Origin of the sequence: Paenibacillus aceris (assembly GCF_017874035.1) — a bacterium.
In the GTDB taxonomy this organism is placed as follows: Bacteria; Bacillota; Bacilli; order Paenibacillales; family NBRC-103111; genus Paenibacillus_E; species Paenibacillus_E aceris.
The window spans coordinates 230,686-288,356 of the sequence record NZ_JAGGKV010000008.1 but is presented as its reverse complement, the minus strand read 5'-3'; the positions used below and the strand labels follow the sequence as shown (position 1 = coordinate 288,356).

44 protein-coding genes, 1 pseudogene and 1 riboswitch (2 of these 46 only partly in view) are annotated in these 57,671 nt (G+C 43.7%); of the genes and pseudogenes, 41 read left to right on the top strand and 4 right to left on the bottom strand.

All coding sequences use genetic code 11. The annotated features are described in order from the left end of the window. Positions 1 to 313, top strand: partial view of a right-handed parallel beta-helix repeat-containing protein gene (locus J2Z65_RS17355; RefSeq protein ID WP_209855987.1) — the 3' portion only. It extends 2,090 nt beyond the left edge of the window; 313 of the gene's 2,403 nt are visible here — the last part of the coding sequence; the start codon falls outside the window, past its left edge; its stop codon occupies positions 311 to 313. 88 nt (positions 314 to 401) lie between these two features. On the opposite strand, the gene J2Z65_RS17350 is transcribed toward J2Z65_RS17355, so the two are convergent. Beyond that, a complete protein-coding gene (locus J2Z65_RS17350; RefSeq protein WP_167060238.1) occupies positions 402 to 1,385 on the bottom strand; it encodes a DUF3231 family protein in 984 nt (327 codons plus the stop codon). 152 nt (positions 1,386 to 1,537) lie between these two features. On the opposite strand from J2Z65_RS17350, the gene J2Z65_RS17345 reads away from it, so the two are divergent. The 8 genes from J2Z65_RS17345 (at position 1,538) to J2Z65_RS17310 (ending at position 10,193) form a co-directional block, all read left to right on the top strand. After that, on the top strand, positions 1,538 to 3,079 hold the full coding sequence (locus J2Z65_RS17345; protein WP_167060235.1) for a PucR family transcriptional regulator: 1,542 nt from the start codon (positions 1,538 to 1,540) through the stop codon (positions 3,077 to 3,079). Between the two features lie 161 nt (positions 3,080 to 3,240). Further along, on the top strand, positions 3,241 to 3,885 hold the full coding sequence (locus J2Z65_RS17340) for an aspartate/glutamate racemase family protein (RefSeq protein ID WP_209855985.1): 645 nt from the start codon (positions 3,241 to 3,243) through the stop codon (positions 3,883 to 3,885). Positions 3,886 to 3,917: 32 nt separating this feature from the next. Beyond that, on the top strand, positions 3,918 to 4,796 hold the full coding sequence (locus J2Z65_RS17335) for a DMT family transporter (protein ID WP_193580965.1): 879 nt from the start codon (positions 3,918 to 3,920) through the stop codon (positions 4,794 to 4,796). A 12-nt stretch (positions 4,797 to 4,808) separates the two neighbouring features. Continuing rightward, positions 4,809 to 6,416 carry an OPT/YSL family transporter gene (locus J2Z65_RS17330; protein ID WP_167060229.1) on the top strand — a complete coding sequence of 536 codons (1,608 nt, stop codon included), beginning with the start codon at positions 4,809 to 4,811 and terminating at the stop codon, positions 6,414 to 6,416. An 11-nt stretch (positions 6,417 to 6,427) separates the two neighbouring features. After that, positions 6,428 to 7,489, top strand: a complete 1,062-nt coding sequence (locus J2Z65_RS17325) for an S-methyl thiohydantoin desulfurase family protein (protein ID WP_167060226.1) — start codon at positions 6,428 to 6,430, stop codon at positions 7,487 to 7,489. Positions 7,490 to 7,525: 36 nt separating this feature from the next. Then, on the top strand, positions 7,526 to 8,470 hold the full coding sequence (locus J2Z65_RS17320) for a DUF1177 domain-containing protein (RefSeq protein WP_167060223.1): 945 nt from the start codon (positions 7,526 to 7,528) through the stop codon (positions 8,468 to 8,470). Between the two features lie 81 nt (positions 8,471 to 8,551). Further along, positions 8,552 to 9,223, top strand: coding sequence for an AroM family protein (locus tag J2Z65_RS17315; protein WP_167060220.1), 672 nt, complete (start codon positions 8,552 to 8,554; stop codon positions 9,221 to 9,223). Between the two features lie 19 nt (positions 9,224 to 9,242). Continuing rightward, positions 9,243 to 10,193, top strand: coding sequence for an aminopeptidase (locus tag J2Z65_RS17310; protein ID WP_167060217.1), 951 nt, complete (start codon positions 9,243 to 9,245; stop codon positions 10,191 to 10,193). Positions 10,194 to 10,268: 75 nt separating this feature from the next. Here J2Z65_RS17310 and J2Z65_RS17305 read toward each other — a convergent pair whose 3' ends face one another. Beyond that, the gene (locus J2Z65_RS17305; protein ID WP_167060214.1) at positions 10,269 to 10,862 is read right to left on the bottom strand and encodes a TetR/AcrR family transcriptional regulator; all 594 of its coding nucleotides are present in this window, start codon (positions 10,860 to 10,862) and stop codon (positions 10,269 to 10,271) included. Positions 10,863 to 11,012: 150 nt separating this feature from the next. On the opposite strand from J2Z65_RS17305, the gene J2Z65_RS17300 reads away from it, so the two are divergent. From J2Z65_RS17300 to J2Z65_RS17285, 5 genes and pseudogenes are all read left to right on the top strand, one after another. Next, positions 11,013 to 12,248, top strand: coding sequence for an MFS transporter (locus J2Z65_RS17300; protein ID WP_167060212.1), 1,236 nt, complete (start codon positions 11,013 to 11,015; stop codon positions 12,246 to 12,248). Beyond that, positions 12,238 to 12,882, top strand: a complete 645-nt coding sequence (locus tag J2Z65_RS17295; RefSeq protein ID WP_167060209.1) for a peroxiredoxin-like family protein — start codon at positions 12,238 to 12,240, stop codon at positions 12,880 to 12,882. The genes J2Z65_RS17300 and J2Z65_RS17295 overlap by 11 nt, the downstream gene beginning before the upstream one ends. A 327-nt stretch (positions 12,883 to 13,209) precedes the next feature. Beyond that, positions 13,210 to 14,922: pseudogene (locus J2Z65_RS36135) on the top strand (PA14 domain-containing protein); the annotation flags it as partial. Between the two features lie 1,065 nt (positions 14,923 to 15,987). Then, the gene (locus tag J2Z65_RS36130) at positions 15,988 to 17,436 is read left to right on the top strand and encodes a 3-keto-alpha-glucoside-1,2-lyase-like domain-containing protein (RefSeq protein WP_420850826.1); all 1,449 of its coding nucleotides are present in this window, start codon (positions 15,988 to 15,990) and stop codon (positions 17,434 to 17,436) included. A gap of 217 nt (positions 17,437 to 17,653) precedes the next feature. Beyond that, positions 17,654 to 18,289, top strand: a complete 636-nt coding sequence (locus J2Z65_RS17285; protein ID WP_167060204.1) for an FMN-dependent NADH-azoreductase — start codon at positions 17,654 to 17,656, stop codon at positions 18,287 to 18,289. Positions 18,290 to 18,577: 288 nt separating this feature from the next. Here J2Z65_RS17285 and J2Z65_RS17280 read toward each other — a convergent pair whose 3' ends face one another. After that, complete coding sequence (locus J2Z65_RS17280; RefSeq protein ID WP_167060201.1) at positions 18,578 to 19,075, bottom strand: C40 family peptidase; 498 nt, start codon at positions 19,073 to 19,075, stop codon at positions 18,578 to 18,580. Between the two features lie 315 nt (positions 19,076 to 19,390). On the opposite strand from J2Z65_RS17280, the gene J2Z65_RS17275 reads away from it, so the two are divergent. The 21 genes from J2Z65_RS17275 (at position 19,391) to J2Z65_RS17175 (ending at position 43,422) form a co-directional block, all read left to right on the top strand. After that, positions 19,391 to 20,368, top strand: a complete 978-nt coding sequence (locus J2Z65_RS17275; protein WP_167060198.1) for an aldo/keto reductase — start codon at positions 19,391 to 19,393, stop codon at positions 20,366 to 20,368. Between the two features lie 190 nt (positions 20,369 to 20,558). Beyond that, positions 20,559 to 21,497, top strand: coding sequence for a carbohydrate ABC transporter permease (locus tag J2Z65_RS17270; RefSeq protein WP_167060195.1), 939 nt, complete (start codon positions 20,559 to 20,561; stop codon positions 21,495 to 21,497). Further along, positions 21,498 to 22,346: a carbohydrate ABC transporter permease gene (locus J2Z65_RS17265; protein WP_167060192.1), complete on the top strand. Its 849-nt coding sequence runs from the start codon at positions 21,498 to 21,500 to the stop codon at positions 22,344 to 22,346. It begins immediately after the preceding gene. A gap of 124 nt (positions 22,347 to 22,470) precedes the next feature. Next, positions 22,471 to 23,793, top strand: a complete 1,323-nt coding sequence (locus J2Z65_RS17260) for an ABC transporter substrate-binding protein (RefSeq protein ID WP_167060189.1) — start codon at positions 22,471 to 22,473, stop codon at positions 23,791 to 23,793. 24 nt (positions 23,794 to 23,817) lie between these two features. Then, on the top strand, positions 23,818 to 24,639 hold the full coding sequence (locus J2Z65_RS17255; RefSeq protein WP_167060186.1) for a sugar phosphate isomerase/epimerase family protein: 822 nt from the start codon (positions 23,818 to 23,820) through the stop codon (positions 24,637 to 24,639). 21 nt (positions 24,640 to 24,660) lie between these two features. After that, positions 24,661 to 25,851 (top strand): Gfo/Idh/MocA family protein, encoded by a 1,191-nt coding sequence (locus J2Z65_RS17250; RefSeq protein WP_209855982.1) that lies wholly within the window; start codon positions 24,661 to 24,663, stop codon positions 25,849 to 25,851. 107 nt (positions 25,852 to 25,958) lie between these two features. Continuing rightward, the gene (locus tag J2Z65_RS17245) at positions 25,959 to 27,563 is read left to right on the top strand and encodes a response regulator (RefSeq protein WP_167060181.1); all 1,605 of its coding nucleotides are present in this window, start codon (positions 25,959 to 25,961) and stop codon (positions 27,561 to 27,563) included. Between the two features lie 14 nt (positions 27,564 to 27,577). Continuing rightward, positions 27,578 to 29,365: a cache domain-containing sensor histidine kinase gene (locus tag J2Z65_RS17240; protein WP_209855978.1), complete on the top strand. Its 1,788-nt coding sequence runs from the start codon at positions 27,578 to 27,580 to the stop codon at positions 29,363 to 29,365. A gap of 53 nt (positions 29,366 to 29,418) precedes the next feature. Continuing rightward, positions 29,419 to 30,414, top strand: coding sequence for a phosphotransferase (locus J2Z65_RS17235; protein WP_167060175.1), 996 nt, complete (start codon positions 29,419 to 29,421; stop codon positions 30,412 to 30,414). Between the two features lie 147 nt (positions 30,415 to 30,561). Then, positions 30,562 to 32,019, top strand: coding sequence for a putative glycoside hydrolase (locus tag J2Z65_RS17230; RefSeq protein ID WP_167060172.1), 1,458 nt, complete (start codon positions 30,562 to 30,564; stop codon positions 32,017 to 32,019). Positions 32,020 to 32,317: 298 nt separating this feature from the next. Next, entirely contained in the window at positions 32,318 to 35,338 is a 3,021-nt protein-coding gene (locus J2Z65_RS17225) for a sialidase domain-containing protein (protein WP_240159798.1), read from the top strand. A 135-nt stretch (positions 35,339 to 35,473) separates the two neighbouring features. Beyond that, positions 35,474 to 36,493, top strand: coding sequence for an alpha/beta hydrolase family protein (locus tag J2Z65_RS17220; RefSeq protein WP_167060166.1), 1,020 nt, complete (start codon positions 35,474 to 35,476; stop codon positions 36,491 to 36,493). 196 nt (positions 36,494 to 36,689) lie between these two features. Next, complete coding sequence (locus J2Z65_RS17215) at positions 36,690 to 37,493, top strand: uroporphyrinogen-III synthase (RefSeq protein WP_167060163.1); 804 nt, start codon at positions 36,690 to 36,692, stop codon at positions 37,491 to 37,493. 163 nt (positions 37,494 to 37,656) lie between these two features. After that, entirely contained in the window at positions 37,657 to 38,001 is a 345-nt protein-coding gene (locus J2Z65_RS17210; RefSeq protein ID WP_167060160.1) for an ArsR/SmtB family transcription factor, read from the top strand. 30 nt (positions 38,002 to 38,031) lie between these two features. After that, a complete protein-coding gene (locus J2Z65_RS17205) occupies positions 38,032 to 38,547 on the top strand; it encodes an SRPBCC domain-containing protein (RefSeq protein WP_167060157.1) in 516 nt (171 codons plus the stop codon). Positions 38,548 to 38,696: 149 nt separating this feature from the next. Then, positions 38,697 to 39,110, top strand: a complete 414-nt coding sequence (locus tag J2Z65_RS17200; RefSeq protein ID WP_167060155.1) for an Rrf2 family transcriptional regulator — start codon at positions 38,697 to 38,699, stop codon at positions 39,108 to 39,110. Between the two features lie 93 nt (positions 39,111 to 39,203). After that, on the top strand, positions 39,204 to 40,073 hold the full coding sequence (locus J2Z65_RS17195) for an SDR family oxidoreductase (RefSeq protein ID WP_167060152.1): 870 nt from the start codon (positions 39,204 to 39,206) through the stop codon (positions 40,071 to 40,073). Between the two features lie 187 nt (positions 40,074 to 40,260). Beyond that, positions 40,261 to 40,448, top strand: a riboswitch (Lysine riboswitch). Positions 40,449 to 40,610: 162 nt separating this feature from the next. Continuing rightward, a complete protein-coding gene (locus tag J2Z65_RS17190) occupies positions 40,611 to 42,002 on the top strand; it encodes an amino acid permease (protein WP_209856001.1) in 1,392 nt (463 codons plus the stop codon). 158 nt (positions 42,003 to 42,160) lie between these two features. Continuing rightward, positions 42,161 to 42,745 (top strand): TetR/AcrR family transcriptional regulator, encoded by a 585-nt coding sequence (locus tag J2Z65_RS17185; protein WP_193580979.1) that lies wholly within the window; start codon positions 42,161 to 42,163, stop codon positions 42,743 to 42,745. Between the two features lie 21 nt (positions 42,746 to 42,766). Then, positions 42,767 to 43,108, top strand: a complete 342-nt coding sequence (locus J2Z65_RS17180; RefSeq protein ID WP_167060147.1) for a DMT family transporter — start codon at positions 42,767 to 42,769, stop codon at positions 43,106 to 43,108. Further along, entirely contained in the window at positions 43,108 to 43,422 is a 315-nt protein-coding gene (locus J2Z65_RS17175) for a DMT family transporter (RefSeq protein ID WP_167060144.1), read from the top strand. Before J2Z65_RS17180 ends, J2Z65_RS17175 begins: the two co-directional genes overlap by 1 nt. Positions 43,423 to 43,735: 313 nt before the next feature. Here the strand turns inward: J2Z65_RS17175 and J2Z65_RS17170 are convergent, their stop codons facing one another. Next, the gene (locus J2Z65_RS17170) at positions 43,736 to 44,185 is read right to left on the bottom strand and encodes a VOC family protein (RefSeq protein WP_167060141.1); all 450 of its coding nucleotides are present in this window, start codon (positions 44,183 to 44,185) and stop codon (positions 43,736 to 43,738) included. Positions 44,186 to 44,609: 424 nt separating this feature from the next. Here J2Z65_RS17170 and J2Z65_RS17165 point away from each other — a divergent pair, with 424 nt between their 5' ends. The 6 genes from J2Z65_RS17165 to J2Z65_RS17140 all read left to right on the top strand — a co-directional run. Beyond that, positions 44,610 to 46,220, top strand: coding sequence for a response regulator transcription factor (locus J2Z65_RS17165; protein ID WP_167060138.1), 1,611 nt, complete (start codon positions 44,610 to 44,612; stop codon positions 46,218 to 46,220). 52 nt (positions 46,221 to 46,272) lie between these two features. Continuing rightward, positions 46,273 to 48,075, top strand: coding sequence for a cache domain-containing sensor histidine kinase (locus J2Z65_RS17160; RefSeq protein WP_209855976.1), 1,803 nt, complete (start codon positions 46,273 to 46,275; stop codon positions 48,073 to 48,075). A 144-nt stretch (positions 48,076 to 48,219) separates the two neighbouring features. After that, the gene (locus J2Z65_RS17155) at positions 48,220 to 49,662 is read left to right on the top strand and encodes an ABC transporter substrate-binding protein (RefSeq protein ID WP_240159773.1); all 1,443 of its coding nucleotides are present in this window, start codon (positions 48,220 to 48,222) and stop codon (positions 49,660 to 49,662) included. Between the two features lie 94 nt (positions 49,663 to 49,756). After that, positions 49,757 to 50,707 (top strand): carbohydrate ABC transporter permease, encoded by a 951-nt coding sequence (locus tag J2Z65_RS17150; RefSeq protein WP_244999161.1) that lies wholly within the window; start codon positions 49,757 to 49,759, stop codon positions 50,705 to 50,707. Beyond that, on the top strand, positions 50,704 to 51,537 hold the full coding sequence (locus J2Z65_RS17145; RefSeq protein WP_209855972.1) for a carbohydrate ABC transporter permease: 834 nt from the start codon (positions 50,704 to 50,706) through the stop codon (positions 51,535 to 51,537). The genes J2Z65_RS17150 and J2Z65_RS17145 overlap by 4 nt, the downstream gene beginning before the upstream one ends. Positions 51,538 to 51,722: 185 nt before the next feature. Next, positions 51,723 to 57,671, top strand: partial view of an Ig-like domain-containing protein gene (locus J2Z65_RS17140; protein ID WP_209855970.1) — the 5' portion only. It continues 42 nt past the right edge of the window; the window shows 5,949 of its 5,991 coding nt (coding positions 1-5,949); the start codon lies at positions 51,723 to 51,725; its stop codon lies off the right edge, out of view.

Below are 57,671 nucleotides of genomic sequence, written 5' to 3'. Positions count from 1 at the left end.
TGATGGCAAAGAAGTTGCGGCAGGCGCTTTTAAAACAGCAGATAAGACGTTTGTCAGAAATGCATTTCTTGCAACAGATCAAAAAAAGGATTTCCTTGCTTCAGTGGGGGAAACGAACAAATGGTATCCTTATGTAAAAACAGCCATGGAGAGTCTGAGAGAAGAGCCTTGTACGGTACAAGGGAAAGCTTTAGTTCTTGATCAAACCTATTTATGTGAGACAACAATTGAAATCGGTAAACATATCGTCACAATGAGGTTTGCGAATGGATTTGACTTGGTTGTAGACTTGGATGTTTGTGAAAATAACTAAGAACGCCCCAAGAACGCTATCCGTTCTTGGGGTGCTTTTGTATCGGCGTTACGGTATTAAAGCGTTCTTCAGCCGTTCGTATACGGAATTAAAGATCCATTTCAGGGGGTTCCTCTAACAATCCCTTGGACATCATCAGTTTGACTCCTTCCATCGTGAAATCATAGACGCTTTTAGCGAAAAGTCCTGATCTTAGAATCATATCGTTCCGTAATGTGAATGCAGAGCTAAAGCCTTGACCACCGATGCTGAAGCCACACAAAAGATATGTACTGTACATCATCAATTTTTCCGAAAAAGGCGCCATCGTTGAATTTGTAACAGTGCCTCCCGGTGTGGCAGGAGGTTGAATATTATTCTGCAGAAGTATCTCTGTAGTATCTTTTAAAATCTCTTTCGATAGTTCTTGTCCTTTAATAAAATGTTTCTTCACGTCTTCATCATTGGCACATTGGGCATATCCTCTCATCAGCTGCATACCCGTAACATTGGTCTCAATGGAATGATGCATCAGCCCAAACTCGACGATATTAATCGATCTCTTTTGACCAAAAAGATTGGTTCCCTTCATATAAGATGTATCGGTAACAAAACCAACAGATTTTGGCATGTTCGTGAAATTCGGACAAGGAAGAATATGTTTTTCAAGAAGATATTGCGTAAAGAGATTATAATAGGTTTGAGTTAAATCGGTAAGCCTCTTATAATACATAACGATATCTTCACGATATGATAACGTCATATGGAGAACATACATCCCCATACTGATTTCTTTTAATACGCGGCAGAACATAATATCAAAGCCATTCTCAAATAGCTGTGGAGCATCCAGATTAACATCTTCTTTCGTGAACCCGATTGGCGTTGCTGCACCATCTTGTTCTAACAGCGTTTTGGCCTCTATGACCATTGGATGAAGCTTTTCATATAATCCTGTCATTAACTCTTTCGCTGATTGATCGTCCGATTTCGCAATGAAATACTCCAATATACGAAGAATCATTGTTTTTTTTTGATATGTCATCCATAATGAACCGAGCTCCGTAGCACTCATTTTAGATTTTTCCGGCATTAAAAACATAACCTCCGTTATTGGCTTTACATATCATTACATTCACATGATAGCTAGCATGTGGTTTTTTTAACACTTTTATTCTAGGGAGAAATGGAATTAGGTTATACTAAGATCGTATTTTGCAGAATGGAAGTACATAGGTGATCATAATGAATCTTAACTCTTTGACGATAAAAGAACTGCTAAACCTGCCCGCATTCGAACAAGCGAAGTTAATCAGCGGGGATAAGGGGCTAGACCGTGTTATACGGTATGTAGACATCATAGAAGTTCCTGATATTAAAGGGTGGCTTAAAGAAGGCGCACTGGTGCTGACAACCGGCTACTCCATGCGTCATGACCCATCCTTGCTGCCAGAACTTATTGAAAGTTTGGCTCAAGCGGGGGCAGCTGGCGTCGCCATTAAACCGGAGCGATTTATTCCCGATATCCCACTAGAAATGATCCGTAAAAGTAATTTGCTTGATATACCGATCATTCAACTTCCAATTCATATGGCCTATATCGATATTACCTATCCGGTAATGGAGCATATTATTGATAATCAGGCGGCATTGCTCAGAAGGTCGGAAGAAATTCATAAAACGCTAACCAATCTGGTGTTAAATAACAGCGGGATTCAAGCTGTCGCCGATAACGTCTCTGCGCTATTAAAGTCGCCTATCTGGATTGTGGGCAAGCAAGATGACATGCTGGTTTCTTCTCCATCACATATTCCTTATGAGCCTTCGGTGATCAACCGCCAATGGGAAATCACGGTAGATAAACAATTTATGGGGAAGTTTATTGTGGGCAAGGAACAATTGGATGATTTGGAATTGGTTTGCATCGAACAAGCACGACTGGTATTTTCACTTGAATTAATGAGGAAAAAAATTGCCGAAGATACCGAGCTTAGACTTCGCGGCGACTTTTTTGAAGAGCTGCTGATGAGCTTGCCTTTATCTAAACAGGAAGCCACGGACAAAGGGCGGCAATTGGGGTTGGATCCCGAATGCAGCTGGGAAATTTGCTTTATTGAAAGCGGAAGCTTGCCGAGCGAAACCGAATCCCGGTTCACATCGGCTTTGAACCAATGGATACAAGAAGAATCCCACAAAAGAAGATGTAGGTCTTTTGTACACGGGCAAGGGGAACGATTTGTTTTGTTTCTGGCAAGCAGAGCGGATGCCCCCAAGAAGAATTATGATTCTGACAATTTAGTTAGCACCTGGCGGGAAGCGCTTGATTCTTTCCTAGCACAATGGGCGGACATCAGCTCGGGTCTAGGCACCCGTTGTTCGTTATGGGAAGTTCACAGAAGTTATATCGAGGCGAAAAAAGCGGTAACCATCGGCAGTCGTTTGAATAAGGGTCAATCCTTGTTTACATTCGGGGAATTGGAAATCTTTCACTTGCTGCTGGAATCGTCTCTGCACGTTAATTTTGACACGCTGATCGAGAAGAAAATCGGCAAGTTATCAGAATACGATAAGGAGAACGGGACGGATTTGGTCATGACGCTCTATCACTATTTATCAACAGCAGGAAGCCTGATCGAAACGGCTAACCTCATGTTCATTCACCGGAATTCGGTGAAATACCGCATGGATAGAATCAAAGAAATTACCCTGATTGATATGGGGGATGCAGTGAACCGGTTTGAGTTTTATTTATGCACTGTTTTTTATTTGTTAAAACAGGCAAACTAAAGAAGATAGAAGACCTATTGTGCTCAGAGCACAATAGGTCTTCTTTAGTTTTGGTAGACCAGTACATTGCCTAAGGAATTGAAAAGAAACTAAAATTAATGTAAGAAAATTAACTTAATTCATAACTTTGAAGCAGACAGAGACAGAAGGGATGAGGGTCAATGATTGGACTGATTCGTGTATTTACAACGGAAAACCCGGATATTCTTGAACAGCACGGACGAATAATCTCTGAGTTCTACGGTGTGCCTGTATTAAGCAGGTGCATACCGGATCAACCGCTCGGCATTTTCGATGAAGAGTCGGAAGCCAAAGCACTACCGAAAATCATAGCATTAGGCCAAAGCATGGAGGAGGAAGGTTGTGAAGTGCTGGTCATCAGCTGTGCAGCAGATCCTGCGATTGATCAGCTCCGAAAGAGCGTCACTATCCCGGTTATCGGAGCTGGTAGCGCGGCATCATTGGTTGCGCTTTCCTATGGACAAGCTGTCGGTGTTATGGGAATCACAGAGGACGCTCCTGCAGTGCTGGTGCAATTGTTGGGTTCTTTGATCGTAGGCTATAACCGCCCGGAAGGTGTAACGAATACAACAGATTTGTTAACTGAAACGGGGCGCGACAAAGCTTTGGCGGCCGCAAAGGCGCTGCAAGAGCAAGGTGCGCAAGTCATCTTGTTCGCTTGCACGGGATTCTCAACCATCGGACTTGCAGATGTTATAAGAAGAGAGCTCAAAGTGCCGGTCATTGACGCTGTGGAAGCGGAAGGCATGTTCGCCGCTAATAGGTATAAACAACTCCGCAATTAGCGGAAACAATACGCTTATCGAGGGGCATTTCTTTGGCGAAGTCGTATATCATTTTAATTTTTTGCGTATTTGTTTGGGCTCTAAATTATGTGGCTAGACAATTCCTGCTGCAAGAGTTTTCTCCCTTGCTGCTATCCGTTATTAGCCTGACTGTTGTATCGATCGTATTTCTGCTTTGGGCATATTTAGCCAGATCCTTCGTCTGGCCAACCCGCAAGGAATGGCTGCTGTTGTTGATGTCAGCTTCAATCGGACTAATTGCCAATCAGCTTTTCTTGTTGAATGGTTTACATCGTACATCTGCCACACATGCTTCACTGATTTTTACGATGTCGCCGTTTATTACGGCAGCGCTTGCTTCCGTATTTCTGAGGGAAAAGATCACAAGTCGCATGATCGCAGGCATGATGGTTGCCTTCCTAGGTCTTATTGCAGCTTTGAACATGCAAAGTTTTTCAGTAAGCGCAGGAGATCTGATGATATTGGGAGCTACCTTTACCTTTTCCTGTAACCTGATCATCATCAGAGTACTTTCCCGCCGAATGACGCCTTTTATCCTTACGGTTTATAGTTTTACGCTAAGCAGCGTGTTATTCGACCCGTACGTGTTGACAACGGTGAAAGTCGACTGGTCGCACCCTTTTAACTTCTGGTGCATGGCTATCCTTACTGTCATAGTGGCTCAAGGTCTTGTGAATGTGCTTTGGAACAAAGGCATGGAAACGGTTGGTGCTGCCAGATCCACGATTGTGCTGAATTTGCAGCCAATCATGACAATGCTCCTTGATTTTATCATCTTTGGACATCATGTCTCTTTTGTACAGTTGATCGGAGTGACGCTTGTTCTCATCGGAGTCCTTTTCGGCACTGTGCACAAGGAAAAACTAAATTATAAAGCAGAGACTGCATAGGGGGATTGTCGTATGGAAAAGGAACATAACGAAAAGAAGCATCCGAGTATTTTTGAACCGTTCGCCTTAATTCTGAATATTATTACCGGCATTATCGGAGCCATTATCGGTATGCAAATCGTAACTACGCTGGGGGTAACGCCAAACACGGCGATTATAGGGGCACTGGTGGCTATGCTGATTGCAAGAATACCCGTTGCCATCTTAAAAAAGTACAAGTCTGTCCATCGTCAGAATTTAGTGCAAACTTCGATTTCCTCTGCGACTTTCGGCGCAGCCAACAGCTTGTTGATTCCGATCGGTATTCCTTTCGCAATGGGGAATAAGGAACTTGTCGTTCCGATGTTGATCGGAGCCGCCTTGGCGATGTTCGTAGATGCAGCGCTGCTGTACAAACTGTTCGATTCCAAGCTGTTTCCGGCAAGGGAAACCTGGGCTCCAGGCGTAGCTACGGCGGAATCGATTCTGGCCGGAGACAAAGGAGGCAAGCGTGCAGGACTGCTGGGGGTAGGTACAGTTATCGGTATTATCGGCTCTTATTTTCATATATCTATGTCGGCTTTCGGTGTTGCTTTTATCGGAAACATCTGGGCGCTGGCGATGTTCGGTATTGGCCTCATGCTTAGGCAGTATTCCGTGCCATGGTTTAACGCCGATGTGAACGCGCTTTATATTGCGCATGGCGTTATGATCGGTGCTGGTATCGTAGCCTTAATTCAAGCGTGTGTACTCATTTTCAGCAAGCAGAAAAAGGGTGCTGACGTAGCGGCCGATAAGCCGGCTGTTGATGACAGCAGTTTAACACGACCGATCAAAGAAGCTAGACGTGCATTGGGGCTCGGTTTTGCGGCGTATCTGATCATTGCTCTGTTAATTGCGATCATTGGCGGTATCGTGACTAAAATGTCGCTTGGGATGTTCCTTGGATTCATCATCTTCGCTGCGTTCGCGGCTTTCGTTCACGAGCTGATCGTTGGTATTGCGGCGATGCACTCCGGCTGGTTCCCGGCTTTCGCGGTGGCTTTCATTACCTTGCTTTTTGGGATGATGATCGGATTCCCGCCTGTCGCGCTTGCTTTGTTAGCCGGCTTTAGTGCCGCTACAGGTCCGGCTTTTGCCGATATGGGTTACGATTTGAAAACCGGTTATATTTTGCGCGGCAATGGCGAGGACCGTGAGTTCGAATTGAAGGGTAGAAAGCAGCAGTATATTACGGGCATGATTGCATTTGGTGTCGCGCTATTAACAGTAATTGTTACTTATAAAGGATATTTTGCTCAAAACTTGGTACCGCCGATTGATAAAGTGTACGTATCGACGATTAAAGCGGGCGCATCACCGGAAATTGCGCTGCAATTGCTGCTATGGGCTATTCCGGGAGCGATTTTCCAGCTTATTGGCGGACCCAAACGCCAAATCGGGGTGTTGTTTGCAACCGGTCTATTAATTTCCACGCCAAATGCGTGTTGGGCGGTCCTTGTCGGGATTTTGATCCGAATCATCGTGCTTAAAGTGAAAAAGGGAGAAGCTGAAAGCTCCATGAGTATTCTCGCTGCCGGATTTATTGCCGGAGATGCACTATTCAGCTTCTTTAACTCGGTATTCAAAATGAGAAAGTGAGGTCATACGTAATGGCTATTACAAAGTTGGATGAAAGCATGGTCGAATATGCGGTTTATGGAGGCGCTGTATTAGGCGGAGGCGGAGGCGGCCATATTGAAGAAGGCCTCCAAATCGGGCGTCTGGCTTTCGAAATCGGACATCCGGAGCTTCTGAACATAAATGAGCTTGACGATGAGGATTTATTGGTCACCGTGTCTCTTGTTGGAGCGCCCGGTGCCAAAGATAAATTTCTAAAGCCGATTCACTATGCCAAAGCGCTTGAGCTTCTGAAGCACAAATTGCATCGTCCTATCAAGGCGATTCATACGAATGAAAATGGTGCTGGCACGACCGTCAACGGCTGGTTTCAGTCCGCGATTACGGGGATTCCGCTTGTGGATTTCGCATGTAATGGACGTGCCCATCCGACAGGCGCCATGGGATCGCTCAATTTATCCGAGGTGGACGGTTATGTGTCTCATCAAACGGCAATCGGCGGCCAAGGCAGTCAATATGTCGAGATGAATATCTCCGGTTCTTTGGAAAAGGCCGCTACCATGGTACGCAAAGCGTCCGTTGAAGCCGGCGGGCTGGTCGCCGTGGCTAGAAATCCTGTAACGGCAGCTTATGCAAGGGCGAATGGAGCGGCTGGCGCGATTACTCAAGCGATCGAGGTAGGAGAAGCGCTGCTGTCATACCGTGGTGAAGCGGCAATTGACGCGGTCGTTACGAAGCTCGGGGGCAAGGTCGTCACTGCTGGCACCGTAACAGATTTCAATTTAGTAACGACCGGCGGTTTCGATGTAGGTACGGTCTGGCTGGATGGTGCGTATGAGTTGACCTTCTGGAATGAATACATGACCCTCGAACAGGATGGACAGCGTCTGGGCACGTTCCCTGATTTGATCATGACGCTGGATGCCAAGACAGCTAGACCTGTCGTAACAGCCGCAGTGGAGAAAGGACAGCAGCTCGTCGTAATTTCAGTGCCCAAAGAAAAGCTGCTGCTCAGCAGCACGATGAGCAATGCCAAATTAATGAAGCCGATTGAAGAAATCATTCATAAATCCGTGATTCCCTATTTATTTTAATCCAATCAATAAGCTAACCAATGGAGGAAACTTAACATGACGCTTAAACAAACGATGACTGTGCTTGATATTTTAGACAGCGGCTATGTGTCCGGAGAACAAGTAAAAGGACTATTCAATGACTATCCGGAGGTTTCCGTCACTGTTCAAAAAGTGCTAGGCGAGAAAGGCAGCACCGATTTCATTAAAATCGTCGTTCCCGGAACAGACGGCAAGTCGAAGGGAGGCCACACGCCTACTTTCGGGATTATTGGGCGTCTAGGCGGGATTGGAGCCCGGCCAAGCCGGATCGGGATCGTATCCGATGCGGATGGAGCGGTTGCCGCAGTTGCTGCCGCGCTGAAGCTGGCGGATATGCAGACCAAAGGCGATCGATTGAAAGGCGACGTCATTGTGACGACACATATTTGTCCGGATGCGCCGACACGTCCGCACGAGCCCGTCGATTTCATGGATTCACCGGTCGATATCGGCACGATGAATAAGCATGAGATCGTTCCGGAGATGGAAGCGATTCTTTCCATTGATACAACCAAAGGGAATCGTGTCATCAACCATAAGGGTATTGCGATTTCACCAACTGTTAAAGAAGGATACATTTTGCGAGTAAGCGACGATTTGCTGCGTATTATGGAAATGGCTACGGGGCAATTACCTGTAACATTCCCGATTACGATGCAGGATATTACGCCATACGGCAATGATCTCTATCATATCAATTCTATTCTTCAACCAGCTGTAGCAACCGACGCTCCGGTTGTAGGTGTTGCGGTTACTGCGCAATCCGCCGTTCCAGGGTGTGGGACAGGCGCTAGTCATGAAGTCGACATTGCAGCAGCTGTTCGATTCTCGATCGAAGTGGCGAAAGAAATGACCAACGGAACCTGCGAATTTTATGATAAGGCTGAATTTGCTAGAATTACTGAACTGTACGGTTCAATGAAGATATTGCAGACGTCCGGCGGTACGGCTGCACGTTAATCAAGTTAAAGGAGGGAGGGCATCTTCCTCCTTTTTTTTACCCAATTTCACTCATTATTTATGCTGCGGAGGGAATTCTAGATGGAAAAGCTCGGAATGATTACAATTGGTCAGGCGCCTCGCTTGGATGTAGCGCCGATTCTAGAAAAATACTTGCACGAACGTGCAGAATTGATCCAAGTCGGCGTGTTGGACGGTTTGACGAAGGAACATATCGAAAGACATTTATATCCGGAAGAAAATGACTATGTGCTAACATCTTTGCTAACGAGCGGTGAGTCGGTTGTGATGTCTCGGTCCAAAATCCAGCCCATCCTGCAGCAGAAAATCGTTCAATTGGAGCAAAGCGGCATTAAGCAAATCCTTCTATTGTGTACAGGCGTCTTCCCGGGACTTCAAACGACGACGTCATATTTGATCGAACCTGACCACATCATCCCGCCTGCCGTGAAAGCAATGGTCGGACATCGGCGTTTTGGCGTTATTGTCCCATTAATTGAACAAAAAGAGAACTTAAAGCCCAAATATACGCCATTTGGTTTGGCACCTGTATTTGCTGTGGCCTCTCCCTATCGCTTCGATGAAGAACATTTCAAGCAAGCGGCTATTGAACTGAAAGACAAAGTCGATATCATACTGCTTGATTGTATGGGATATACGGAACAAGCAAGATTGCTGGTTGCTGAGGCATCGGGGCTTCCGGTCATTTTATCCAACGCGATTATGGCCAAAATCGTATCTGAAATGATCTGAATGAAAAGGATGGTTAATCATGAATTCGCAATTAACGGAAATTAGCAAGAATGTGCTCCAAAACTGTCTAGGGCTTCGCGAAAATGAAACATTCCTTGTCGTATCGGACGATGTGAAGAAAGAGCTTGCGGAGTCGCTTTACGAAGCAGGCAAAAGCCTAGGCGCAGAAGCAGTGCTAATGGTCATGAAAGAGCGAAGCAAATCTGGTGAAGAACCGCCTGCGGCTGTTGCAACAGCCATGGCGAGTTCCCAGGTTGTTGTGTGCATAACCCAACATTCGCTCACGCACACGCAAGCCCGCAAGCAGGCTGTCGCTTCAGGCGCAAGATTGGCGACCATGCCAGGAATTACGGAGGATATGTTCCTTGAAGGTGCCATAGCTGCCGACTATACGAAGGTAAAGGCGTTGACGGAGAAGGTAACCGGTTTGTTGACGCAGGCTAAGCACGTGCGTATCGAAAAGGACGGATACTCGTTATCGTTCTCCCTAGAAGGGCGCAATGGCGTCCCAAGTACGGGAATGTACTTGAATCCCGGAGAATCCGGAAACTTGCCGTCCGGTGAGGGCTATATTGCGCCGGTTGAAGGCAGCGCATCAGGCCAAATACTCGTGAATGGTTCTGTAGCCGGTATCGGAGCGCTGGACTCGCCGCTATTGCTAACCTTGGAGCAAGGTCGATTGGTGAGAGCAGAAGGGTGTGCTGAGGGCGAAAAGCTGCTTCAGATGCTAGGGGATGGAGACGGCAGGCTGCTTGGCGAGTTCGGCATCGGGACGAACGATAAAGCCAGAATTACCGGGGTTATTCTAGAGGATGAGAAAGTGTACGGGACCATTCATGTGGCCTTCGGCAGCAACAACACATTTGGTGGGACTATTGCGGCAGGCGTTCATATTGACTGTGTGGTCAGCGGAATTGATGTTTATTTGGATGACAGCTTAATCATGGAAAAAGGGCGGTTGCTCCTATAAATCGCGGCATAGTGCGGAGTAGATAAAATAAGTTGTTTTAGAGCCAACAAACGGCATGTTTGCTGGCTCTTTTATTTATTCATAGCAACATTGCTGCAGATAGCAAGAGAAGCTCGCAATATTCATTTGCATGTGCCTATTGCTACCTTCAAGCTTGCTCAACATAATCCCGCCTTCCAATAATGAGAAGGCAAATGAGGCTAATGCGTCCACATCCAGACTATCCTTGAATTCACCCTTGCGGATACCTTCAGAAATAATACTTTTCATCGTGTCTATTGTACTATATAAGCCTCGTTGGGCTCTTTGTCGCATAGCAGGGTGAGTGTCGTCACTCTCTACAGCTGTGTTCTGCAAGGGGCACCCGCCAATGAACGGCGGATTATCGACAACATCCTCATAGACGCGGAAAAATGCGAGCAATTGATCTGCTGCTGACTCCTCTTTCCCGATGGCTTCGGAAAACTTGCCTCCAACTATACTTGCAGCATAATTATAAGCCTCAAGGGCAATTTCGTCTTTACTGCTAAAATGGCGATAAATGCCGCCTTTCTTGATGCCGGTGGCGGCAATAATATCGTTTAACGATGAACCGGCATAACCTTGCTGGTTAAAAAGTTCAGCAGATTTCATGATGATGTGCTCCCGTGTTTTATCTCCTTTTTTCATGAGCCCTCCGTTCGAATCATTTTCCTTTTCATCATTATAACAAATTTTACATGCGAGCCATTGCCATTTACTGGATGTGTGCTACAATAAAAGATACCAAACGGTATCTTTTATAAATTGAAATGAAATTCAAATAAAGGCGGGATGGGGATGAAACAAGAGCGGTGGTATGTACGTCACTATGCATGGATCGGACTTGCAGCTTTATGGGTGATCGGGTTTATTGGAGCAATTTCCCGTTTCATAATGGCTTCTTATCAGGTCCAGATGTCAGCGGATTTGCACGTTAGTCGAGGATTTATCTCGGTAGCTTGGTCGACCAATCTATTCATCGCTGCACTTTGTGCTCCGGTCGGAGGCAGGCTTGTCGACCGTTATGGACCAAAGAAGGTGATGTTGATAGCTACTTTGCTCAGCATTTCCGGCACTGGTTTCGTGTATATGGGTCACAATCCGATATTCTTCTTTATAGGTTACGGTCTCTTATCCGGATTGGCCGGTCTAGGAGCCTCAACGGCTTACGTGCTGCTCTTTAGCTGGTTTGGTCGCCACAAAGCGAAAGCGGCAGGCATTTTGAGCAGTGCATCCTCAGTCGGTCTAGCTGTTTGTACCCCGCTATTCCTTTCAAATCGTAACTTAACATGGGAATACGCATTTCTAGCATCGGCTTTTTTGGGATTGGTATTAACCGTACCGCTCATTTTGTTCATCATACGTCAACCTGAAAAGGGTGGCGTGGTGAACTCGAAATCCGATTCTATCGATACGCCTATAGAGGATCATAATCAGTCTATACCATCTAATCGGAGACCATTCAATTACCCTCTACTTATCGTTGCTTTTGCACTTTTTACTTGTGGAATCAATATGGGGACTGTGGAAATGAATTTGGTAGCGATTCATCAACAAGCTGAAGTTACATCTGGGATGATCGCTTTTTCGATGGGTATTTTAGGCGCTATGGAAATCATAGGTTCTCTTGGTTTCGGTATATTAATGGATGTCATGAATAAGCGGTTGGCAATGACGCTGTTGTATGGGATTCGTGTACTGAGTTTTATGATTCTGCTTTTGCATACCTCTTGGTCTCCCATCGTATTTGCCATTACCTTCGGTTTGACGTATTTGGGCGCAGTTCCGGGAGGCATGTTAATTGCTAATGAGTTTTCGAACAAAAAGGGAAGGTTAATCGGGAATTTAATGCTTTTTCATCAAGATGGCGGCATATTAGGTGCGTTGGTAGGAGGGATTGCCTATGAAGCCTTTGATAATTATCAAATCTTAATTGGCATTGATGCGGTACTCTGTGTAATTGCAGCAGTGGGTTATTTGATTCTCAAGCAGCATCATTCAATTCGCAAAGGAGAACTGTACCATGTCGCTTAAAGAACAGCTGGATCAAACAAAAGCTGCTTTTATTTCTAACATTCCCGCAGAAGTACAGACGGAAATTTTTCAATGTATAAAGGATCAGCAGCAATCGGGTATCATTGTTGGTTTGAATGCAGGCGATAAAGCTCCGAACTTTTCGTTAATGAATTCCCTCGGGAAGCAAGTAACCCTGTACGACGAGCTTGCCAAAAGTCCAGTTATTCTGATCTTCTACCGTGGCAGCTGGTGCCCGTTTTGCAATGTCCAACTTCGGGCATACCAGCAAGTATTGTCGGAGATTCAGAATGATGGTGCCCAGTTGATTGCCGTTACTCCGCAAAGGCCTGATAAATCGCTTTCCCAGAAGGAGAAAGAAAATCTGGCTTTTCAGGTGCTGAGCGATCTGAATGGCTATGTGGCGGAAAGATATCAAATTTTGTTTGAATTGCCCGGCTATCTTCAAAATACGTTTCAGAACAAGCTTGGGCTGAATCTTACCGCCTTCAATAAAAGCGATCGCTGGGTACTGCCGGTTCCGGCGACGTATCTGATCGATAAGGAGGGGTTAATCCGCTATGCCCACGTCGACCCGGACTTCATGAAGCGGTTGGAGCCTCAAGTCATCATTGAACAACTAAAAAAACTTTAAGTGAAAAATAGCAGTGGGTCAGAGGTTATAAACCTTGACGCTGCTATTTTTTTTACATGAATGAAAATTCTCTGTTCCTTAAATATATTGGCAAAAAATAACATAAAATGCCTGATAATTATAAATACAAAAGGATAGATGGACATATATGCTTGTTATGCACTCACTATTATAGCAATTCGAGAGCAATTTCATTTTAGGTACGGAGGGAGGTTCTTCTAGAAAAATAACCAAAAGCTGTTCGATTGTTGCATGAACATGTCAGCCTGCGGATAACCTTGACCGGGGTGCAAATCCGCCAGTAATTAAAAGAGGAGAATTATACAAATGAAAATGACCAAAAAGTTTGTGCAATTACTTATCTTTTCTATGCTTGTCTGCCTCATTCTTCCTTATAACCTATCCATCGGCCATGCCGCAGAATCCGCACCTAACGGGACTAATTATGGATTGAAAGCGGAGTATTACAAGAACTCGGGTCCCAATGAGTTTAGGTTTGAAGACTTAGTTACGACGATCGTTGATCCGTATATTAACTTTAGTTCATTGGAAGGCGCTTTCATGACGCTGGTTGGTCAAAACAACCATGTGAATGTGAGATGGACGGGACAGATCACACCGGAATTCTCCGAAAATTATACGTTCTGGATGACAGGAGATAACGGTTTTAGACTGTGGCTTGACAACAAACTAGTCATCGATCATTGGGTTGCTGATTGGGATAAGGAACAAACGAGCAGCCCGATTTCATTGACAGCAGGGCACAAATATGACATAAAGGTTGAATATTTCGAGAATGATGGCGGATCTAACTTGTTTTTACGATGGGGGAGCCAAAGCGTACCGAAGCAAATCGTGCCAGCGGAAGCTTTCACGTTACCTGTTGACTTTGAGAATAACGGGCCTGTATCTGGTTCGGTTTTGCCCGACGGTCTGCGTGCTGAATTTACATTTGCGGAGGCATTAGCAGAGCTGGGCAGCAACGCAAGGGAGCAGCTCTCCGCCAATGTGTTAGGGAAGGATTGGCCCATTAAATCGGCGGCATTGAAATCAGGTGATCCGAAGACGATACAAATCGAGTTCGATTATCCGATGTATCGCCAAGATGCCCCTATGGCAAATATAGGATATACAGGCGGCGGTGCCCTTGTGTACGCTGCAAGCAGCAAGCCGGTGAAAGATTTCTATCTAGCGGTAAAGAACTATTCCACCTATCAAATAGAAACTCCATGGGCAAACGATGTAGATGAGAACAATCCTCTGCCGGATTACCCAAGACCACAGATGGTTCGTGATCAATGGCTAAATCTGAATGGAAAGTGGGAATTCCAGCCTGCCAAGCAGGGGGATGCGCTTCCAACCGGCCAAACGCTTAAAGAGAACATTACGGTGCCGTTTGCGGTGGAATCTAAACTATCGGGCATACAACGTCAGGAACAGTTGATGTGGTATAAGCGAAGCTTCACGGTGCCGCAAAATTGGAATGGACAACATGTGAAATTGAATTTTGGCGCAGTTGATTATGAGACAGACGTGTATGTGAACGGAACAAAGGTTGGAAGCCATAAAGGCGGATACACCGCATTTAGCTTTGATATTACAGATCAGTTAAAGCCTGGCGAGAACGAATTGATCGTTCATGTACTCGATTATACGGATACTCAAGGAGATCAAATCAAAGGTAAGCAAACGGTCGTGCAACCGGGAGGCATTTGGTATACGTCAGTGTCCGGTATCTGGCAAACGGTGTGGCTCGAGCCAGTCGCTGCAGCAAGCATTGAGCGGATGGATATGGTGCCAGATATTTGGAATGGTCAATTGAAGCTAACCGTAGATTCTGTAAATGGAGCAGGTAAAACCGTAGAAGCCGTAGCTCTAAAGAATGGTGTAGAAGTAGGCCGCATTAGCGGAAGTGCTGGAACGCAATTGCTGCTTCCTGTACCGAATGCAAGATGGTGGACGCCGGATGATCCGTTCCTCTATGATCTTAAAGTATCATTAAAAGACGGTGGAACGATTGTCGATAAAATTAACAGTTACTTCGGTATGAGAGAGGTAAAACTGGGGAAAGTCGACGGTATCCAGCGGCCTTTGCTGAACGGTAAATTCGTGTTTCAGATGGGGACTTTGGATCAGGGATACTGGCCAGATGGCCTCTATACAGCGCCTACAGATGCAGCATTGAAATATGATATTGAAGCTGAAAAGCGTATGGATATGAACATGATCCGAAAGCATATCAAGATTGAGCCGGCTCGTTGGTATTACTGGGCAGATAAACTTGGACTGCTCGTTTGGCAGGACATGCCAAGTGGAACAAGCAGAGATGTTTCAGCTCAACCGCAATATTACAAAGAATTCGATGAAATGATCAAGCAATTACAGAATTCACCCTCCATTATCGTCTATATTGTGTTTAACGAAGGATGGGGGCAATTCGACAATGGCGGAAATTATACGAGGGAGGCTATCGCACATGCGTTAAAAGCGGATCCGACCCGTCTCATTAACGGTGTCACTGGATGGTATGATGCGGGTGGCGGAGAAAATGAATCGAAAGCAGGTCATTTCTTGGATTGGCACAAGTATCCTGCACCGGATTCTCCAACCCCTTCGGAATATCGGGCAGCAACACTTGGTGAATACGGGGGCTTAGGTCTTCGCGTGCCAGGACATGAATTCAGCCCCTTAATCGTCTATGCTGAGCTATTAATGAACAGCAAGGAAGAGTTAACGGACAAGTATATTAGTTATATTAATACGCTAAAGAAATTGAAGGATAAACCTGGACTTAGTGCGGCGGTTTACACGCAAATCTCGGATGTCGAGTACGAAATCAATGGATTATTAAGTTATGACCGCAAAGTGGAAAAAGTTGACTTTGTTCGCGTTGCCGCAGCGCATAGGGAGTTAATCGGGAATACTAATAAATCCGATCTATTGAATAACATTCATGCTGCTGCGCAAATTCGCGATCATGCAACAGTTGGAGATGGTCCAGGACAGTATAAACAGCAAGTCATCGATAGATTCACTGCGGCAATCGCAAGTGCCCAGGCTGTCTATGACAACGCGCAAACGACCACGGATGGCATTAAGGAAGCGATGGCTGCTTTGAATGATGCGGTCAAGCAATTTAGTGCCAAAGCTAACAATCCTTTGCCGTTCATCGATAAGTTTGATGATTTGAACGCAAATGGTTGGACCACTTATGGTGGCGAGTGGAGCGCTGCTAGTGGTGCTTACACGGTGCAGAGCGGAGAAGGATTCAAAGCTGTTGCTAATGAGACTAATTTCCAAGACTTCACTTATGAAACGGATATTTCAATGAGTGCAAGCCCCAATTTAGCTAATGCCGGGGTTATATTCAGAGTTCATAATCCAACTGTTGGAACGGATAACTTGCAGGGGTATTATGCAGGTATTACGTTGGCTGGACGAGTTCAATTAGGCAGATTAGATAACAATTGGACCGAGCTGGCTAACAATGTTGCCCCTCCGATCAAAGTAGATACCGTTTATCGGCTGAAAGTAGTGGCAAAGGGACCCAATATTGATGTTTATGTCAATGACACACTCGTGGATAGCGTTGTTGACAGTACCTTTACAGAAGGTGCTATCGGACTTCGCACATATAAGGCTAATGCAACATTCGATAATATCCGTGTGACAGAAATGGAAGATGCGGATATACCCGTTGAAAGTATTGTCATTCATGGCGATTCGGAGATCACGACCCTTGGAGGCACACTTCAATTAACAGCCGAGGTATCTCCTTCAGATGCGACGAATCCGGATGTCACCTGGATGGTAGAAAATGGTACCGGTCGTGCAACAATGAATGAATCGGGACTGTTGACAGCTGTAAGCGATGGTACAGTTACTGTAAAAGCAACGGCTAAAGATAATTCCGAAGTAGTGGGAACCAAGATCATTATGATTAGCGGGCAAGCGAAACTAAGCGCTAACACGACACTGGATGGAGCAAGCAGTGTAACAGAAGGTTCGACTTTTACAGTAAAGCTAGGCGTGTCGAATGTAACAGGGTCTGTGTATGCTTCTGACACTACGTTGAACTATCCAGCTGACATGTTTGAACTTCAAAATATTAGCTCGGCTACAGAAGGAATTGTTATTGTTCAATATGTCGATGATCACAAAGGCAGCATTCGCATGGTACTTGCCAACATCGGCAAAGATCTTCAAAGCAAGCAGGAGATACCTTTCGTTAACATTGCATTTAAAGCGATAGGGTCTCCGGATACTTCAGGCAGAATCGCAGTGAACAAAGCAGTTATCGCGGATGAAGGAGGCGTGGAGTCAGAAGCTGTAGCCACTGAGTTCGCAGTTCATATTACGGGCAACGTCTCAAATGGCGACTTGAACAACGACGGTAAATTCTCGATTGGAGATCTAGCGATGGTTGCCAGTCATTACGGCAAGGACAGAAGCAGTCCGGATTGGAACGTTGCAAGATCAGCTGATTTGAATGGCGATGGTAAGGTTGATATTGTAGATCTTGCGCAAATGGCGCAAATGGTTCTAAATAAGTAAGTGGAGTGGATGGAATCACGGCTATACTAGCGTGATTCCTTTTTTTTATAACGAAAAGTAGGGAAGTAGGCAGGGTGAATTGCACTTACTAATGGTTTATAATTATCTGAAAAGTAGATAAATTACTTTTAGCTTGCAACTTATTAAAAATAAGTTATAATAAACAGTGTACTGAAAATTGTAATAAAAAAAATTACAGAATGTGAGAGTGAGAAGCATGGCAACTGTACTTTATATTACTGCAAATCCAAATGATCACCAATCTTCCTATAGTCTAGCTGTAGGTAAAGAATTTGTTGAAGCATACCGCGAAGCAAATCCTGGTGACGAAGTTATCCATCTTGATTTATTCAAACAGAACATTCCACAAATTGATGCCGATGTATTCAGCGGTTGGGGAAAACTGCAATCCGGCGCCGATTTCAGCACATTAACAGCAGATGAGCAAGCTAAAGTTGGCCGTCTTGGTGAGATCGTTGGTCAATACGTTGCTGCTGACAAGTATGTTTACGTTTCTCCTATGTGGAACTTCTCGTTCCCACCAGTGATGAAAGCTTACATCGATGCCATTTGCGCAGCTGGCAAAACGTTCAAATATACAGAACAAGGTCCAGTTGGCTTGCTTACTGATAAAAAGGCAATCCATATCCAAGCATCCGGCGGCGTATACTCGGAAGGTCCAGCAGCAGCTTTCGAGACTGGCCACAGCTACTTGAAAAAAATCATGCAATTCCATGGTGTACCTAGCTTCGAAGGTATCTTTGTTGAAGGTATGGCTGCTATGCCAGACAAAGCGGCAGAAATCAAAGCGAATGCTATTGCAAATGCGAAAGAAGCTGCAAAACGTTTCTAATGAACTTATAAATCCCAAAGAGCTGCGTGATGCAGCTCTTTTTTTTTACTTATTAGAAATATTTATGGCCATGATTGGAATCTGTAAGACGTAAAAAGCACCGTTACTATTATGTCACATTTCTTCGAACAATATTTCCTGAGGGATCCCCCTTTCCCAGTCATTATACATTATTTGTAAAATGACTGAACCATGAAGGGAAGAGCATTAGTTTACATCTATGTGTGCATAATAACATAAAGAAAAAACTGCTGACCTCCTAAGAGATCAGCAGTCCTTACCTTAAGATTATTTAATTACGCGTCGCGCTGTAATATAGTGAGAATTCCAATAGGAGTTAAGCGTCGTAATTTTCACACCGCCTGAACCATAAGTGTTCAGCATTTTGTTATTTCCAAGGTAAACGCCTACATGACCTACTCCTGGTCTGCCAGGTACGGAGAAGAATACCAGATCGCCTTTTTTCAAGTTGCTTTTAGAGACATAACTACCTACTTTTGATTGCTGGGCTGCTGTCCGCGGCAAGGTAATGCCGTATTTACCATAGATATACTTCGTTAATGTCGAGCAGTCGAAAGTACGTGTTTGTCCAACTTTAGAACCAAATTTATAAGGTGTGCCCATATATTTTTTACCTAATGAGATAATGTTATCTGCTTTGGCAGATGTCGATACCGTAGCAGCTTGAGTAGGCTGTGGACTACTGATTACTCCTCCTGATATCGCGATCGTTGCTCCAATAGTCATAACGGCTAGGCGCTTGCTCCATTTATGTTGTAATTTCATAGTTACCCTCCTCATATTTTTGCGGCTATTTCCTTGCTGAGCCTAGTATAACAGACCTGAAGTCACCTATAATTTACTAAAGGTGGACGAAAGCGTTAGCTGGTAAGGGGCCAGCCCTCTTTATTAGAAAACGATGAGAATATTCTTTAAAAATTTTACTTGACAGCCAATAAGGCTATTTTGAAGCTAATTTTGCAGTCGGATAGTTACATAAAGGGTAGTAGGTAAATATAATGTGCGTACTTCCACACCGTCCGTTTTTTAGATATATTTTCTTTTGAGTCTGTTAATTTGAACACAAAAGGAGTAGATCGTGTGGAATATCGTGTTCTAGGTCGTTCAGGTTTACAGGTAAGTGAAGTGAGTTTAGGTTGTTGGGCGATCGGCGGACCTTCATGGCGTGATGGGGAAGCAGTAGGGTGGTCAGGAAATGACGACAACGAATCCCTGGCTGGATTAAAACGAGCATATGAGTTGGGTATCAATCATTTCGACACCGCAGATGTCTATGGAGATGGCCATTCGGAACGCGTTATCGGAAGATTTCTAAAAGAGGTGCCACGCGATAAAGTCATTATAGCTTCTAAAGTCGGCTGGTTCCGCGGGACGGCTCCAAATGCGATGCAACCGATTCATATTCGTCATCAGTTAGAGCAGTCTTTGATGAATTTAGGCACAGATTATTTGGATCTTCATTATTTTCATAATACAAATTTCGGACCTGGCGATCTATATTTGGAGGAAGCAGCCGATACGATGCGCCAGTTGCAAAAGGAAGGCAAAGTGCGGGTCATCGGTCAATCAGGTTATAGCTACGGTGACTTTATGAGGGTATGTCCGGTTACGCGACCAGACGTGCTTCAGTTCCACTATAATGCCTTCGGCAATCAGTTTGATCAGCCGGACACCAATTTGTTTCAATGGGCGGATAAAGAGAATATGGGCATCGTCTTATTTGGACCGCTTTCACAGGGCTTGCTGCTCGATAAGTTTGATCCCGAGAACCCGCCAACGTTTGGCGAAGGCGATGTAAGGGCATCCAATTCAGGCTTTACTAAGGAGCGATTGCTTGAAATACGTCGACGCCTTGTACCAATCAAAGAACGGTTTGGCATGGAAGTTCAAGATTTGGTGCGCGTAGCGATTCAATTCGCACTTGCGCAATCTCCGAACGCTTGCGTGATTCCAGGATTTAAAAACGATAAACAGGTGGAGTCCAATGCAAGGGGAGCAGGCAATCCGCTTCATGCAGAAGATGTAGCCTTCATTCGCAGCGCCATCCAAGGCGTTTAAAAAGAAGCAGCGGCAGTTAACGACGTATGTTCACGTCCTTCAACTGCCGCTGCTTTATGTTGATTAGTTAAATGCTTCGCTTCGATTGAATTACTTTTCTGAGTAAATTGAAAGAAATTGGAGTCTACTATTATAGCAATGCCTATCGTTTGTTTTTATAATAAATAAAAAACGCAACGAGGTGAGCTAGATGGAAGCAACAATTGTAACCTCAACACCCAAACGTCGGATTTCTAAATTAAAACGATGGGAAGGCTTTATTACCGGACATTTATTTATTTCTCCGTGGTTAATTGGCTTCTTATTGTTAACGCTTTATCCGATGGTTCAATCGCTTTATTACTCGTTTACCGACTTTTCGCTGCTTGAAGAAGCGAATTGGGTAGGGACAAGGAATTACGAGAAAATTTTTACGGTAGATACTAGATTCTATCAGTCGGTCAAAGTTACTTTCCTCTATGTACTTGGGTCAGTTCCTTTAAGGCTGATTGCCGCCTTATTTATTGCCATGCTGCTCGCTAAAAGTATTAGAGGGATGTCGATTTACCGGACAATGATTTACTTTCCATCTCTAATCGGAGGAAGCATTGCTGTTTCTCTTTTATGGAAAAATATTTTTGGAAGAGAAGGATATATCAACCAGATCCTTGAGCTAGTCGGTATTCATGGCATAGGCTGGATCAACAATCCAAATACAGCATTGGGAACATTGGTTTTACTAGTTGTGTGGCAATTTGGTTCGGCGATGGTCATCTTTTTGGCGGGACTGAAACAAATTCCGCAAGATCTTTACGAAGCATCCTCGGCGGATGGCGCGGGTAAGATCACGCAGTTTTTTAACATCACCTTGCCGATGCTTTCACCTACGATCTATTTTAACATCGTAATGGGGATCATTGGAGCTTTCCAAATGTTTACGCCGGCTATGATCATTACGCAGGGCGGTCCTATGAATTCTACCTATGTGTATGCCTTATACTTATATGAACGCGCTTTCAGTCAATTGCAAATGGGATATGCCTCCAGCCTTGCATGGATTATGTTAATCATTATCGCAGCTTCAACTTCGATCATTTTTCTATCATCCAAATACTGGGTGTTCTATGAGTCTGAGAAGGGGGACAAGTAAATGACTGGTTTGTTTCTGCGAAAAAATGTAGTGACCCATGCGATCCTTGCTTGTCTGAGCGTTGTTATGATTTACCCGGTTGTTTGGTGGATAGGCGCATCATTAAAATCCAATCAAGAGTTGAGTAAGCCTGGCTTGTTCCCGGATCACCCCCTGTGGAGCAATTTCACGAAGGGCTGGAACGCAATTCCGGGACATTCATTTACTGATTTCTATATCAATAACTTTGAATTGATGGCAGGACTTTTGTTCACTACGGTCATCTCCTGCAGCTTGGTTGCCTTCGGATTTGCGCGGTTGCAGTTCCGGCTGAGAAACTTCTGGTTCGCGATCTTGATGCTGACCTTGATGCTGCCTGGCCAAGTAACGATCATTCCGCAGTATTCGCTGTTTCATCATCTGGGCTGGGTCAATACGTACTTGCCTTTCATCGTGCCGCATTCCTTGGCAGGAGGCGCAGGAGGGAGCTTCTTCGTATTCTTGCTGGTACAGTTCATTCGTGGCATTCCTCGCGAATTGGATGAATCGGCTAAAATGGATGGCTGCAGCTGGTTCGGAATTTACTGGCGCATCGTCATGCCGCTCACGAAACCTGCACTTCTTACGGTAGTTATCTATTGTTTCTTATGGAATTGGGACGACTTTTTCGGCCATTTGCTGTACATTAACTCTGTTGAAAAGTATACAGTAGGATTGGCCTTAAGAATGCTCAATGATTCGCAATCCGCTCAGCAGTGGGGACAGCTTTTGGCAATGGGACTCATTTCAATTGTACCTTCAGTCATCATTTTTAGCGTGGCGCAAAAATATTTCGTCGAAGGAATTGCCACAACAGGGATTAAAGGCTGAACAATTCCTAGGAGAATTTTGAAACAAATCGTTGGGTACTATCATAGGCTTTCCTACTTGCTAGCGTTATAGTTAGTAAGGATTGAAATATACAAACTACTAATTTACGAAGGGGTTATGACAGATGGCTACAATGAAAAGAAAACTGACAGTTGCCATGTTAACGACAGCAATCGGATTATCGTTAGTAGGATGCGGTGCAGCGGATTCAACGCCAAAAGCAGCCGAGAAAAACAGCCCAAGCAGCACAACGAATGCCACAACCACAAGTAATAAACCCGTTAAGCTGCGTATTATGTGGTGGGGATCACAACCACGTCATGATGCGACGTTAAAAATTCTAGACCTTTATACCAAGAATAATCCGAATGTTACTTTTGAACCTGAGTATTCTGGCTTTGATGGTTACATCGACAAGCTGACTACGCAAGCTGCAGCCAAAAATGCTCCCGACATTATCCAAATGGACGCTGCATGGCTGGCTGATTGGAACGCAAGAGGACAATTGGCGGATATCAGCAGTGTCAACGAGAAAGATGTGGATCCTAAGCTCGTAGAAGCAGGAAAGTATAAAGATAAGCAAACAGCGGTTCCGCTTGGCGGCAATGCCTGGGGACTTATTTATGACAAAGGCTCGTTGGACAAGCTCGGGATTCAGCTTCCGCCAGACGGCATTACGTGGGATGACTTCTTTAAACTGTCCAAAGACATCAAGGGCAAATTGGACAAGGATCATTATGTCATCGGGGATTTCGCTAGAAACCGTGACATGTATACCTCCTACCAGTTAAGTAAAGGAAAAGGATACCCAGTTACACCGGATGGAAAGTTCAATTTCGATAAGGACACTTGGTTGGAATGGATGAAGATGGCAGAAGATTTCCGAAATGCCGGCATTACGCCTCCGCCAGATGTATCTGTTAGCGATGTTGATTTGGATCCGAAGCAAGACCTTATGCTGACTGGCAAAATCATTTTCAAAGCGGCTCACGCTGCACAAGCTTCATCTTGGGATAGCTTAAAGCCTGGCAGTATCGGCGTATACGCCATGCCGAAGGACAAGCAGGGCGGAGGATGGTTGAAGGCTACATTCTTCTTTAGTGTCAGCCAAGATTCGCAGAATAAGGAAGAAGCCAAAAAGTTTATTGACTGGTTTATTAACAGTCCAGAAGCGGGCGAAATTTCGGGTACAACTCGCGGAGTGCCGGTTTCCAGTAAGATTCTTGCACAATTGCAGCCTAAATTCAGCAGCGCCGATAAATTGACCATTGACATGATTGGCAAGGCAACACCAGGAGCACAGCAGTTTAATCCAGGTGCAAAAGGATGGAACAATTTTGATACGAAGGATTATAAAGCGATTACAGAATCAATCATGTTCGGGAAAATGAAGATTGAGCAAGGATTTGACGAGTTGAAGAAAAAATCCGCTGAGTATGAAAAATAAACGAGAATAAAGGAGTGTTCAACCATGATCACGATCACTGGATTTGCAGATGAAATTTCACCGGATTTAGAAGTACAAATGAGTGTTTTGGAATCGGAAGGACTTTCCCACATTGAGTTACGAGGAGTATATGGGAAAAATGTACTCAAGTTGACCGATGATGAATTAGCAAAAGTTAAAGGCTTGCTGGATTCACGCGGATTTAAAATCTCTTCCATTGGATCGCCGATTGGTAAATATGGGATTCGAGATGACTTCTCGGCTGAAATTGCCAATATAACGCGAGCTTCAGAAATTGCCAATTATTTGAATGCGCCCTACATTCGGATCTTCTCCTACTTTATTCCCGAGGGAGAAGAAGCAGGGAAATATAGAGAAGAAGTGCTCTCACGCATGAAGCAATTGATTGAAGTTGCAGACAAATACCAAGTAACGCTTTTATTGGAAAATGAAAGCAAGGTATACGGTGACATCGATGACCGATGCTTGGATTTGCTTGCATCCTGCAATAGTCCGCGCTTACGTCTCGCTTTTGACCCAGGAAATTTTGTTATGAATGGTGTGAAACCGGTTTCAGAAGCATTACCTAAGTTGGTTTCATTCTTGGAATATGTACACGTGAAGGATGCTTCGATTGAGAAGTCCATGTTTGTTCCGGCTGGTGACGGTGACGGCGAGTTCGTTTCTTTCATCAAGCATTTGAAGGAATCCAACTTTTCCGGTTATCTTTCGATCGAACCGCATTTACAGAAGTATTTGCCAGAGAAAGATGGTCCGGGGCAATATGTACACGCTGTGAGAGCGCTTAAAAAGCTGCTGAACGCAGAGGAAATGGCTTGGAACTAATATCGAAAGGCGAGTGAAACGATGAACACGACTAGAAAAGTAAAAGTTGCTATTGTTGGACTGGGTAATATCGGTGCTAACACTCACATTAAATATGTGAAACAGTTAGACAACGTTGAGCTGGTTGGTGTATGTGATCTTGTGAAGGAAAAAGCGGATAAATTCGCTGCCGAGTTTCATACGACCGCCTATTACGATTACATTGAGCTTTTTGATCAATCGGGTATTGATGCTGTTATTATTGCAGTCCCACATTACGATCACACACCGATTACGATCGAAGCTTTTAAGCGAGGCATTCACGTGCTTTGTGAAAAACCGTTAGCTGTTCATGTCAATGATGCTCAGAAATCAATCGATGCTTATGAAGAGGCTAAACAAGATTTCCCTGAACTTATATTTGGTATGATGTTCCAAGAACGTACACTTCCATTTTATAAAAAGCTGAAAGAAATTGTTTCCGGTGGCGATCTTGGACAATTAACAAGGGTAACATGGATCAATACCGCTTGGTTCAGGTCTCAATCCTATTACGACAGTGGGGGTTGGCGTGCAACTTGGGCCGGCGAAGGCGGAGGCATTTTAACGAATCAATGTCCCCACAATCTCGATTTGTATCAATGGCTCTTCGGTGTTCCTGCACGAATTAGCGGTCACGCGAACATTGGTAAATACCACAACATCGAAGTGGAAGATGAAGTTACAGCCTATTTCGAGCATGATAATGGCATGATAGGTCACTTTATTGTGACAACGGCGGAGTCTCCGGGGACGAACCGGTTTGAAATCGTCGGGGAACACGGAAAGTTGGTTTATGAGAATGAGAAGCTTGTGTTATATAAAAATCGGATCTCCATGCTTAAGCACCTGAGAGAAACGAAAGATGGGTTTACGAACGTGGAAAGCTGGTACACCGAAATTCCGGTCAATACGCAAGTGCCGACAGGTCATAAAGTGGTTGCAGAGAAATTTTTTGCAGCTGTACTGAATGGCGGAGGCGAATTGATCGCTGATGGAGCGGAAGGAATTAAAGGACTGACCATTGGTAATGGCATTATGTTATCTTCATTCAATAAAAAAATGATCGATGTCCCTTTTGATGCGGACGAATACGAACATAAGCTGATGGAGTTAATCAAAACTTCTAAATTTATTAAAACGGTACAAGAGGATGTTAAAAACGACTTCTCTCAATCATTCTCTCAAGCGTAATTAGTAATCAGCACCCCTTCTTTAACTTAGATACCCTGATAAGGTTATTCTGATGTTATAATGAAGGGGTGCTTTTATATGAAACCCTTTATTTAGGAGGCAACAAGATGTGGAAAGTTGCAATCATTGATGATGACCGCCAAGTACTCAAAGGGATGAAGCAAGTGATTCCATGGGAAGAAATTGGAGCCGAGTTGGTCGGCGAATGCTTGAATGGAGAGCGCGGATTAGAGCTTATTCGGGAAAAAAAGCCTGACATCGTCATTACGGACATTTACATGCCTGTTATGAATGGAATGAAGATGATAGAAACATTGCGGAAAGAGAGCTTTAAAGGGAAGATTCTTATTCATAGCGGTTATTCTGATTTCGAAGTAGCTCGACAAGCGCTAAGGCTTCAAGTAGAGGACTACTTATCGAAGCCGGTTTCCAGAAACACGATTACGGAAGTGCTGCAGCGTGCGATTGCGTCAATCGAAAACGAAAATCATTCCAAGATTGAGCAGGAGAAACTGCGCGACCAGTTAGACGAATACGAGCCATACGTGCGGAAAGAACAATTAAAAACGGTAGTGACGGGGACAGCAAGCAATTGGAATGAGATGACGCTGTTCTGTAAGAAGGAAGAAGATCAGAGTCATATCGTGCTCGGCATTGAGATTTTAAGAACGACGAGAATGTCCGATGTCCGAACTCCGGATCGATTATTATTTCGATTTGCAATCAAAAACATTATTAAAGAAATCCTTCAAGCAGAAAAGAGATCCTATGATTATGTTGAATTACATGGTTACCATGCGGCGTTAATTCTTCATTTTGAAAAGAATGCGCTTTATTCGGAGCATATCGATCCTATCAGAGCCCTTGCCAGGAAAATCATTGAATGTGTGCAAGTATATTTGAATATTACGATTCGCATCGGCATCGGCAGATTCACGGAGAATTGGTCCAATCTATCGGATTCTTTGGAAGAGGCTTTTCAGCCTTTGGGACCAGATGTTAGAGTCTTCCAATCAACAGGTGTGTTTGAATATGCAAGCACTGAATGCTCTTCATCGGCTCACATGCATACGGCCGCGAAACCGATCAAGTTTTATCAGCAATTGATTGAAGATATTAAAACAACACAAGGCAAAAATGCCGAGAAGATTATCGAAAAGTACATGACAACTTTAAAAGGAAGCACAGTTCCACCTCAATTCAGCTTACTGGGTGCGCAGTTTTGGGCCATTTTCAGCTTTGCGCTGGTGGATGAAGATATCCGTCTGAATGATATTTTCCAGGATCACACCATTGAAAATGAATTAAGCAAAATCTATACCTATGATCAGTATGAGGCGTGGTTACAAGGTATCATCCGCCAATTATGTGCGAACCAGCAATGCCAAGAAAGCTTTAAACATAAAATGGCTATCGATTTTATCAAACAATATATCCGTGACAACTACGCAAATGATATTACAATTGCAGATCTCGCAGACAAAGTGTTTATCTCACGTAATTACTTGAGCCAAGTATTTAAGAACGCAACGGGAGAAACGATCAACAATTACATCATTAGTGTAAAAATGGAGGAGGCCAAACGGCTCATCTTGGAAAGAAAACATAAAATTTATGAGGTCGCGAATAAAGTGGGGTACAATAATATCCCGTATTTTAGCACCACATTTCGAAAATACTTTGGGATTACACCTGCCGAATTACTCACATAAGGGCGGTCTTGCAAATGAAGAATATGTTTAAAAGGTATCGAATCGATTATTTACTCTTTGGCGGCTTAGCAAGCTTCGTTGTTATCTTACTGACGATTGTCATTTGGCTAACGTATACCCTTTCAACACAAGAAATGGTGCGGCTTACGACTTATTATCAAAAAGGTAATTTAAGTGAACTATATAACAAAATTGAAATTCAAATGCTCGCGATTGAGCAAATTTCACTGGCTGTATCCCGGAATACAGTAACTTCAGAATATCCGGATCTTACAACGGATTCCTATGTGAATTATCAAAGACGTGAAGAGCTGGAAACATTTTTGAGTAATATAACTTATTCAACGCCTATTATTCAATCCATTGATTTTTATACAAAAAATGCATTTCCATCTAAATCACAGGGACTAGTTTCATTCATTGACATCAATCAAGCAAGACAACAAGACTGGTATGATTCGGTTGGAAATGCGGACTTTGCTTGGATTGGTCAACATACCATCACAACGGTTCAAGGGAAAATTGACGTCATTAGCTTTGCGCGCAAAATTTATTCGAACAGTGGTAAATATCAAGGGATTATGCTCTTGAACTTGAAAGCGTCTTCAATACAAAAACAAATGACCGGTGAAATGCCATCTTCCAACCGTATTCTCTTAGATTCGGGGGGCAGAGTCATTACCTACATTGGGGATCCCTCGTTACAAACGAAGATTAAGTCCTATCTGCCGGACATGGACGATGAAAACGGCTATATCAAAGTTGGATTACCAGGAAATACGGACTCGGCAAGTTCCAAAGAGAATACTTTAATGGTATGGGCTAAGCATTATAATTCTAATAGTACGCTGGTTCAGCTTACGCCATGGAATCAAATTACACAGGGCAGTATTCATATTTCCGTGGTTCTATCTTTTGTAGGCGCTTCGGCGATTCTGATTGCTTTATTATTCACGTTATATTTTTCGAACCTGTTTATCGCGCCGATACGCCAGCTGCTCCATGAGATGGGGAGATATACCGCTAACACGAATAAGGTGAATTTGCCAGAGGATTATCAGAATGAATTTGGCGTTTTATTTTCCGGATATCGTAAATTAATGGATCGAATCAAAACTTTATATTCATCCCTGGAAAATCAATACAAACAACAAAAGAAAGCGGAAATAAAAGCGCTGCAAGCGATGATTAACCCTCATTTTCTATATAACACTTTAGATCAATTGAATTGGATGGCGCTGTCTGCGGGACATGATAAATTAAGTCAAATTCTTGAACTGATGGGAAAAATGTTCAGAATCGGACTATCGAACGGGGAAAGTCTTATTACAATTCGCGAAGAATTTACGCATGCGCTCTGCTATGTGCAAATCCAGCAACTTCGCTGGGAAGAGGGATTGACGGTATCTGTCGATTTGCCTGAACATTTAAAAGAGTGGTATATCCCGAAAATGACGCTTCAGCCTTTTATAGAAAATGCGATTATGCACGGTTTTAATGAACGATTAACCGGCCGAATCGTCATCGGTGCAAAAGAAGAGGGCGGCGAAGTCATCATCAGTATCATCGACGACGGCGTAGGACTGAGAAAAAACTGGCAAGAAGCGCGAGAAGGAAATACAGGCGGGTATGGGATTCGCAATGTCACAGAGCGGTTTGAAGCTTTTTTTGGTACACGTTACCGTGTAAACATTGAAAATAATCCTCTGGCCAGCGGGACTAGAGTGACGATTCATTTTCCAATTCTGAAGTACAAGATTCAAGAGGATTTGAATGTAAGCCTGGGAGGAAGTATCCCATGACGCTGAGTGCTTTGGAAATTATTTTACCAATCGCAGAGGAGATGTGAAATGCCGTGCGTGAGCCGAAACCTTACTGGCGAGATGTACCTCAAGAGTTACGGAAGCAAGTCGAACACAAAATGGCAGGCACGATAAAAAGGGCAACTCGTGTATTTGGCGGATACGGGCCGACCGCAACCTTTCGAATATTTTTAGAAGATGGCAGAACCATATTTGCCAAGGGAGCTGGAAAGGGCTCCATCGCAGAGAATTGGAGAGTGCTTCCAATGGAAGAAGCCGTATATCGTGAAGTTACTGCGATTGCTCCAATATCTCCCCGCTATTTCGGGTCTGTAAGTGTTGATGGTTGGCACCTTTTATTGCTGGAAGATTTAAAAAATGCGAAGAAGGTTCCGCCTTGGTCTGAGGCAATGGCTTTGCAGGCGATTCGAGATATAGCAGCATTTCACGTGCGGGGTCTCTCCGAGGCGGGGAAGGTTGAAGAAATGGGTAGCAAAGGTGTAATCGATAACTGGTTAAACATAAAAAATAACCGTGATGAGAGAGAGTACTTCCTCGGTCTGTTTCAGGAGAATAGAGAAGATGCGGCGGCTTGGTTTGACGCCGTAATTGATCGCCTAATTCCAATTGAAAGTGAACTTATGCGTCCGGACCAGCCTTGGGGGTTAATCCATAAAGACATTCGTTCGGATAATCTCCGTTTGCAAGACGGTTCCTTGATGTTATTCGATTGGGCTTTGGCATGCAGGGGGCCGCTAATATTTGATGTGGGATTCTTCTTTCCGAGTATAGAGGGGGAAGGCGGGCCAACTGCAGAATGTTTATTGCCGGCTTACATGCATGAAATGGCTGAACATGGTATTCACTTTCCCGCATTTGCCATACATTCAGTTGCCGTTGCTACAGCAGGATTTTTCGCATCGAGAGCTGGGAAACCGCCAATACCTCTTCTCCCGCGCCTTCGAGATATACAGCGACTACAATTGGGACCTGCACTACGCTGGTCTTGCAACCTTCTTGGGCTGCCTCAGCCTCCAGCATTCCTATAGAAACAAGGAGCGGTACTGCCATGGCAGCTGCTCCTTGTTTATTTTTTTAGCTTTAAACGATCAAGGTCAGCATAGTTTGTTCCCTTCACGAATACTTCAAGTATTGAGGATCAGAAATCATGCGATTTTTGAAAGAGGGGGAACAGCGTGAAGAAACAAGGTCGCCTATGTATGATGCTATTACTCCTGCTTACGATGTCAGCTTGTTCGTCAGAAAATGTCGTTGTTAACTCTCCGGCCCCATCAGAGCAGCCATCTACCACGGTTCCAGAGCCCACACCAGCGCCACTGCCATCCGTTTCACCCGTTGTGGTTATACCCACACCAGCGCCCACGCCAGCGCCAAGTCAAGCGCCTTCCTTTGACCCACCAGTGCACTTCACCTATCCAGATGCTGTTCGTGGAATTTATGTAACCGGTTGGTCCGCAGGAGGGGAACGTATGACTAAACTTTTGTCGCTCTTGGATCATACAGACCTTAATGCAATGGTGATAGACATCAAGGATGATGACGGTTATATCACATTTAAGCCCAAGGGAAACCTTGCCGAATTTGGGCAGCCGTATATCAAAGATCCCCAAGCGCTAATGAAAACTCTTGAAGAGCATAAGATCTATCCGATCGCTCGAATTGTTTCTTTTAAAGATACGGTTTTGGCGAAAAAACGCGCTGACCTCACCTATTTAGACGGAAATAGTACTTGGCGTAACTCTAATGGTGACAGCTTTATCAACCCATTCCTCAAAGAATCATGGGATCATAATGTAGAGGTAGCCAAATTAGCGGCTGAACTTGGATTTAAAGAAATCCAGTTTGATTATGTTCGATTCCCGGAAGGTTTTGAAAGCAGGGATAAAGTTCTTACCTATTCAATGGGGGATTACAAGGACAAAAAACCAACCAAATTTATTCAAGATGAGCAAGACTATGCTGAAGCCACCAAAAAATATCAAGACGAGTTGTCTTCTCTAGAGAAAAAGTTGACAGATGCTACGAATACCTACAATTCAGCACAAACCGATGAAAATAAAAAAGCTATGGACGATGCTCAAAAGAGCGTATCAAATCTTAAAAAGGCAGCACCCCATACACCGGACTTTAGCGATAAAGCACGTTTGACACAACTTCGTGTTGATGCTGTCAGCGATTTTGTGGCCTATGCCAAAGAACAATTAAAACCTTATCAAGTGCACGTCTCTGTTGATATTTTCGGATATTCTGCGACTTTGCCTGAAGCGCCAGGTATAGGTCAGAATTTTAACCGGATATCTAGCTCAGTAGATGTCATTTCGTCTATGATCTATCCAAGCCACTGGTCTAATGGTTATTTCGGAATATCCAAACCGGATAAAGAGCCCTATAACCTGGTTACTGCATATATGAAGGCAGAAAAAGAAAAGTTTGCGGGGCTCAAGACACCACCTTTATCGCGTCCTTGGATACAAGATTTTACAGCAAGCTGGTTAGGTGCCGGCAATTATATCCCCTATGGAAAGGCTGAAGTAGATGCACAAATTAAAGCTCTAAACGATGCGGGTGTTCATGAATACCTCATCTGGAATGCCAACAATTCCTATTCGGAAGGAGTAACCTATATCCCATAGATAAAAATAAAGGAACTAGCGGAGATATGGGCGTACGCGGCAGGATGGAAAAAGAAATTGAAAAAAGCTCCCCCCCCCGGCCAAGTTGGCGGGGGGATTTTTGGTATTTAGCTTCAAGAGGTCAATATACGACCATCAATGTAAAATGAAAGGGATGTCTAAGAGAGAGGATACGTTTTAAAATAGTTGTTGTGAGAGGGGGAGAGAGACGAAGTTCGCTTTTTCGATACGAAATGTATCGGAAATATGTACAGTTGAAAAGAATGATTCGACAGAGGAGATGTATCACTTGAGAAAAATGACATTATTTTTTATTGTGGCTATTCTGCTTTTCGCCTTACCTGTCAATATCATGGCTAATGAGACGACTTCGGTAGTGGCAGCGGATCCGAGTTTGGTTCTACGAATGGATAATCTACATGTAGCCAGCGGCAGCTCCACAAATCTGAATGATAAAGTGGATGCACTCAAGGTCTTGGATGAGGGAACAATCATTGTTAGATTTCGGTATACCGCCGGTTCCAGCATTATGTCCTTATTTTCACTTAGCAACAATACAATAGCGAATGGACATTTCCATCTTTACATCTCTCCTACCGCCATAGGTAGTGAAAACCGATATGCGGAGCCAGGACAAACGCAAGTCAACACGCATGTAAAAACAGATACGCTCGTTTTGAAGGAAAATGAAGTTCATACGGTCGCCATGGTCATGGATAAAGCCAAAGGCTACAAATACTTCCTGGATGGCGCAATGGTTAAGCAGGATACAACGTCTGCGCGGAAATTTTTGAACAATATCTATGCTCCGAACAGCGCAAAATTAGGACTCACTGAGAGACCAGCCGGTTCCAATCAATATCCTTTTTCAGGTGATATTGATTTTGCGGAAGTGTACAGCAAGCCTCTTGCCGATCAAGATTTGGTGAATATTACCGGTGTAACCAATAAGGTTCCTAGTGTTAATCCAATCCCGGAAGGTGCGAAAATTACGGCACCGGCAAACATCTTCACTCCCGGGTTTATGGGTTCCAGCTACTACCGGATTCCCGCGCTTCTTCAAACGAAGAATGGGACATTAATTGCGGGCATCGACCGCAGAAATAACAGCGGTGCCGACTCACCCAACAATATTGACGCTGTCGTCAGAAGAAGCTTTGACCAAGGCACAACTTGGGAAAACAACGGGATCGTGATCAACGATTACCCGAATCAAGCATCAAATATCGATATGTCGCTTATGCAGGATCAAAGCACGGGGAGAATTTTCTCTCTGGTAGATGGCTTCCCCCATGGTGGAGGGCTTGCAGGTGGATTTGGCAATAATGCTTACAAAGGCACAGGTTTCAAAACGGTAGACGGGAAGAAATATATGTTCTTAACTGATTCCTCCAGCAATGAATATACGATAAGAGAAGAAGGAAAGGTATACGATGCCGCAGGAGCAGTAACAAACTATACCGTTGATATGAAAAGGAATCTTTATTTGAACGGCGTTAAAGTAGATAATGTTTTCGGCCAGAACTCACCGTTGAAAGCCTACAAAACTTCTTACCTCGAGCTTTACTACAGCGATGATGAGGGGGCGACGTGGACAGGTCCTATCGATTTGAACGATGATACAAAAGAGGATTGGATGATTTTCCTCGGAACGGGTCCCGGATCGGGCATTCAATTAACGCAAGGAACTCACAAAGATAGACTAGTGTTCCCTGTTTATTTCTTGAACGATAACAACAAACAAGCAAGCGCTGTCATTTATAGTGATGACCATGGCCAAACTTGGCACCGTGGCGAATCTCCGAATGAAGGGCGCGATGTTGGCGGCGGTGTGATCATTCACGAGAAAGATTTTACGAATTCCTCCCATGAGCTTACGGAATCACAAGTTGTTGAAATGCCGGATGGACAGCTGAAACTATTCATCCGAAATTATTCCGGCTTCGCCCAAATTGCCACCAGTTTTGATGGAGGAGAAACCTGGGATGCCACGGTTGTTACCGAAAATGCGCTTATTGCAGCCTATTGTCAATTGACTGCAATCCGATACAACGGAAAAATTGATGGCAAAGACGCCGTTATTTTCGCTAGCCCTGGCAATTCTTCCAGCCGAATTAACGGGACAGTCCGAGTTGGATTGATCAATGAAAACGGAACCTATTCTAACGGAAGAACTAGGTATACGTTCGATTGGAAATATTCACAGTTGGTTAAAGACGGCACCTATGCCTATTCTAGCCTTACTAACTTGCCGAATGGCGAAATAGGCCTTTTCTATGAAGGAACTGACAATACGAACATGAGCTTTATTAAATTCAATACGGAATATTTGAAATGGCAGCGCCAAGCCGCAAGTCCTGTGCCGAAACTAGCATCTATCTCAGTTGAGTCTCCGAAGCCGGACGGCTATGCAGCAGGTGAAAAGCTGCAAATAAAAACCGTATTCAACAGCTACGCTATGCTGAATGGGAACCGAACGTTGACAGGTAAAATCGGCGGTATGAATGTTGATTTTCAAATGGTAAGCCAGAATCAGTCGGGTACTGAATTCGTTTTCGAAGGTTCGTTCCCTGAACTTACCGCTGGAACCTACCCGCTTGAAGCTGTGTTCGCAACAGACTTAACCATTTATAACGCATATGGGAATACGCTTTCAAATCAAGCAGGCGAAAACAAATTAACGAGTACCATCAAAGCTTTATCCGCAAGTGGCGTCGACAATGCTGCAACTCATTTAACCGGAGAAAACGTTGTTCAACCAGGCAAGGAGTTTGCGGTGCGCTTAGAGCTAAGCGGCCTGGTTCAGAACGTATTTGCACAAGATATTACGCTGAACTACGATGCAAGTGTTATCGATTATGTGTCAGCGAAGTCATTAATCACTGGCGTCCAATTGGTGAATAGCCAAAATCAAACACCAGGCAAATTGCGATTTATCGTTGCCAGCGAAGGGGCTGGGCACGCCGTCACTGGGAATGCGCAAGTGCTGGAACTTACTTTTAAAGCCAAAGATACTCTGCAGCCTGCTACTGCTTCCATATCGGTTTCAAATGCAACGGTGGCCGACGAACATGGAACTGAAACGAATGCAGTCCCTTCTCAGATAAGTGTTCAAGTGAACCCAGCAGCGGTAGGCATCCCGGGAGATCTGAACAATGATGGAAAAGTTAGTATTGGGGATCTTGCTATGATCGCAGCCCACTATGGCAAAGATTCTTTAAGCCCTGATTGGGAGCAAGTTAAGCGTTATGACATTGATAAAAATGGAAGTATCGACATTAATGACCTCGCAACTGTGGCCAGCAAAATTTTGGAATAAATGAGTGCCGAATGATCTGTACCCACCAATCACCTTGTCCATGAAGATATTATTCCCAATCGAGTCGCATAAGGTTTAAGTATCAGGAGATATGCCGCGATGATTCGAAATCCAAATTTGGGGTGATAATCTTTCATGTGGAGTCCGGATAATTATTTTAAGAAATTTTACGAGCGTGTAACTCCCTCCGAAAGTTTTGGGGCGTCTTCACAAGAGGAATGGAGCGATTGGAATGGGCGATTAAAGCGACGATTCGTAGAATTGCTTGGCGGTTTTCCAACGAAGAATTCCGAACTTTTTCCGGTACTTCTTGAATCAGAAGTCTGTGATACTTATATTCGTCAGAGGATTCAAATTCAGACGTATCCTAATCTCTACATGCCGGTATATGTGCTCATTCCGAAAAAACGCAAAGAGCGAATGGGAGCGGTAATTGCTTGTCATGGCCATGGTTATGGAAGCAAGGATATCGTCGGATTAACCAAAGATGGTGAGGAAAAGACGGGAGAGACAGGCTACCAGAAAAATTTTGCGGTTGAATTGGTACGGAGGGGCTATGTCGTAGTCGCTCCGGAATTGCTAGGCTTTGGTGATCGTAAGATTGTAGATGAATCAAGGGAATCAGACTCTTGTAAACGTCTATCAACTTTTCTTTTAGCCATGGGTCAGACAATGGCTGGATATCGCGTATATGAAACACTGCGTTGTGTAGACTATCTACTTACACGGGATGATGTAGACGCGGATCGAATTGGTTGTATGGGAATTTCAGGTGGAGGGCTTGTCTGCTCGTTTGCAGCCGCGGTAGATGATAGGATTTCCGCAGCAGTCGTTAGTGGCTATGCCAACACTTTTCAAGCTAGCATTTTATCAATTCATCACTGTATAGACAACTATATACCTGGTCTGTCCCTAATTGCCGAAATGCCCGATTTGCTCGGTTTGATCGCTCCAAGGCCGCTGCTGATTGAAGCAGGAAAAAGAGATCCTATTTTTCCTAGGCACGCTGCTTTGGAAGCGTTTGAGAAGATTCAAAGCGTTTATCAGCTCCTGGAAGCATCAGAAAATTTGGAATTAGATCTATTTGATGGCGATCATCAAATCTCAGGAAATGTGGCATATGACTGGTTTCATCGAGTTTGGGGCCAAAGTTGAATAAACGTTTATAGGAAGCTGCCGAGCAAAGACTCGGCGGCTTTATTCCATTTTATGTATAGCAAAATAACAGCCCATTTAAATTGGTTATGTACTGGATGGGTTATATCATGTTAAATTGGGTGATGAATTTAGTGACAATATTCTATATACTTTTTTCAGGGTTCCAAGTAAGCAAAGGGGGATTTAGAGAGAAATGGGAAACTTAGTTGACAAGAAAATCGTTATTGCCGGATCCAGGAAAACCGAGGAAATGAGTTTATTGATTCAGAAACAGGGAGGAACTCCACTCGTTCGACCATTGCAAGGGTTACTATATTTGGATGAGACGGCTGTAGAGAAAGAACTAAATTTCTGCTTACATAACAAAGTAGACTGGTTTGTGTTCACAACTGGAACTGGCACAGAAACGCTGCTGAGTGCAGCTGAAAGGCTGGGCATGTATTCAGGTTTGCTGCAAAAAATGAAGGAGGCAAACGTTGCCGCTCGCGGGTACAAGACGAATAATTTGCTTAAGAAATTGGACATAAAGTCAGACGTCATCGATGAAGATGGAACAACACAAGGTTTAATTAACAGTTTATCTTCGCATGATCTCTCGAATCAAACGGTAGTCGTCCAACTGCACGGTGAACCGCAGCCGTCGTTAATTCATTTCTTGGAGGAGCGGGGAGCAAATGTCGTTCAGCTTTTGCCATATCGGCATATTGAACCGGAATCATCCACACTTGAAACTTTGTGTCATGAACTTACGACAGGTTCGATTGATGCTGTATGTTTCACAACAGCCGTGCAAGTGAGGTATCTTTTTGAATATGCAAGACGACAAGGAATTATAGATACAGTCAGACAAGCATTTTCCACAAATGTAAAAGCTGTTGCTGTTGGCAAAGTAACTGCCGAAGCTTTGAAAGATGAGGGTTTGAAACTCGTTATAGCGCCTGAAAATGAGAGGATGGGAGCTATGATTATCGAATTGGTGAAGTATTACAGCCAGTGAGATGAACGATGGCATCGGCACGGAGCCGGTGCCATTTATATTTTTTGAATATTCCTTTACAGGAATATTCCTTTTGTGGTATATTCAATTCAACATCAAGATGACGGTTGTGGTAGAGGAGGATGAGTTGATAAGAAGATACTGATCTCATGAGGTGAGCATCATGTCAGAGAAGAATCCAGGCATTAAGGTGTCGACTCTGAGCGCTCTGGCCGAACCGAATCGCAGGCAAATCATTGAGCTACTGCGCGACGGCCCCCTGACCGTGGGGGAAATCGCCGACCGGCTGGGGCTGCATCAGCCTCAAGCCTCCAAGCATTTGAAGGTCCTTTACGATAACGAGATTGTGGACGTACAGGCCGAAGCCAACCGCCGTATTTATAAATTGCGGCCTGAGCCCTTCCAAGCGCTGGATACTTGGGTGAAGTCTTTCCGCCGCGTCATGGAAGAGAGATTTGACAAACTGGACGATTACTTGCGGGAATTGCAAAACAAGAATGATTCTTAAGATCTTTCAAATTGATGAGGAGGAATTACAATGTCCAACAACGCCATGCTTTCAAGAGTAGAAAATGATCGAGTACTGGTCCTGGAGCGGGTCTTCGACGCACCGCGCAACCTCGTTTTCAACATGTTCAAAGAGGCCAAGCATCTAAAACACTGGTGGGGGCCAAGAGGATGGGAGCTTCCAATTTGCAAGGTTGATTTCCGGGTGGGCGGCGTTTGGCATTTCTGTATGAAGTGCGTCGACGAGAACCAGGGACATTTTTTCGGAATGGAATCTTGGGGCAAAGCGGTCTATAAAGAGATCATAGAGCCCGAGAAGATCGTCTGGGTCGATTCCTTCTCGGATGCCGAAGGTAATACGAACGACTCTTTGCCTTCGACCGAGGTCACATTGGAATTTGTCGATCTTGACGGCAAGACGAAAGTGATTAACCGTTCTGAATATGTATCGGCGGAGGCCCTGAAGACCGTCATGGATATGGGCATGCTGCAAGGTATCACCGAAACGTGGGACCGTCTGGAAGAGCGTCTGAACGAAGTCAAGTAAGACATAAGGGAACGGCCGCCTGGCGTTGAGAGCCTGCGGCCGTTTTAGTTCGGCGAAATATTTGCTGGGGTTCAGTCTGTTAGGCGAGGTTTAAGGGTTGACATTTTGTTTCGTAGTAACTACAATGATTACAACGGTGGTGATGCTAAGTGAAACAGATAAGTAGCAGATTTTCTATTGCTGTTCACATCCTTTCTCTAATCGCCATTTCCAAAGATTGTACCGGCGATTTCATTGCAGGCAGTGTGAATACGAATCCCGTCATCATCCGCAGAATAATGGGGATGCTTAAGAGGGCGGGTTTGGTGGAGATACGTCCCGGAGTAGGGGGCGCAACATTGTTGAAGGATCGAGATCAGATTACACTTCTGGACGTATATCACGCCGTGGAAGTGATCGAAGACGGTCAACTGTTTAATTTTCACGATGAACCGAATCCCAACTGCCCGGTTGGCCGGAATATTGAAGCAGCTCTTCGTGCGGAAATGAAGGAAGCCCAGTCTGCGATGGAACTAAGGCTGGCTCAAGTGAACTTAAGCCAGTTGGCAGATCAGTTTGTGTAATAAAAAGCTCTTAGAGCTTTTTTTATGTCGTCGTTGTAACCATCATTGTTATAACGATGGAATAAATAAATTCAATAAAATGGAGGAGTTAAGATGAAAATTTTAGTAACAGGCGTAACAGGGAAATTGGGATCCATTGTAATAGAGCAGTTATTGGAAACCGTGCCAGCTCATAATCTGGTTGTCAGTGTACGCAACCTGGAGAAAGCGGAAAGCCTTCGCGCCCGCGGCGTGGACGTACGGCATGGGGATTTCGACCAACCTGAAACACTAGACAAAGCGTTTGCTGGTATCGATCGGCTTTTGATTGTGTCCACGGATGGCGACAACGAAACGCGAATTCGTCAGCATGCTGCTGCCGTAACAGCCGCACAGAAGGCTAATGTTGGTTTTATTGCGTATACTAGCCTTGGAAATGCGAGCGAGAACTCGATTTTTCTTGCTCCGGTGCATCGTGCCACAGAGGAAGCCATTAAAAACACGGGGATTCCTTATTCCTTCCTGCGTAACAACTGGTACTTGGAGAACGAGACAGGCAGTATCCAAGCAGTTCTTGGAGGAGCACCTTGGTTAACGTCAGCGGGATCCGGCAAAGTAGGTTGGGCGACGCGTCGTGATTATGCAAAGGCTGCTGCCGCGGTATTGGTTGGCGAAGGTCACGAAAATACCGTTTACGAGCTGTCTGGCAAGCTTCTTACGCAGGAAGAGCTGGCTTCGCTCCTTGCGGGCGTATTGGGCAGGGAAGTTCCCGTTCAACAAGTGGATGACGCCACTTATGCTAACATTATGAGCAGCGCTGGCGTGCCGGAGCCGGTTGTTCCGATTCTGGTTGGGATTCAGAGCGCGATTCGTGACGGGGCTTTGGAAGTCGAGAGTAACGATTTTCATAAGCTGTTAGGACGTCCGACGACGCCGATCGAAGAGGGTCTCCGTCAAATCGTAAGCGAAATTCAGTCTAATTAAGTGTCTGAAACAATTAAGAAGGTTGACCTAGATACCCTTATGCGGGCGGAGGGTCAGCCTCTTTTTTATACTTAAAAAAGGGACTGCGATGTTTAGGTATCGTTATTGGAATGTTTATCCATTTGATTTTTGGTCGAAGGATAATTAATATAGGTAAGGGTAAAATTAAATACTAACCCTCATCAATAGATGAGGTAGAGGTCGCGATGTTGAAGAGTACATCAGAGGAAGTCCAGTAAAGACTGTTGATTCTGATGAAAAGGCACCATCGCCGAAGCCGTGCGGTATACTGACCGTGCTGGGCTGGGGCCGTTTCCGAAAGGGGCGGAACTGTCATGCTGCAGATCCAAAGCAGTGTGTTGTGCTATCTTGAAAAGGATAAATGAGGGAGTAGAAGCTGTCTTTCTTATTTGTTATAAGAGGCGGTTTTTTTGCGTTTATGGCCTTCATTACGACGAAAACTAAAGGAAGACATGTAAAGGGAGAGTATGGAAAGTGAAAGAAAATAAGTTGCGTAGAGGACTGAAATCGCGTCACATGACGATGATTTCACTTGGAGGATCGATTGGAACAGGCTTGTTCCTAGCCAGTGGCGGGGCGATTCATGCTGCTGGACCAGGGGGAGCGTTGTTAGCTTACACCATCATTGGAATTATGGTTTATTTCTTAGTAACCAGTTTAGGAGAAATGGCAACATTTATGCCGGTATCTGGAACATTCAGTACTTATGCAACGAAATTCGTAGATCCATCTTTCGGTTTTGCGCTGGGGTGGAATTATTGGTATAACTGGGCGATAACAATCGCGGCAGAGCTGTCCGCGGCAACGCTTATTATTAAGTTTTGGCTGCCAGATAGCCCCTCATTCTTATGGAGTGCTTTATTCCTGGCCTTAATGGTTGGGCTTAATCTGTTGTCTGTGAAAAGCTATGGCGAGTCGGAATATTGGTTCGCGATGATCAAGATTGTAACTGTTATTGTCTTTATAGGCATCGGTTTGCTAATGATCGTCGGCATCTGGGGCGGAAAGGCAGTTGGTTTTAGTAATTTCACAGCAGGTGACGCGCCGATTTCGGGTGGTTTGCTTGCAGTACTTGGCGTTTGTATGGCTGCGGGCTTCTCTTTCCAAGGAACAGAGCTCGTGGGTATTGCTGCGGGAGAGTCTGAAAATCCACGGAAAAACGTTCCTCGGGCGATTCGCAGTGTTTTCTGGAGAATCCTCTTATTCTATATCTTAGCAATTTTCGTTGTGGGTATGCTGATTCCCTATACGACAGATACATTGGCCAGCGACAGCGTTGCGGCAAGTCCATTTACGATTATTTTCGAAAAAGCAGGCTTAAGTGTAGCTGCTTCTGTGATGAATGCCGTCATCCTTAGCTCGGTGCTGTCTGCTGGTAATTCAGGTATGTACGCTTCTACTCGAATGCTTTGGGTGTTGGCGAAAGAAGGCAAAGCGCCTAAATGGTTTTCAAAAATAAATAAAAGAGGAATTCCAGTCAACGCACTGCTTGCGACAGCTGTATTGGGAATGCTTGCTTTCCTTGCTTCCTTCTTTGGCGATGGACAAGTGTACATTTGGCTCTTGAATGCGTCAGGTATGTCTGGGTTCATTGCGTGGCTCGGCATTGCGATTAGCCATTACCGTTTCCGTAAAGCTTATGTTGCACAGGGGCGTGAACTCTCCGACCTTCCATACCGCTCCAAATGGTTCCCATTTGGGCCTATCTTGGCAGGTGTAATGTGTATGATTGTCATTATTGGTCAAAGTATTAGTGCCTTCTCTGAAGGTCAGGTCGACTGGAAGTTTTTATTTGCTTCGTACATCGGCATTCCATTGTTCCTGATATTGTGGCTGGGTTACAAGTGGAAATACAAAACTAAAGTGTTAAAACTAAAAGAATGCAATTTGAATTCTGAAGAAGAATAGTTTGAAAAATATCTACACGAAGCTGCCGGTAACGGCAGCTTTTTTGCATGAATGAGACTGACTCTATTCACGCGGCTGCGGTTGCAGTTCCTGTTCCTGTCAGTTGCCCTAAAACAAAGAACGTGATACAATCATCCTGACGAACGTTCGGAAGGATGATGAAAGTGACTGCAGATCGGATTAAAGAGATTGCGCTCAAACAGTTCGCCAAAAACGGATATGAAGGCGCATCGCTGGCTGACATCGCAGCGGAAGTAGGCATCAAAAAGCAATCCATTTATACTCATTTCAAAGGGAAAGATGATCTCTTCCTTGAACTGTTTGATCATGTTACGGCGAAGGAAATAAATTTTGCTGTGGATTATCTTGATCGCTATAGAGATCGTGCAATTGACCAGCTTCTGTATGGCTTCCTTATTCAGTATCAAGATTGTTATGAAAAAGACGATAACACTAAATTTTTCTTGCGGGTAGCTTTTTTCCCGCCTTCCCATCTTTATGAGGTAATTGTCAAAGAAGGTTATCGCTATTTAGATACGCTTAAAACGATGTTAATTTCGGTATTCGATCAAGCAATTGCTGAAGGGAGCATTAGTCCTGATGTTAGCAGTGAAGTGGCGACAGTTGCTTTTCTCGCTGTACTGGACGGCATGTTCGTAGAATTGCTATTCGGAGGAGCCGAGCTATCGCTGAAAAGGATTGAAGCTTCCTGGTTCGTCTATTGGCGTGGCATCAAAAAGTAAATCAGCAGGAGGATTGACAACATGAATCGGAATTGGATTTATATATTTATTGGCGCTTTTTTTGAAGTTATTTGGGTCACAGGATTAAAACATTCGGACACGACCTTGACGTGGATAGGCACGATCATCGCGATGTATATCTCTTTTCATCTTGTCATTAGCGCTTCGACCAAGCTGCCGGTGGGGACCGTGTATGCAGTTTTTACCGGCATGGGGACAGCGGGAACCGTATTGGTGGAAATGCTGTTGTTCGGAGAACCATTTAGATTTCTTAAAGTATTCCTTATTCTACTTCTTTTATCCGGTGTATTTGGATTGAAATTTGTGACGAAAGAGAATACTACGAAAGGAGCTGCCGTCTAATGGGTTGGATTTTTCTTGTCTTTGCCGGGATGTTTGAAGTCGTAGGCGTTGTGGGTATGAACCAGATTAATAAGGCGAAAAGCATCCGGTCGTTTAGCCTTTTCATCGTAGGGATTGTCATGAGTTTCGGGTTATTGAGCTTGGCTATGAAAACTTTGCCGATGGGTACCTCTTACGCAGTGTGGACTGGGATTGGAACGGTTGGCGGCGCTATCGTCGGGATGCTGTTCTATGGGGAATCCAAGGATTGGAAACGGATTGTGTTCATCGGCATGGTATTAAGCGCAGCAGTTGGGTTGAAATTAATCGCTTAACCAATTAGATGATTGGAGTGAAGCTGCTTTAACGTTGATAATCAACGCTAAAGTGTTGGGCTGCGCATCGGCAGACAAGGTAACGTTGTAAAACAACGTTACCTTGATGCAAAGGTTGGGGTTTGGGCTCGAGTGGAGGAGTTAGAGTCGTTTTTCAGCGTTAACTCACGCCTGGTTAGGAGTTCAGCAACTTTAACGGTGAAAAACAAAGCTAAATCGTTGGTCTTTGTTCTTCGCATTCACCGTCAAGTTAGCGTTAATCTTCGCAGCCAACATAATCTCCCATAAAAAACTCTCCAATCGGAGAGTTTTTTTACATGCTGGAGGAAGCGATCACCGCGCCCCATTCATCAGGGCTAACGTCTCTAACGTGCTTAGAAAACATCCAATGGTGTCCTTCAATGTCTTGTACCACGTAATGCCGTTCGCCGTATTCCGTTTCATTGAGAGCCTCTACAATGTTGGCGCCAGCCAATTTTGTCCGCTCATAATGCAAGTCGATGTCCTCAACGAATATCATGAGGGTTTGTGTAGAATATCCGAGTTTGGCAGGGCTTATCTGGCTTGGATTCGAATTTTTGAGCATTACCCAAGCACTATCAAGGTGCAAGAGCGCGCCATGGAGCTGTCCGTCCGGCTGTTCGAAACGGTAATACTCTCTGAAACCGAATGTCGCGGTTAGCCAGTTCAGCGAAGTTTCAACGTTATCATAGTAGATGTGGGGCAGCACAATATTGGCGGGTACAGAACGGTTGTTGACCATAGAAAAGCCCTCCTGAATTCCTTATATACTTCATCAAGTATAGCATGTCTCCTTCAAGAATATCCCATAGTCGGAGGAATTGGACACTTATGGGGTGAATCCGATGCCATCACACATCATTTCCCAACTACCTGTAGCGCCAAAGAAGTCATAAAACATGCAAATGCTATAATCGCTGCCCAAGCACGAACCCTATCTAACCGTTCCCACCTCCTCAGAGCTTTTTCCATTTAAAGTTAAAGTAGATTTATGAACTCCAGTGCACATCGAAGGGGTTTTTGTAGCAATTTGCATATTCAAAGGAACCTTTGTCGAATGTCAATTTATTAGCAGGAAGTGTCATCTTTTTGGTGAAATTGTTGCTGACAGCGAATATGTTTGAGTTTTCCTATGGTATGAAATATAGAAATGGGGGGGTAGTTCTATGTACAATCTTTTAATTGTAGATGATGAGCCCAGGCATAGGGATGGTCTTGCGAACCTGATCAGTAAGTTAAAACCGAACTATCAAGTATTTAAGGCAAAAAACGGGAACGATGCGCTTATTATTATGGCAGACCATAAGATTGACATTGTGTTTAGCGATATTCGAATGCCCCAAATGGACGGGTTACAGCTTTTAGAACGACTTGAGTCCTATGATAAACCACCAATCCTCGTCATTCTTAGCGGGTACAGGCAATTTGAATATGCTCAAAAAGCAATAAGTCTAGGTGTCTGCGAATATTTACTCAAACCCATTGATATTGCAACGATGGACAATACATTGGATAAAATTGAAAAAGCTATGTTGGCGAATCAAACCCAGCTGCAAGAAAATGAATATACGATTACGAAGCTAAATAAAACACTTCCAATTTACAACGATCATTTGATGAACCAGTGGGTTCTGGGACATTTAGAAGGAAATAGCTTATTAGAGGTGCAGAAATTACTTCCTCTTATCAATAAAGGCACGGTACTGTTAACAGAGATCAATTCTTTAAAATCTACGTATAGGACCGATGAATTCCAGACGAGACAGCTGGTTAAGGAAAATGTCGAACGAGCTCTAGGGGCTTCATCCCAATCGATTTCCTTTTTTTTGGAGGATCGGAGAAGCATTCTTGTTACAGTGGTCTCTACAAGTGCATGCGACATTCGTTCGACAGAAACTCTTGATAAAATGGGATTGTGCATTCGGGAAATGAAAGAATTCGATTTGGACATCACAATGGCGCTAGGAACGGAATGTGAGGACGTTATTCGACAAGTAAACAAGTCGTTTGCAGATGCAAAACGGGCATTGTCGTATCAATTTTTCCTTGGAAGCGCTATTATAATTGCTTTAGATGATATTATCCCAGCAGCAAGTGAAAAACTGCTAACGAAATATCGAGAAGAAGAGGAGCTGCTGGATGCAGTTCGGGAATCCGATAAATCCAAAGCTATCCGCCTGATTCATACCATTTTCGACAAACAGATTAGCCATGGGCTCCCGCTGCCGGATTCCTTTAAAGAATTTATTCTGCGCATTATGTTGCACGTGGTTCATCATTTCAAAGATGTTATGTTAGAAGATTATTATAAAGAATTATTAAGAAAAACCGAAGACACGATGAAAAATAGTACATTCTTTTTAACGATGAGAGATACCGTAAGTGAGATGCTGAATGACATGATTGACAACATTTTAAATACTCGAAATTGGAAAAAAGAAATGATCATCAAGACATGTTTGCAATTTATCGAAGAAAATTATGCTGAAGATCTCTTTTTGGAATCCATGGCCAGCAAGTTTTATTTTAATACGAGTTACTTTAGTCATTATTTCAAAGTAAATACGGGCATCTCGTTCAGCCAATACTTGCTTCGAACACGGTTAAGAAAAGGAAAAGAGTTTCTGGAAGAGTCTGATTTCAAAATTTATGAGATATCCAAATTAATCGGATTTAAAGATACCAAATATTTCAATCGCGTATTTAAAAAGGAATTCGGGGTAACGCCTGAGGAATACCGAAGAATAGCGTTGAACATGTCCAGCGCGAAAAAATAATAAAGCGAGTTGATGTAAAGTGAGGTCAAGAATTAAATTCCTAGGCAGATTGATGAATAAGCTCAGGTTTAGAGACAAATTAACAATCTCCTATATTTTACTTATAACAGTCCCGTCTATCGTGATCGGTTTAAAATATTACAGCACCAGTTCGCAAATCATTCTGGAAAATGCCAGTAAACATATCTATGAAATTGTCAAAAAAGATAATCAGATCATTGATAACCGGCTTTACAAATTACAAGAAAGTACATTGTCCACGATTTCTAATGTCGAATTGTATACGCTTTTGAATGCAATGGATAAAGATGACGACATGCAATTAATCCAAAGTGACAAGCGAATTAAGGAGATTTTAAATCAATATTTTATTGAAAACGGAGATATTTTTTCCGCAAATCTATTAACCAGCTATTACACCTTCGGCAGTACAAATGTATCCATTTCACAAGAAAAAGTAATGGATTCCAGCGTGTATCAAGAAGCAAAGCAATCAGAAGGAGGACTCGTTTGGATTCCAAATTACGAAGTGTCTCAAATTGTGAAAAGCGGCGAAATACTGAAGAATGAGGAGTACAGTTTATTTGCTGCGGCTCGCACGATCAACAGTACGTATTTCCAAAACGGATCCATCCATTACATGGATGAAAGTATTGAAAGACCTGTTCTGTTAATTAATGTGAAAGCAGCCATGTTTAATAGTGTGTTTGCCGATAGCCTGCCTGTGACCGGGGCGTATACCTATGTATTATCTCCGGAAGGAAGAGTAATCTCGCCTTCGCAGTCCAATCATATCAAATCCTATGCAGATTCAGCTTGGTTTAAAGATGCTGCTTTGAAAAACAGCGGATCGTTGATCAGTACGATTGCCGGAAGAAAAATGCTGGTCTGTTTTGACAGGATGCAAACAACCGGTTGGATGACGGCCGCTTTCGTACCATATGATCAATTGATAGTCAATTTGTCGAACCTCCGAACCTATACGCTATATCTGAGTATATTTCTAATGATTTTGTCGATCATTATCGCCTATTTCCTTTCAGGCTGGTTAACGAATCCGATCAAAAAATTGTTAGTTGCTACCCATTTGATTGGAATTGGGAAGTTCACAACCAAAATCCCCGTCGTATCGGACAAGGAGTTCGGCTTTTTATTCAGTAAATTTAATCAAATGAACGAAAAAATACAACAATTGATAACTGAGAATTATGAGGTGAAATTAAGGGAAAAAGAGGCGGAAATCATGGCCTTGAACCTGCAGCTGAACCCACATTTTCTTTATAACACGTTAAATATAATCAATTGGATGGCGATCGACAAAAATCAGGACGAAATTAGCCGTATGATTATTAGCTTATCCACGATGCTTGAGTATACCGTACATAATAAAAAAGAAGTCGTTCCCCTTTTAGAGGATATGAAATGGTTGAAAGGCTATTTGCATATCATGAGCACTCGCTATGAGGGTATTTTTGGCGTTCAATATGAAATAGATCCCGCGTTAGACAATTGTACGGTACCTAAACTATTTCTTCAGCCGATCATCGAAAATGCGATTATTCACGGATTTGAGTCGCTGGAAAAAGGCGGGATACTTCGTATTGTCGGGTGGAAAAGTGACACGAACGTATATTTTACTGTACAGGATAATGGAAAGGGCATTAGCGATGTACAAATGAAGAAGATTATGGACAGTGATTCGGACCATGTAGGGATTAGTAATATTGATAAACGGATTAAGCTTTTGTTCGGTCAAGAGTACGGAATAACCTTTGATTCCCAAGTAGGTAGCGGCACGAGCGTTCATATCGTGTTTCCTTATGGGATTCATGAGAGCAATGTGGACATTTTTTAGCGTAGAGTCATTTATGATGAAAATATAAGAATAATCCACTAAACCAAAAACTTTCGAATATCAAGATGTAAGCGCATTCGTTATATTGTAATTACATAAGTTAAACCTTATGAAGAACTTAGAGTGATAAGGGAGGAAAGCAAATTGCTACAGAAAAAAAGAATGATGAAACGATCTCTCGTTGTTTTATTCGCATCCATGATAACTCTTACGGGGTGTACGACCAGTACGAGTACCAAAGAGGCGGCGGTATCACCAGCGGGAACATCTTTGCCTCAACCAAGCAAAGAAGCAGCTGCATCACCGGAGGCCAAAAAGGACCCCGTCAAATTAAAGTATACATATTGGGGAAGTCCTCAAGAAAAAACAGCAATTGAGAATGCAACGAAAAAATTCACGCAGAAATATCCATGGATTACTGTCGATCCTGTGTTCATCCCGGAATCGGATTATGACGCGAAAATCACGGCTATGGTTGCCGGTAATGAAGCGCCGGATGCTGGCTATATGCACTCGGAGTTAGGGGAAGCCTGGCAAAATGAAGAGAAGTTTGTCAACTTCAACGATCTGTTTGCCAATGATAAAGAAATTAAAAAATCAGATTTCCTCGATTATATATGGTTCAACGGCACGAAACCCAATTATACATATGCGATAAGTACAGCAGCGGAGTCATTTGCCATTTTCTACAATAAAGATTTATTTGCAGAGGCAAAAGTAGAAGTACCGCCTGCAAAAGCTGAAAATGCATGGACTTGGGATCAATTCATAGCCGTAGCTCAAAAATTAACGCTCGATAAAAATGGTAAAAATGCGGCTGACCCGAGTTTTGATGCAAATAACATCAAACAATTCGGTGTATCATTCGAAAGCTGGTGGGGGCCAATTATGGCGCAAGTCGTCAATAACGGCGGCGATATCATTTCGAAAGATGGCAAAACGTTCGCGCTCGACCAACCGGAAGCGGTTGAAGCGGTTCAAAGACTCGCTGATTTAATCAATAAATATCATGTTGCGCCGTCCCCAACCCAAATGAAATCCATTCCTTCCCAGGCTGTTGCCCTTCAATCTAAAATTGTCGCCATGAGTATGCATGGACAATGGATTAATCTTGATCTTGGAGCGGCAAAAGTAAACTATGGTATCGGCGCATTGCCGAAGATGAAACAAAGCATTGCCATGGGTATTAGCGGTGAAAGCGTTATTTATAAATCTACGAAGCATCTGGAAGAAACATGGATGCTGACCAAATTTTTAGCAGATCCAGCCGGTGCAATAGATTTGTACAAAGACGGTCTGTGGATGCCTACTATGAAAAAATGGTATACGGATCCTGCACTGGTTGCACAATGGGCGGAAAATAATCCTGCACACCCTGAAGGTTTCAAAGATGCCTTTATGAATAACTTGTTGAAAAATGGAGTAGCAAGTCCTGGCTATTATTTGATGAATTTCGGCAAAGTCACTGATATGACATTCTCTGCACTTGATCCGGTTTGGTTGGGTAAAACGACAGCAGAAAAAGCGCTAAAAGATTTGGCACCGAAAGTTCAAGCAGAGATAAAAGGTAGATTTGGTTCAAACTAATCACAGCTTTACGATATCAGAGCGTGGGATATATGATTAGCCGGCATATCTGACATTGTCGGCTAATCTACAAATGAATGCAGGAGAGATCGCAATGGAGATTGGTGTTGAACAAAAAGAAATCATCACGGAATCAAAAAAAATGGTCAAGAAAAGAGTTTATCGGGAACTGATCAGCGGACTTTTGTTTGCTTCACCTGTATTGCTAGGGTTTCTTATATTTGTAATTGGTCCTGTGTTATATACGGTGTATCTCAGTTTTACCAAATATAATATAGTCTCAGCTCCGCAGTTTGTCGGGTTCGATAATTATATTCATTTGCTTTCAGGCAAAGATGCTTTCTATTATCCGGCAGTCAAGGCAACTTTTTATTATGTCATGCTTAGCGTGCCGGCTGGGATCATATTCTCATTTTTCATTGCTATTTTGTTAAATATGAAAATAAGAGGACGAACCATTTTCCGTGCCATATTTTATTTGCCTGTTATTATTCCGCTCGCAGCATCCTCCATCATTTGGTTATGGTTATTGCAGCCGAACTTTGGTATTGTCAATTATTTACTTGAAACGTTTCATTTACCAACTTCGTTATGGCTGTCTTCCGACGCAACCGTAATTCCTACATTAATTTTAATCAGTCTATGGACGACGGGGAACATGATCGTTATTTTTCTAGCCGGACTTCAGAATATTCCCTCTCATCTGTATGAAGCCTTCGAAGTGGATGGAGGTAACAGTTTTCAGAAATTGTTTTACATCACGGTTCCGATGAGTTCTTCCATTATCTTTTTCAATACGGTAATCGGGTTTATTAACGCTTTTCAAACGTTCGTTCAACCGTATGTCATGACGCAAGGGGGTCCGAATAAGGCGAGCTACTTGTATGTCTTGTATTTGTTCAGAGAAGGGTTTCAATTCTCTAATTTTGGAACCTCAAGCGCAAGTGCGGTCATGCTGTTTATAATCATCTTATTGTTCACTTGGATTTTCTTTAAATTCTCAAAATCGCTTGTGTACTACGAAGGGCAGGAAGACCGTAAATGAAAAGAAAACAGTCACTTAAGTTGCTTCTTGTATATGTGATCCTAATCATCGGCAGTGCGATTTGCCTCTTTCCCTTTTATTGGATGGTGAGGACGGCAGTCGTTGATATGGGTGAGATATTTAAAAATCCGCCTATTTTTATCCCAAGTTCGCTTTATTGGGAGAACTTTAAAACTGCGCTCAGCAGTCACCCGTTCCCCCAATATTTTCTCAATAGCATAATCGTTACAGGACTTTCTATTATCGGTGTTTTATTAAGCAGTTCAATTTGCGCGTATAGTTTTTCCAGAATTAACTGGATCGGCAGGGACCGCGTTTTTGGAGTTATTTTAACCGGATTGATGCTGCCGTTCTTCGTTGTTATGATTCCACACTTTATCGGTTGGAAAGTATTGAATCTAACCGATACCTTCGTTCCGTTAATTGCACCTGCATGGTTTGGCGGCGGCGTGTTTAACATTTTCTTGCTTAGACAATTTTTTATGTCGATCCCAAGAGAGATGGATGAAGCGGCGAAGATCGATGGAGCAGGCCATTTGTTAACCTATTGGAAAATTATTTTACCGATAGGCAAACAATCGATGATAGTCGTAGGTTTGTTAACTTTTCTTGCGAGTTGGAACGATTATTTGGGCCCGCTGGTGTTTATAACATCAGAGAAAAACTACACGTTAATGCTTGGATTGACTTTGTTCCAAGGGACGTATTCTGCGCAGTGGAATTATATGATGGCAGCAACAAGCGTTGTCGTATTGCCGTCCTTAATCTTATTCCTCATTGCGCAAAAACATTTGGTAGAAGGCATTGCGATGACTGGTGTGAAGGGGTAAGCGTAATTGGGTTGTACCGTCACATAGCAATTAACTACCTTAAGGGGGTGATCAAAGTAAGCGGAATGACCAATCTAACAGCAACAACTGGTTCATTCCGCTGGAAGAAGTTATATAGGTTGGAGATAGCAGCTAATAAGGGGTAGTATTTGCTTAGTAACTTAACTCTCAATAGGAGGTAACAAATGAGTAAGTTCAAAAAATCAATAGGCAGAAAAATTTTGACTACAACTTTGGTGTTCTCATTAGTTTCAGGATTCAGTACGGCTGTTTTTGCTGCTGATCCAAACTTTGTGAACACGAATGATCCTGGGATGCCCGTGTTCACCAATGCAGCTGGAAATGTCGTGGTGCCTCCTGAACCCGCCACATTCAATGCGAGCAGAAGTATGATGATGGATATGTATCAAGCAGACCTTGCGGCAGGAGGCACTTCCTTCTGGATGGATCGAATCCTCACACGGAAAGGAAATGATCCTACAGGCACCTATTTGATGTCACGGGGCAAGGCTTTGTATATGTATGCGAACAGCGCCACTGTCATTGGATTTGGTAACAATATGGCCTATTTTGATTTGCTGAATCAAAAAGGGTACTCGATCCAGATCCCTGGCGTGACCTTCACGCAGGATGCAAACAAAAGAGTTCAGACGCCAAGTTACTGGTCTGCCTTTTATAATGCCACCGGATATACTCTGGAAGAAACCAAGTTTATAACGGATAATAACGTGGCAATCGATAATGTAACGATCACGAATACCGGTACGGCGTCTAAAACATTTGATTTAACAGCAGATTCCCCTTTTGCTAAAACGGCATCCAGTGATGGCACGGAGCTTACAGGTACATTTGATGTGAGAAATAATTTGACCAAAGTATTCCCACGGTTCAGTGGAACAGGCATGACAGCAAGCAATGGAATTTTAACCAGATCCATTACTTTGGCGCCTAATGAAAAAATTACGCTTAAATTCCAAATGGGTTTCATCACAAATGAAATCCCAGACTCGCTCATCGATTACAACCGATTTAAAGCTTATGATGCGAATACGGCTTATCTGACTCAGCTTCGCGAGTATAACAAATGGTGGGCTGATAACGTTCCGTACATCGATGTTGCGGATGAAAATATTAAAAAGATCATTTATTACAGATGGTGGTTAAGCCGATTTAATTTTCTCGATGCCAACATCCCGGGGAATGACTATCAATTCCCAATCTCTGTAGAAGGGGCACTAGGCTATAATAATGCCATTGTATTAACCCAGCCTATGCACATGCAGGATCTTAAATATTTCAGGAATCCGATCTATTCGTATGGAGATTGGGTGTCGGCCGGTGAAACTTCCAGGGACAGTCTGTTCACAGATAATCCGGGGAAACCGTCCAACTGGAATAACAGCTATTCCCAATACATCGGGGATTCCGCTTTTCAAACGTATGAAGTCCATGGCGGTCAAACGAAAATATTAAATAATTTAGCACGGTATTCTGAAAAAGATGCGAAAGGTCAGTTAGATCGCTTCGATACGAACAAAGACGGCGTTATTAATTATGATTGGGGCTCGTTGACAGGGAACGACGCGGATGGAAATGCTTTTCACTATTATGAAAAAAGAGGAAACATCAATCAGAATCGTACTGAAAGCGCTTTCGTATATGGAAATGCCATGGCTTCCGCAAAAGCTTACCAGCTAGCCGGCAACACGGAGAAGGCCAATGAAATGTTCGCTTTTGCAGATAAGCTGAAAACTTCATTCTTGTCCATTATGTGGGATGAATCATCCAAAATGTTTTTGCAGAAGGATTTATTAACTAATACGTTCATTCCGTGGAAAGAAGCGAACAATTACTACGCGTTCCAAATGGATGGACTTGTTCCTAAAGACGATCCTAAATATTTGGAGTCACTTCGCTATTGGGGAGATCCCGCTGAATTCCCTGTATTCCCATTCTATACGGCAAATCAGAAGGATAAGGCTCTATCCGTAGCGGCAGGCGTTGGCGGTTCCAATAACTTCGCCAATCTGAATGCTTCAGGTAACATTAGACTCTTTACTGAAGTGCTTAGAAAATATCCGAACCAACCTTACATTACAGCAGATATGTACAAGAAATTGATGTACTGGCTGGGATGGTCCACAGCCTATCAAGGTAATATTAACTATCTGGACAACAATGAGTATTGGTATAACTGGAACCCGACGACCAAGCAAATTGGCGGAAGATCCGGTATTCATCACAACATTCTAGGAAATTATAACTATTCCATGATTGAGGATGTTATGGGTCTTGTACCGCGTACAGATGCAACGGTTGAATTGTGGCCGATTGATATTGGTTGGGATCACTTTACCGTGAATAACCTGCGTTATCATGGTAATGACGTAACGATTGTCTGGGATAAACCAGGTGATGGAACTACCTATTATCCGAGTGTTCAAGAAGGATATTCGATGTATGTGAATGGTACGCTAGCGTTTAGAACGGATAAACTGGCTCATTTGGAATGGAATTCGGCTTCAGGTGTCGTATCGATCTTAGACGGCAGTGGGGCAACAGCATCGGTACAGAACAGCAATCCACAAATGAAAAGTGCAATGGATGTTGATTTGAACACGTATGACAGGGCGGCAGATTTGTTCCAGAAGGCTGGCGTGGATTTAACACCGGAAACAGGCAATGCTGCAAACCTGGCGTTGAGTTCAACGATGACGGCTTCTTATACACATCCGCTCACATCTGCATCAAATGCTAAAACAGGATTTACAATCAGCGGTAACTTCTTTACCTCCGGTGCGTTTAGCGCGAATCCGCCTATTTGGGGATCTAAAGGATCGACAAATGCACAAGACTGGCTAGAGTCTGATTTAGGATCACCGAAAACATTTGATGATATCAAAATTTACTACTATAACGACAAGCCGGATATTTTCTACAGAGAGCCTTCCATGTATACGGTCCAATACTATGATGAATCAACTTCGTCATGGGTTGCTGTTCCTAAACAATTCAAATCTCCAACTCTGGCGAACTATAATCATATCCAATTCCCACCGATTACAGCGCAGAAAGTTAGAGTTGTGATGACGCCTAAGCCTGGGTCAAATGTTGGGGTAAAAGAGCTCCAAATATTTAATACAGGCGTTAAAGCTCCGGATGCTGTCAATACGCCGCCGGTAGTGACTGTTCAACAAGATACGACAGCGAAAATTCCTTTAAAAGCGAAGCTGCTGGTCAATATGACGGATGACGGTTTACCTTCCGGCACGCTAGCTACCAGTTGGGCACTGAAAAGCGGAGTCCAAGGCGGCCAGGCTGTATTTACCAAAGATGCAGCGGGCAACACGATTGCTACTTTTAACAGAGCAGGCAACTACGTTTTAACGCTTACGGCTACGGATGGTGAATTGTCTACAATTGTGGACGTCGCAGTCACAGTAGATCCTCTTCCAAATGCTGTGAATGTGGCTTTAACGGCTACGCCTTCGACTTCCTTTGTTTCCACTTGGGAAAATCTGCTGGCCATCAACGACGGTCGTGATCCAACAAGTTCTACCGATAAAACGGGTGGTGCTTACGGTAACTGGAATAGCAGCCCAAAAACACAATGGGTAGAGTACACTTGGGGAACACCAGTGAACATTTCGAAATCAGATGTCTATTGGTGGACAGATAACGGTGGTATTCTAGCGCCTACTGACAGCAAACTTCAATATTGGAACGGCACAGAATATGTGGATGTTCCTAATGCAGTCGGTAACGGGGTTGCACTCAATAAGTACAATACAACAACCTTCTCGCCAATCACGACAACAAAATTACGCATGACGATCACAAGAGGCACGCAATGGACAGGAATTTTGGAATGGAAGGTTTACGCTGCTCCTACATCTAGTGTTAAACCTGTTAAAGTAAGCACACTCCATGACGTACTGCCAGTCCTGCCACCGACAGTAACGAAAGTTTTTGAAGATGGTACGACTGCCGCTGCAAGTGTAATCTGGGATGTTGTAACGCCAAGTCAAGTGGCGACTCCTGGAAGTTTTACAGTCAAAGGCACAGTGGACGGAACTAATATTGAAGCTGAGGCTACTGTCTATGTAAGGGTAACGAATGACGTAACGATCAACAGCATTCCGGATGAAAACATTTCCGTAACTGCTGGAAAACCACTTGTTTTACCATCGGTCATCGAAGCGTTTTATAACGATGGCTCCATTGATAATATCAATATTAAAGTAACATGGGATGCGTTTGATCCGAACTTATTGAACCAACCGGGTACATTTACAATCCTGGGCCATGTAGCTGGCACTTCCGTATTGGCGAAAGCAAATGTGACGGTATACCCTAGAACGATTACATCCTTCACCGCTGCAACTAGCTCAACTGTTGCTGGTGTAGCACCTGTATTACCGCAAACGGTAAATGCGGTATACGATAATGGTACAACTGGACCTGTAAACGTTGTATGGAGCATTACTCCGGAGCAATATGCTGCCGCAGGCACAGTTACTATCAATGGTACCGTTGCTGGCACAAGTATTGTACCGAAATTGACGTTAACTGTTACAGCCAAAGCAATAGCTAGCATTGCTCCGGTAAATGTAACAACGGCTCCGGGTACTGCCCCAGTATTGCCGACAGTCGTAACAGCAACGTATAACGATACGACAACAGCAAACGTTAATGTAACATGGGCTTCCATTGATCCAGCCAAATATGCTGCAGCTGGCACGTTCAGTGTGAACGGCACCGTTGCTGGCACAGCAGTGAAGGCGGTAGCTAACGTAACCGTTGTAGCCGCACAAGCTGTTATTACTAGCATTAACCCTGTGGAAGTATCAACAACCGCTGGAACTGCGCCGGTATTGCCATCTGCCGTGACAGCAAATTATAACGATTCGACTACTGCCTTACTAAATGTAACTTGGGATGCAATTGATCCTGCGAAGTATGCTGCGGCCGGGACGTTTAGTGTAAATGGTACGGTTGCGGGCACTTCGATTAAGGCAGTGGCCAATGTGACAGTAAGTAATGTGAATGTTACTACATCGACATTAATTGGTCCTGAAGCTGTGAATCAAGAACAACGGTTTGATTTGACTGTGGGTGTAAGCAGCCTGCAATCCAGCTTTACGACAATGGATGTCATTGTGAAATATGATCCATCCAAACTGGAATTCGATACGGTATCCAATGGTAATGTCCTCTCCTTAGCTAACAGTGCACTTAGCACGCTGAGAGACAATTTCAGTGTCTTGGGTACAGCGATCAAAGCTCAAAAAGGGGAAATTCGGATCATCTTGGCTAGTGTAGGCTCGAACAATGCCATTAGCAATCCAGGTGATTTATTAACTCTTCACACCAAAACGAAAGCTGGTGTTGAGCCAGGAATCACAACCGTATCGTTAGTTGACTTCAATGTTTCTAACGAGGGTTCAGCTACGCAAGTACCTGGCGTATCGCTCAACATTCAAATCAATGTCGTTGATAAGGCAGATCTGAACGCCGCTATTGCTGCTGCACAAAATAAACATGACAGCGCGACGGAAGGTACACAGGTCGGACAATATCCAGTCGGATCTAAAGCGACATTGCTAACAGCGATTAACAGCGCAATGGCAGTAAGCAACAACGCTGCTTCTACACAGACAGAAGTAGCAAATGCATTAAGCGCTCTGAATGCAGCCGTCACAACATTTAATAACTCTGTTATTACTGAAACTGATCCGGAGCCAGGTACTGTCAACAAAGCGGAACTTGCCGATGCAGTTACTCTCGCACAAAGCAAGTATGATACAGCCGTTGAAGGCGACAAACTCGGTAAGTATGAAGTCGGATCTAAAGCGACACTGCTGGCAGCTATTACTAGCGCTAAAGTAGTACTTGAAAAATCATCTTCCAGACAGCCGCAAGTGGATGCAGCGAAGGTTGCTTTGGAATCGGCTCTGCAAACTTTCTCAACGCAATTTATTACATTGGTTCCTGGTGAGACAAAAATCACGATCAAAGACCTGTCCATCATCGCTAAGTACTACGGAACGAAGTCAACTGACGCAAACTGGAGTCAAATTGAAAAAGCAGATATTTACAACACAGGTACAATTGATATCCAAGTCTTGGCATCT

Bases quoted from the DNA above. Each gene is read 5' to 3' on its own strand.
- J2Z65_RS17350 (WP_167060238.1), bottom strand. From the start codon at position 1,385: ATGCCGGAAAAATCTAAAATGAGTGCTACGGAGCTCGGTTCATTATGG.
- J2Z65_RS17345 (WP_167060235.1), top strand. From the start codon at position 1,538: ATGAATCTTAACTCTTTGACGATAAAAGAACTGCTAAACCTGCCCGCA.
- J2Z65_RS17340 (WP_209855985.1), top strand. From the start codon at position 3,241: ATGATTGGACTGATTCGTGTATTTACAACGGAAAACCCGGATATTCTT.
- J2Z65_RS17330 (WP_167060229.1), top strand. From the start codon at position 4,809: ATGGAAAAGGAACATAACGAAAAGAAGCATCCGAGTATTTTTGAACCG.
- J2Z65_RS17325 (WP_167060226.1), top strand. From the start codon at position 6,428: ATGGCTATTACAAAGTTGGATGAAAGCATGGTCGAATATGCGGTTTAT.
- J2Z65_RS17320 (WP_167060223.1), top strand. From the start codon at position 7,526: ATGACGCTTAAACAAACGATGACTGTGCTTGATATTTTAGACAGCGGC.
- J2Z65_RS17315 (WP_167060220.1), top strand. From the start codon at position 8,552: ATGGAAAAGCTCGGAATGATTACAATTGGTCAGGCGCCTCGCTTGGAT.
- J2Z65_RS17310 (WP_167060217.1), top strand. From the start codon at position 9,243: ATGAATTCGCAATTAACGGAAATTAGCAAGAATGTGCTCCAAAACTGT.
- J2Z65_RS17305 (WP_167060214.1), bottom strand. From the start codon at position 10,862: ATGAAAAAAGGAGATAAAACACGGGAGCACATCATCATGAAATCTGCT.
- J2Z65_RS17300 (WP_167060212.1), top strand. From the start codon at position 11,013: ATGAAACAAGAGCGGTGGTATGTACGTCACTATGCATGGATCGGACTT.
- J2Z65_RS17295 (WP_167060209.1), top strand. From the start codon at position 12,238: ATGTCGCTTAAAGAACAGCTGGATCAAACAAAAGCTGCTTTTATTTCT.
- J2Z65_RS36130 (WP_420850826.1), top strand. From the start codon at position 15,988: ATGGCTGCTTTGAATGATGCGGTCAAGCAATTTAGTGCCAAAGCTAAC.
- J2Z65_RS17285 (WP_167060204.1), top strand. From the start codon at position 17,654: ATGGCAACTGTACTTTATATTACTGCAAATCCAAATGATCACCAATCT.
- J2Z65_RS17280 (WP_167060201.1), bottom strand. From the start codon at position 19,075: ATGAAATTACAACATAAATGGAGCAAGCGCCTAGCCGTTATGACTATT.
- J2Z65_RS17270 (WP_167060195.1), top strand. From the start codon at position 20,559: ATGGAAGCAACAATTGTAACCTCAACACCCAAACGTCGGATTTCTAAA.
- J2Z65_RS17265 (WP_167060192.1), top strand. From the start codon at position 21,498: ATGACTGGTTTGTTTCTGCGAAAAAATGTAGTGACCCATGCGATCCTT.
- J2Z65_RS17260 (WP_167060189.1), top strand. From the start codon at position 22,471: ATGGCTACAATGAAAAGAAAACTGACAGTTGCCATGTTAACGACAGCA.
- J2Z65_RS17255 (WP_167060186.1), top strand. From the start codon at position 23,818: ATGATCACGATCACTGGATTTGCAGATGAAATTTCACCGGATTTAGAA.
- J2Z65_RS17250 (WP_209855982.1), top strand. From the start codon at position 24,661: ATGAACACGACTAGAAAAGTAAAAGTTGCTATTGTTGGACTGGGTAAT.
- J2Z65_RS17245 (WP_167060181.1), top strand. From the start codon at position 25,959: ATGTGGAAAGTTGCAATCATTGATGATGACCGCCAAGTACTCAAAGGG.
- J2Z65_RS17240 (WP_209855978.1), top strand. From the start codon at position 27,578: ATGAAGAATATGTTTAAAAGGTATCGAATCGATTATTTACTCTTTGGC.
- J2Z65_RS17225 (WP_240159798.1), top strand. From the start codon at position 32,318: ATGACATTATTTTTTATTGTGGCTATTCTGCTTTTCGCCTTACCTGTC.
- J2Z65_RS17220 (WP_167060166.1), top strand. From the start codon at position 35,474: ATGTGGAGTCCGGATAATTATTTTAAGAAATTTTACGAGCGTGTAACT.
- J2Z65_RS17215 (WP_167060163.1), top strand. From the start codon at position 36,690: ATGGGAAACTTAGTTGACAAGAAAATCGTTATTGCCGGATCCAGGAAA.
- J2Z65_RS17210 (WP_167060160.1), top strand. From the start codon at position 37,657: ATGTCAGAGAAGAATCCAGGCATTAAGGTGTCGACTCTGAGCGCTCTG.
- J2Z65_RS17205 (WP_167060157.1), top strand. From the start codon at position 38,032: ATGTCCAACAACGCCATGCTTTCAAGAGTAGAAAATGATCGAGTACTG.
- J2Z65_RS17195 (WP_167060152.1), top strand. From the start codon at position 39,204: ATGAAAATTTTAGTAACAGGCGTAACAGGGAAATTGGGATCCATTGTA.
- J2Z65_RS17190 (WP_209856001.1), top strand. From the start codon at position 40,611: ATGACGATGATTTCACTTGGAGGATCGATTGGAACAGGCTTGTTCCTA.
- J2Z65_RS17185 (WP_193580979.1), top strand. From the start codon at position 42,161: ATGAAAGTGACTGCAGATCGGATTAAAGAGATTGCGCTCAAACAGTTC.
- J2Z65_RS17180 (WP_167060147.1), top strand. From the start codon at position 42,767: ATGAATCGGAATTGGATTTATATATTTATTGGCGCTTTTTTTGAAGTT.
- J2Z65_RS17175 (WP_167060144.1), top strand. From the start codon at position 43,108: ATGGGTTGGATTTTTCTTGTCTTTGCCGGGATGTTTGAAGTCGTAGGC.
- J2Z65_RS17170 (WP_167060141.1), bottom strand. From the start codon at position 44,185: ATGGTCAACAACCGTTCTGTACCCGCCAATATTGTGCTGCCCCACATC.
- J2Z65_RS17165 (WP_167060138.1), top strand. From the start codon at position 44,610: ATGTACAATCTTTTAATTGTAGATGATGAGCCCAGGCATAGGGATGGT.
- J2Z65_RS17160 (WP_209855976.1), top strand. From the start codon at position 46,273: ATGAATAAGCTCAGGTTTAGAGACAAATTAACAATCTCCTATATTTTA.
- J2Z65_RS17150 (WP_244999161.1), top strand. From the start codon at position 49,757: ATGGAGATTGGTGTTGAACAAAAAGAAATCATCACGGAATCAAAAAAA.
- J2Z65_RS17145 (WP_209855972.1), top strand. From the start codon at position 50,704: ATGAAAAGAAAACAGTCACTTAAGTTGCTTCTTGTATATGTGATCCTA.